Origin of the sequence: Gluconacetobacter diazotrophicus PA1 5 (assembly GCF_000067045.1) — a bacterium.
GTDB lineage: Bacteria > Pseudomonadota > Alphaproteobacteria > Acetobacterales > Acetobacteraceae > Gluconacetobacter > Gluconacetobacter diazotrophicus.
The window spans coordinates 198,507-255,293 of record NC_010125.1 but is presented as its reverse complement, the minus strand read 5'-3'; the positions used below and the strand labels follow the sequence as shown (position 1 = coordinate 255,293).

At 65.4% G+C, this 56,787-nt stretch carries 55 protein-coding genes (1 of these 55 cut by a window edge); 25 read left to right on the top strand and 30 right to left on the bottom strand.

What is annotated here, in order from left to right:
• Nucleotides 1-325 precede the first annotated feature (325 nt).
• Complete coding sequence (locus GDI_RS20165; protein ID WP_049762922.1) at nt 326-595, top strand: SMP-30/gluconolactonase/LRE family protein; 270 nt, start codon at nt 326-328, stop codon at nt 593-595.
• 30 nt (nt 596-625) lie between these two features.
• Here the strand turns inward: GDI_RS20165 and GDI_RS01155 are convergent, their stop codons facing one another.
• From GDI_RS01155 to GDI_RS01130, 6 genes are all read right to left on the bottom strand, one after another.
• Entirely contained in the window at nt 626-1,324 is a 699-nt protein-coding gene (locus GDI_RS01155) for a glutathione S-transferase (protein ID WP_012222481.1), read from the bottom strand.
• 14 nt (nt 1,325-1,338) lie between these two features.
• A complete protein-coding gene (locus tag GDI_RS01150; protein ID WP_269446538.1) occupies nt 1,339-3,381 on the bottom strand; it encodes a transketolase in 2,043 nt (680 codons plus the stop codon).
• Nucleotides 3,382-3,952: 571 nt separating this feature from the next.
• Nucleotides 3,953-4,684: a pirin family protein gene (locus tag GDI_RS01145; protein WP_012222477.1), complete on the bottom strand. Its 732-nt coding sequence runs from the start codon at nt 4,682-4,684 to the stop codon at nt 3,953-3,955.
• 11 nt (nt 4,685-4,695) lie between these two features.
• Nucleotides 4,696-6,219, bottom strand: a complete 1,524-nt coding sequence (locus GDI_RS01140) for an efflux transporter outer membrane subunit (protein ID WP_012222476.1) — start codon at nt 6,217-6,219, stop codon at nt 4,696-4,698.
• A gap of 4 nt (nt 6,220-6,223) precedes the next feature.
• On the bottom strand, nt 6,224-7,300 hold the full coding sequence (locus GDI_RS01135) for an HlyD family secretion protein (RefSeq protein WP_012222475.1): 1,077 nt from the start codon (nt 7,298-7,300) through the stop codon (nt 6,224-6,226).
• A 16-nt stretch (nt 7,301-7,316) separates the two neighbouring features.
• Entirely contained in the window at nt 7,317-8,954 is a 1,638-nt protein-coding gene (locus GDI_RS01130) for an MFS transporter (RefSeq protein ID WP_012222474.1), read from the bottom strand.
• A 300-nt stretch (nt 8,955-9,254) separates the two neighbouring features.
• Here GDI_RS01130 and GDI_RS01125 point away from each other — a divergent pair, with 300 nt between their 5' ends.
• The gene (locus tag GDI_RS01125) at nt 9,255-9,674 is read left to right on the top strand and encodes a response regulator (RefSeq protein ID WP_012222473.1); all 420 of its coding nucleotides are present in this window, start codon (nt 9,255-9,257) and stop codon (nt 9,672-9,674) included.
• 43 nt (nt 9,675-9,717) lie between these two features.
• Here the strand turns inward: GDI_RS01125 and GDI_RS01120 are convergent, their stop codons facing one another.
• The 3 genes from GDI_RS01120 to GDI_RS01110 form a co-directional block, all read right to left on the bottom strand.
• Nucleotides 9,718-9,954: a hypothetical protein gene (locus GDI_RS01120; protein ID WP_012222472.1), complete on the bottom strand. Its 237-nt coding sequence runs from the start codon at nt 9,952-9,954 to the stop codon at nt 9,718-9,720.
• A gap of 53 nt (nt 9,955-10,007) precedes the next feature.
• Entirely contained in the window at nt 10,008-11,072 is a 1,065-nt protein-coding gene (locus GDI_RS01115) for an alkene reductase (protein WP_012222471.1), read from the bottom strand.
• A gap of 103 nt (nt 11,073-11,175) precedes the next feature.
• Nucleotides 11,176-11,922: a glucose 1-dehydrogenase gene (locus GDI_RS01110; RefSeq protein ID WP_012222470.1), complete on the bottom strand. Its 747-nt coding sequence runs from the start codon at nt 11,920-11,922 to the stop codon at nt 11,176-11,178.
• Nucleotides 11,923-12,066: 144 nt separating this feature from the next.
• On the opposite strand from GDI_RS01110, the gene GDI_RS01105 reads away from it, so the two are divergent.
• The 6 genes from GDI_RS01105 to nhaA all read left to right on the top strand — a co-directional run bounded on the left by GDI_RS01105 (nt 12,067) and on the right by nhaA (nt 15,578).
• Nucleotides 12,067-12,735: a TetR/AcrR family transcriptional regulator gene (locus GDI_RS01105; RefSeq protein ID WP_231854179.1), complete on the top strand. Its 669-nt coding sequence runs from the start codon at nt 12,067-12,069 to the stop codon at nt 12,733-12,735.
• Between the two features lie 28 nt (nt 12,736-12,763).
• Complete coding sequence (locus tag GDI_RS01100; RefSeq protein ID WP_012222468.1) at nt 12,764-13,216, top strand: NAD(P)-binding domain-containing protein; 453 nt, start codon at nt 12,764-12,766, stop codon at nt 13,214-13,216.
• Entirely contained in the window at nt 13,213-13,641 is a 429-nt protein-coding gene (locus tag GDI_RS01095; RefSeq protein WP_012222467.1) for a DOPA 4,5-dioxygenase family protein, read from the top strand. Before GDI_RS01100 ends, GDI_RS01095 begins: the two co-directional genes overlap by 4 nt.
• A 131-nt stretch (nt 13,642-13,772) precedes the next feature.
• On the top strand, nt 13,773-14,012 hold the full coding sequence (locus tag GDI_RS01090; RefSeq protein WP_012222465.1) for a hypothetical protein: 240 nt from the start codon (nt 13,773-13,775) through the stop codon (nt 14,010-14,012).
• Between the two features lie 67 nt (nt 14,013-14,079).
• Nucleotides 14,080-14,280, top strand: coding sequence for a DUF2905 domain-containing protein (locus GDI_RS01085; protein ID WP_012222464.1), 201 nt, complete (start codon nt 14,080-14,082; stop codon nt 14,278-14,280).
• A 110-nt stretch (nt 14,281-14,390) separates the two neighbouring features.
• Complete coding sequence (nhaA, locus tag GDI_RS01080) at nt 14,391-15,578, top strand: Na+/H+ antiporter NhaA (RefSeq protein ID WP_012222463.1); 1,188 nt, start codon at nt 14,391-14,393, stop codon at nt 15,576-15,578.
• Nucleotides 15,579-15,589: 11 nt separating this feature from the next.
• On the opposite strand, the gene GDI_RS01075 is transcribed toward nhaA, so the two are convergent.
• Complete coding sequence (locus GDI_RS01075) at nt 15,590-16,159, bottom strand: NADPH-dependent F420 reductase (RefSeq protein WP_041249238.1); 570 nt, start codon at nt 16,157-16,159, stop codon at nt 15,590-15,592.
• A gap of 62 nt (nt 16,160-16,221) precedes the next feature.
• Here GDI_RS01075 and GDI_RS18770 point away from each other — a divergent pair, with 62 nt between their 5' ends.
• Nucleotides 16,222-17,268, top strand: coding sequence for an IS481-like element ISGdi9 family transposase (locus GDI_RS18770; protein ID WP_012222461.1), 1,047 nt, complete (start codon nt 16,222-16,224; stop codon nt 17,266-17,268).
• A 95-nt stretch (nt 17,269-17,363) separates the two neighbouring features.
• Here the strand turns inward: GDI_RS18770 and GDI_RS01065 are convergent, their stop codons facing one another.
• Entirely contained in the window at nt 17,364-18,098 is a 735-nt protein-coding gene (locus GDI_RS01065; protein WP_012222460.1) for an SDR family NAD(P)-dependent oxidoreductase, read from the bottom strand.
• Nucleotides 18,099-18,372: 274 nt separating this feature from the next.
• On the opposite strand from GDI_RS01065, the gene GDI_RS01060 reads away from it, so the two are divergent.
• Nucleotides 18,373-19,254 (top strand): LysR family transcriptional regulator, encoded by an 882-nt coding sequence (locus GDI_RS01060; protein ID WP_012222459.1) that lies wholly within the window; start codon nt 18,373-18,375, stop codon nt 19,252-19,254.
• A gap of 42 nt (nt 19,255-19,296) precedes the next feature.
• On the opposite strand, the gene GDI_RS01055 is transcribed toward GDI_RS01060, so the two are convergent.
• From GDI_RS01055 to pdxA, 3 genes are read right to left on the bottom strand one after another with little or no spacing between them, the layout of a single operon-like run.
• Nucleotides 19,297-19,659, bottom strand: coding sequence for a cupin domain-containing protein (locus tag GDI_RS01055; RefSeq protein WP_012222458.1), 363 nt, complete (start codon nt 19,657-19,659; stop codon nt 19,297-19,299).
• A gap of 14 nt (nt 19,660-19,673) precedes the next feature.
• Nucleotides 19,674-20,354, bottom strand: a complete 681-nt coding sequence (locus tag GDI_RS01050; protein WP_012222457.1) for a hypothetical protein — start codon at nt 20,352-20,354, stop codon at nt 19,674-19,676.
• A complete protein-coding gene (gene pdxA / locus GDI_RS01045; RefSeq protein ID WP_012222456.1) occupies nt 20,351-21,355 on the bottom strand; it encodes a 4-hydroxythreonine-4-phosphate dehydrogenase PdxA in 1,005 nt (334 codons plus the stop codon). The genes GDI_RS01050 and pdxA overlap by 4 nt, the downstream gene beginning before the upstream one ends.
• Before the next feature lie 75 nt (nt 21,356-21,430).
• Between pdxA and GDI_RS01040 the strand changes: the two genes are divergently transcribed.
• The gene (locus GDI_RS01040; protein ID WP_012222455.1) at nt 21,431-22,294 is read left to right on the top strand and encodes a LysR family transcriptional regulator; all 864 of its coding nucleotides are present in this window, start codon (nt 21,431-21,433) and stop codon (nt 22,292-22,294) included.
• A 34-nt stretch (nt 22,295-22,328) separates the two neighbouring features.
• Here the strand turns inward: GDI_RS01040 and GDI_RS01035 are convergent, their stop codons facing one another.
• Nucleotides 22,329-23,246 (bottom strand): LysR family transcriptional regulator, encoded by a 918-nt coding sequence (locus GDI_RS01035; RefSeq protein ID WP_012222454.1) that lies wholly within the window; start codon nt 23,244-23,246, stop codon nt 22,329-22,331.
• 102 nt (nt 23,247-23,348) lie between these two features.
• Here GDI_RS01035 and GDI_RS01030 point away from each other — a divergent pair, with 102 nt between their 5' ends.
• From GDI_RS01030 to GDI_RS01020, 3 genes are all read left to right on the top strand, one after another.
• Nucleotides 23,349-24,140 carry an NAD(P)H-dependent oxidoreductase gene (locus GDI_RS01030; RefSeq protein ID WP_012222453.1) on the top strand — a complete coding sequence of 264 codons (792 nt, stop codon included), beginning with the start codon at nt 23,349-23,351 and terminating at the stop codon, nt 24,138-24,140.
• A gap of 242 nt (nt 24,141-24,382) precedes the next feature.
• On the top strand, nt 24,383-25,402 hold the full coding sequence (locus GDI_RS01025; RefSeq protein WP_231854178.1) for a linear amide C-N hydrolase: 1,020 nt from the start codon (nt 24,383-24,385) through the stop codon (nt 25,400-25,402).
• A 136-nt stretch (nt 25,403-25,538) separates the two neighbouring features.
• Nucleotides 25,539-25,982 (top strand): VOC family protein, encoded by a 444-nt coding sequence (locus GDI_RS01020; protein ID WP_012222451.1) that lies wholly within the window; start codon nt 25,539-25,541, stop codon nt 25,980-25,982.
• A 22-nt stretch (nt 25,983-26,004) separates the two neighbouring features.
• Here GDI_RS01020 and GDI_RS01015 read toward each other — a convergent pair whose 3' ends face one another.
• From GDI_RS01015 to GDI_RS01000, 4 genes are read right to left on the bottom strand one after another with little or no spacing between them, the layout of a single operon-like run.
• Nucleotides 26,005-26,964: an NAD(P)-dependent oxidoreductase gene (locus GDI_RS01015; RefSeq protein WP_012222450.1), complete on the bottom strand. Its 960-nt coding sequence runs from the start codon at nt 26,962-26,964 to the stop codon at nt 26,005-26,007.
• A gap of 4 nt (nt 26,965-26,968) precedes the next feature.
• Nucleotides 26,969-28,306, bottom strand: a complete 1,338-nt coding sequence (locus tag GDI_RS01010) for a CapA family protein (RefSeq protein ID WP_012222449.1) — start codon at nt 28,304-28,306, stop codon at nt 26,969-26,971.
• Nucleotides 28,307-28,308: 2 nt separating this feature from the next.
• A complete protein-coding gene (locus tag GDI_RS01005) occupies nt 28,309-29,574 on the bottom strand; it encodes a Zn-dependent hydrolase (protein ID WP_012222448.1) in 1,266 nt (421 codons plus the stop codon).
• The gene (locus GDI_RS01000) at nt 29,571-30,476 is read right to left on the bottom strand and encodes a LysR substrate-binding domain-containing protein (protein WP_012222447.1); all 906 of its coding nucleotides are present in this window, start codon (nt 30,474-30,476) and stop codon (nt 29,571-29,573) included. Before GDI_RS01000 ends, GDI_RS01005 begins: the two co-directional genes overlap by 4 nt.
• A 314-nt stretch (nt 30,477-30,790) precedes the next feature.
• On the opposite strand from GDI_RS01000, the gene GDI_RS00995 reads away from it, so the two are divergent.
• The 8 genes from GDI_RS00995 (at nt 30,791) to GDI_RS00960 (ending at nt 39,320) form a co-directional block, all read left to right on the top strand.
• Nucleotides 30,791-33,412, top strand: coding sequence for a TonB-dependent receptor plug domain-containing protein (locus tag GDI_RS00995; protein ID WP_041249236.1), 2,622 nt, complete (start codon nt 30,791-30,793; stop codon nt 33,410-33,412).
• 70 nt (nt 33,413-33,482) lie between these two features.
• Nucleotides 33,483-34,739, top strand: coding sequence for an MFS transporter (locus GDI_RS00990; protein ID WP_012222445.1), 1,257 nt, complete (start codon nt 33,483-33,485; stop codon nt 34,737-34,739).
• Nucleotides 34,736-35,377: a 5-oxoprolinase subunit PxpB gene (gene pxpB, locus GDI_RS00985; RefSeq protein ID WP_012222444.1), complete on the top strand. Its 642-nt coding sequence runs from the start codon at nt 34,736-34,738 to the stop codon at nt 35,375-35,377. The genes GDI_RS00990 and pxpB overlap by 4 nt, the downstream gene beginning before the upstream one ends.
• Complete coding sequence (locus GDI_RS00980) at nt 35,374-36,345, top strand: 5-oxoprolinase subunit C family protein (protein ID WP_012222443.1); 972 nt, start codon at nt 35,374-35,376, stop codon at nt 36,343-36,345. Before pxpB ends, GDI_RS00980 begins: the two co-directional genes overlap by 4 nt.
• Nucleotides 36,346-36,365: 20 nt before the next feature.
• A complete protein-coding gene (locus tag GDI_RS00975) occupies nt 36,366-37,133 on the top strand; it encodes a LamB/YcsF family protein (RefSeq protein ID WP_012222442.1) in 768 nt (255 codons plus the stop codon).
• Nucleotides 37,134-37,142: 9 nt separating this feature from the next.
• The gene (locus tag GDI_RS00970) at nt 37,143-37,589 is read left to right on the top strand and encodes an acetyl-CoA carboxylase biotin carboxyl carrier protein (RefSeq protein WP_012222441.1); all 447 of its coding nucleotides are present in this window, start codon (nt 37,143-37,145) and stop codon (nt 37,587-37,589) included.
• Nucleotides 37,582-38,940, top strand: a complete 1,359-nt coding sequence (accC, locus tag GDI_RS00965) for an acetyl-CoA carboxylase biotin carboxylase subunit (protein WP_012222440.1) — start codon at nt 37,582-37,584, stop codon at nt 38,938-38,940. Before GDI_RS00970 ends, accC begins: the two co-directional genes overlap by 8 nt.
• Nucleotides 38,937-39,320 (top strand): hypothetical protein, encoded by a 384-nt coding sequence (locus GDI_RS00960; protein ID WP_012222439.1) that lies wholly within the window; start codon nt 38,937-38,939, stop codon nt 39,318-39,320. Before accC ends, GDI_RS00960 begins: the two co-directional genes overlap by 4 nt.
• Nucleotides 39,321-39,330: 10 nt before the next feature.
• Here GDI_RS00960 and GDI_RS00955 read toward each other — a convergent pair whose 3' ends face one another.
• The gene (locus GDI_RS00955) at nt 39,331-39,906 is read right to left on the bottom strand and encodes a winged helix DNA-binding protein (protein ID WP_012222438.1); all 576 of its coding nucleotides are present in this window, start codon (nt 39,904-39,906) and stop codon (nt 39,331-39,333) included.
• Between the two features lie 78 nt (nt 39,907-39,984).
• Here GDI_RS00955 and GDI_RS00950 point away from each other — a divergent pair, with 78 nt between their 5' ends.
• Together GDI_RS00950 and GDI_RS00945 are read left to right on the top strand one after the other, a co-directional pair.
• Nucleotides 39,985-42,078 carry a hydantoinase/oxoprolinase family protein gene (locus tag GDI_RS00950; RefSeq protein ID WP_012222437.1) on the top strand — a complete coding sequence of 698 codons (2,094 nt, stop codon included), beginning with the start codon at nt 39,985-39,987 and terminating at the stop codon, nt 42,076-42,078.
• Nucleotides 42,075-43,688, top strand: a complete 1,614-nt coding sequence (locus GDI_RS00945) for a hydantoinase B/oxoprolinase family protein (protein WP_012222436.1) — start codon at nt 42,075-42,077, stop codon at nt 43,686-43,688. The genes GDI_RS00950 and GDI_RS00945 overlap by 4 nt, the downstream gene beginning before the upstream one ends.
• Before the next feature lie 118 nt (nt 43,689-43,806).
• Here the strand turns inward: GDI_RS00945 and GDI_RS00940 are convergent, their stop codons facing one another.
• The 10 genes from GDI_RS00940 to GDI_RS00895 form a co-directional block, all read right to left on the bottom strand.
• A complete protein-coding gene (locus GDI_RS00940) occupies nt 43,807-45,225 on the bottom strand; it encodes an Asp-tRNA(Asn)/Glu-tRNA(Gln) amidotransferase GatCAB subunit A (RefSeq protein WP_012222435.1) in 1,419 nt (472 codons plus the stop codon).
• Complete coding sequence (locus tag GDI_RS00935; protein ID WP_183116236.1) at nt 45,222-45,416, bottom strand: hypothetical protein; 195 nt, start codon at nt 45,414-45,416, stop codon at nt 45,222-45,224. The genes GDI_RS00940 and GDI_RS00935 overlap by 4 nt, the downstream gene beginning before the upstream one ends.
• 186 nt (nt 45,417-45,602) lie before the next feature.
• Nucleotides 45,603-46,508 carry a LysR family transcriptional regulator gene (locus tag GDI_RS00930; protein ID WP_012222433.1) on the bottom strand — a complete coding sequence of 302 codons (906 nt, stop codon included), beginning with the start codon at nt 46,506-46,508 and terminating at the stop codon, nt 45,603-45,605.
• Nucleotides 46,509-46,564: 56 nt separating this feature from the next.
• A complete protein-coding gene (locus GDI_RS00925; protein ID WP_012554225.1) occupies nt 46,565-47,239 on the bottom strand; it encodes an RraA family protein in 675 nt (224 codons plus the stop codon).
• 37 nt (nt 47,240-47,276) lie between these two features.
• A complete protein-coding gene (locus GDI_RS00920) occupies nt 47,277-48,605 on the bottom strand; it encodes an MFS transporter (protein ID WP_012222431.1) in 1,329 nt (442 codons plus the stop codon).
• A 157-nt stretch (nt 48,606-48,762) separates the two neighbouring features.
• Entirely contained in the window at nt 48,763-51,321 is a 2,559-nt protein-coding gene (locus GDI_RS00915; RefSeq protein WP_012222430.1) for a TonB-dependent receptor plug domain-containing protein, read from the bottom strand.
• A 369-nt stretch (nt 51,322-51,690) separates the two neighbouring features.
• Complete coding sequence (locus GDI_RS00910) at nt 51,691-53,037, bottom strand: MFS transporter (RefSeq protein ID WP_012222428.1); 1,347 nt, start codon at nt 53,035-53,037, stop codon at nt 51,691-51,693.
• A gap of 139 nt (nt 53,038-53,176) precedes the next feature.
• Nucleotides 53,177-54,016, bottom strand: coding sequence for a putative hydro-lyase (locus tag GDI_RS00905; protein ID WP_041249617.1), 840 nt, complete (start codon nt 54,014-54,016; stop codon nt 53,177-53,179).
• A 263-nt stretch (nt 54,017-54,279) separates the two neighbouring features.
• Nucleotides 54,280-55,170 carry a LysR family transcriptional regulator gene (locus GDI_RS00900; protein ID WP_012222426.1) on the bottom strand — a complete coding sequence of 297 codons (891 nt, stop codon included), beginning with the start codon at nt 55,168-55,170 and terminating at the stop codon, nt 54,280-54,282.
• Between the two features lie 217 nt (nt 55,171-55,387).
• Entirely contained in the window at nt 55,388-56,407 is a 1,020-nt protein-coding gene (locus GDI_RS00895) for a zinc-binding alcohol dehydrogenase family protein (protein WP_012222425.1), read from the bottom strand.
• A gap of 100 nt (nt 56,408-56,507) precedes the next feature.
• Here GDI_RS00895 and GDI_RS00890 point away from each other — a divergent pair, with 100 nt between their 5' ends.
• Nucleotides 56,508-56,787, top strand: the 5' portion of a protein-coding gene (locus GDI_RS00890) for a winged helix-turn-helix transcriptional regulator (protein ID WP_012222424.1). The gene runs 131 nt beyond the window's last position; 280 of the gene's 411 nt are visible here — the first part of the coding sequence; the start codon lies at nt 56,508-56,510; its stop codon lies off the right edge, out of view.

The following is a 56,787-nucleotide window of genomic DNA, read 5'->3' as shown; positions in this document are numbered from 1 at the left end:
GGGATGTCGATGGGTGATGCATGAAGTGACCTGTCCCGGAATTTTCATTCAGCCATAAGGAGAATCCTGATGGAGATTATGCCGATGGGCATAACGTCGGGCAACAGGGGCCGCTTCGGCCGGGCGCAAGGCCACGCAGGTTATCCCCCCTGGTGGAGCGCGAGGCGGGACCGACGGGGAAGGGTCGCGGTCGGGCGGAAAGATCCGCTGGACCCTGGGATCGGAAATCGTCACCCAGTTCGCCGCCCATGCGCGCCAGCCGGACCATACGTTCCGCGTCGATGCGAAGACCGGCGCGGTCGAGGCCGTCCTGTCACAGACCGACGTGCCCAGCCCCAACGGCCTGTGCTTTTCGCCGGACCTGCGGACGCTGTACGTCGTATCCAGCTTGCCCGACCCCGGGCAGACGGCGCCGCTCGGGTTCGCGAGAGTGTTCTGCCACAATCCGGCGGGCAGGCTGATCGGGCGTATCCGCCTGCCCGATCGCTGTTCGAACGTGACCTTCGGCGGCCCCAAGCGCAACGAGCTGTACATGTGCTGCGGGCCGCAGCTTTTCCGGCTGCGGCTTGAAACCCAGGGCGCCGGGTTGGCATAACGGATCGGGGATTTTCCTGTTTCGTCCTTTTCAGGACAGGACCTTGCGCAACGATGCCTCGATCTGTCCCCCGCAATAGGCATCGCCGTAATCCTGCCGCGCCCGGGCGGCCAGCCGGGCCAGCGGCGGCAGGTCCGCGACCCGTCGCGCCAGCGCGGCCGTCATGGGCGCGGATGCGTCGAGGATCGCGCCGATCGGGGGGAAGCGGTCCGCCATGGTGGCCCACAGGGTGGCCGTCACGACATCGGCGATGCCCGGCACGTCACCGCCCAGCAGGAAGCCGGATTCGGCCGTCAGGCCGTGCCGCCGTCCGGTTTCCTCCCATAGCGACATCCATTTTTCCAGGCGGGGGATGAAATCCTGCCAGCGTTTTTCGGCCCACATCTGGCGGCCGCCATCCAGCGTGATCTCGTCGATCACGTCGTTGGCGTCCGCGACGACCTTCATCGTCAGGGCGCGCAGCGACGGGCTGGAGGGCAGGAGGTCCAGCGTTTCGCCCAGATAGAGGATGATGGCCGGCGTCTGGGCAAGGGCGACATCCGCCTTTTTGTCGATCAGCAAAGGCGGTCCCATGAAGGGGACCGGCATGTCGCGCACCGTGCCCTCCATCAGGTGCGCGATCGCGGCGTCCCCGCCCTCGGTCCAGCTTCTGCCGGCATGGGCCAGGACGGCGCGCACGAACTGGCCCCGGAACGGCACGGACCAGTAATAGAGGATGTAGTCGGACATGGCGCGGGCTCCGATCAGGCGGCGGGCAGGTACTCCCTGGCCGCCGCCACGATATCCTCGACCCCCAGGCCGACATAGTGCAGGACGTCGTCGGCCGACCGGCCGCTCTTGGGAATCCGCGTCACGGTCAGCGGGTGGATCGGGGGGGCGTCCGGGATCGTGCCCGCGCCTTCGGCCAGTTCGCTGCCCAGGCCGCCGACGTAATTGTCCTCGACGGTCACGACCTGGCCGCCCTTCCCGGCCAGGGCCAGGATGGCGGGCACGTCCGCCGGCAGGGAATAGGCGTCCACCACCGCCGTGCGGACGCCGTCCTGTTCCAGGATCCGCGCCGCCTTCAGGCAGCTATGCACCATGTAGCCCGATGCCACGAACACCAGCGCGGCACCGTCGCCCGCCGGGTCGGCCTGCCGCACGACCTTGTGGCCGCCGAGGGGGAATTTTTCCCCTTCGGGATAGAGGATCGGCAGGTCCCCCCGCACCGCGCGCAGGTAGCAGGCGCCGGAGGATTCGGCCATGGCCAGGACGAGGGCATAGGCGCTGACCCCGTCGCTGGGCGTCAGCACCCTGACCGCCGGGTTGCCGCGCTTGTCACCCACATGGGCGAAGGCGCGCATGAAGGCCACGTCCGCCAGCGCCATCTGGCTGGGACCGTCCGAGGCCAGGGTCACGCCGATATGGGTGCCCACCAGCTTCAGGTCGGCGCCGCCGATGATCGCCATTTCGATCTGGTCGAAGGCCCGTTCCAGGAAGCGGCCGAACGTGCTGACGAACGGGATCTTGCCGCCGCCGGCCAGCCCCGCCGCCGCCGAGACCATGTTCTGTTCGCCGATCCGGGATTCGAAATACCGGTCGGGGAAGGCGTCGGCGAAATCCTGGGCGTAGGTCGAATTCTTCACGTCGGCATCCAGCGCGACGATCTGGGGGTTGGCGGCCCCCAGCGCCTTGAGCGCGGTCCCGAAGGCGCGGCGGGGCGACATCATCTTCTTGTCGCGCAGCGCGGCGGCGATCGTCCCGTTGTCATGCGCCACCGTGCCCAGCGATGCCGGCGCCGCGACGGGGGCAGGCTGGACCGGAACGTCGGGCGGGGGCGTGATCCGCAGCAGTTTTTCAACGTCGTCCGGAAAGACGCTGTCCACGCCGTATTCCCGCGCCATGTGGTCCAGCGCCGCCAGCGCGGCGGTGAGCTGGTCCTGCTTGACCGGCGTTCCGTGGTGGCCCATCCCGCCCAGGTCGGGAACGCCCCAACCCTTGACGGTGCGGGCGACGATACAGAGCGGCCGGCCCTTGGCCAGGGACGCGCGGTTGCGCAACGCGTCGTCGATCCGGGCCGGATCGTGCCCGTCAATGGCCAGGGCGGTCCAGCCGAAGGCCTCGGCCTTGTGCTGCAGGTGCACCCAGTCCTGCGCGGGCGAGACATAGTCGCTCTGCGCCAGGGTGTTGCAGTTGAAGATCGCGACGACGTTGGTCAGGCCGTGGTCGGCGATGAAATCCATCGCTTCCCAGATCTGCCCCTCGCGCGATTCCCCGTCCCCGATGATGCAGTAGATCGTCTTGTCGATCCCATCCAGGCGGGCGGCGGCGGCCAGGCCGGCCGCGACCGACAGCCCCTGCCCCAGCGAGCCGGTGGCCGCGTCGAAGAAGGGAAAACCGATTTCGGGATTGGGATGGCCGTCCACGGGGCTGTCGATGTCGCGCAGCGCCATCAGGTCGTCCTGCGTCATCGGGCGGGCATTGCCGTGGGGCGTGATGGTCACCCCCAGGTCCGCGCAGGCCGCGTAGATGATGGGCACCGCATGACCTTCCGACAGGACCAGCCGATCGGACCCCGGGGCCCGGGGATGGGCCGGGTCCCATCGCATGATGCGATACAACAGTTCCGTCACCAGGTGGGTCAGCGACAAAGCCGTGGTCGGATGGCCGGCTTTTGCGGCGGTGGTGGCGCGAACGGACAGTTTTCCCAACGCGATGGCCTTGGCCTGCACGGCCTGCTCGACTGTCAGCATCTGGTGTCTCCTGTGTGCTGCACACGCGCCGGACCGGGTCCGGACGGCATTCATCGGCCACGGTCGCGTGGCCGGCACGGGGACGGACGCATCCCCCCGGATGTGTCGAGTTGGAACGACAGGCGCCCGCGGAAGGTTTCCCTAAAAATTGGGGAAACGGCGCACGGACACGGGGCCGGCCGAGACCGGCATGCGCCGGAGATCGCCGTCGCGCGATGTTTTTCCCACCGGCGGCAGTTTCAATGTCATTTGCCGCTTTGTCTGTTGACGAGATGAGAGTCCCGGACGTTATCTTTCCACTGTGATAGATATTTTTCGTTGCCCCGGTTTCCCTATCTTCTATTTTATTCCTGATATTCTTCTCTGGAAAAAAGAAACGTTCCATGTTGTCATTTCCAATACGATGATGACGTGGCCTCGACGAGAGGTTTGGAACTCCGCGTCAGTCATGGGGTGGTAACGCGTTACTTTTATGCTGCCGCGAGGAATGAGGAAGGGACAGCGCCCCGTTTTCCCGGCTCATGCGGCTTTTCTCCTCCCGGCGGGGTGGGAGCCCGTCAGTGACGTTACGTCATGACGATTTGTGGCATATATATTCGTGGCTCGCTCGCGGCGGCGGGAGCGGTCAGGCGGCCACGTCGGCCAGCAGGACGACCGCCGGTGCGTCCGCGATGACGGTCACGTCCGTCAGGCCGGTCAGGGCGGCGGCGTCCCCGCCGTGCAGAAGGCTGTCCTGGATGCGCACGTCGCCCGAGACCACCACAAGATAGAGGTCGCGATCGGGATCGGTGCGGTAGGCCGCGCCCTCGCCGGCCGGGATCGCGGCGTGCAGCAGGCGCGCGCAGGCGCTCAGCGCCACCGGGGCGCCGTCCGCGATCGTTTCCACCTCCTCGGGGTCGTCTTCGGGGAAGCCGGAGGCGATGATCCGGAATCCCCCGTCCTCCAGCCTGGGGAACGCGGCGCGGACCTCCTGCGCGGGGGTCGTGCCCTCGATGTCCGAGAGCAGCCAGAACTGGATGAAGGACGCGCCCTGGGGGCCGGCCTGCCAGTCCACGGTCGCGCATCCCCTGCCCGTGCCGGCCAGGTGCAGGCCGCCCGCGCAGACATCCTCGCGCGGGAATCCGTCCATGTGCGCGACGGCCGTTCCGGATTGCAGCCAGGTCAGGATATCCACGCCCTGTTCCGGGCCCAGGCGATACCGGCCGCCGGGCGCCACGGTGCCCAGGTTGACGGCGCGCAGGCGGCCGTCATGCGTCCGGGCCGGGTCCTGCCAGTCGGCGAACGCGAAATGGCACCGGATGGCCAGGCCGTCGGACCGTGCCGTGCCCAGCGTGTCCGACCGTCGGATCGTGATCATGTCCTCGTCCTCTACGCAGGGGGCCGGTGATTCGGCTTTTCCGGATACAGCCCTTCCCATCCCCCGCCGACCGCGCGGTAGAGGTGGGTGACCGACCCGGCCACGGTGGCCGTCGCGTCGGCCAGGGCGCTCTGGGACGACAGGAGCGCGTTCTGCAGGGTCAGGACGTTCAGGAAGTCCGACGATCCCTGGACATATTGCGCCCTGGCCGTGTCCACCGCAATTTCGTTCTCCCGCACCGCTTCGGCCAGTTCGTCGCGCCGCTGCTGCGCGGCCGTGAAATCGGCCATCGCGTCGTCGATTTCCTGCCACGCCTTCAGGACCGTCCGCTGGAACATCGTGGCGGCTTCCTGCTGCTGCGCGCGGCGCAGGCGCAACTGCCCCGTCAGGCGGCCGCCCTCGAAGATCGGCAGCGTCGCGGTGGGGCCGAACCCGTACTGGCGCGACGCCCAGGACCCCAGGCCGCTGAACTGCAGCGCCTGGACGTCGAGGCTGCCGGACAGCGTGATCCGGGGGAAGAAGTCCGCGATCGCGACGCCGATGCTGGCCGTCGCCGCGTGCAGGCGGTCGGCGGCCATGCGGATATCGGGCCGGCGCTCGGCCAGTTCGGACGGCAGCCCGACGGGAATGGTCGCGGGCACCGACGGGATGTCGCGCGCCGGCCCCAGTTCGGCGTCCAGCGCCCCGGGCTGGCGCGCCACGAGGAAGCTCAGGGCATTGAGCAGGTGCGTCGCCTGGGCCTTGAGGGGGGCCAGGCGGGAGGTGAAGGTGTGAAGCTGGCCGGTCGCCTCGGCCACGTCCAGCCGGGTCGCCGCGCCCTGCTGGAAGCGCATGCCGGTCAGCTTCACGCTGTTGGCGGCCACGTCGATATTATGGTTCAGGATGCCGATCTGGGTCTGGACGGCGCGCAGGTCGATATAATCCTGCGCGGTCTCGGCCATCAGGGAGACGAGGATGTCGCGGCGCATCTCCTCGGTCTCGTGCATCGCCGCCGTCGCGGCTTCGACCTGGCGGCGGACATGGCCCCAGAAGTCGACTTCCCACGAGGCGCTCATGCCATATTGCGGCAGGTTGAACGAGGGATTGCCGACGCTTCCCGGCAGGGCGGTCGGTCCGAACCCCTGGGTGCCGGACGCCACGGACCCGGCCCCTTCGCGCTCCATGGTGCCGAGCAGGCCGAGAATGCCGTTGGTGCTGGCGCGCTCGCGGGCATAGGACGCGTTGGCTTCGGCGTGCGGAAACTGGGCCGCGCGGGCGATCCGCCGCTCGGCCTCGCTTTGCATGAACCGCAGGCCCGCCGCCCGGAGGTCGAGGTTGGAGGCCGCGACCTCGGCTTCCAGGCGGGTCAGGATCGGGTCGTTGAAGAGCGTCCACCATGCCGGATCGACCGAGGCCGTCGTCACGCGGCTTTCCGCCGGGGGCTGGGTGGACCGCCATCCGGACGCGGCCGTGACCCGCGGCTTGTGGAAATCCGGCCCGACCGTGCACCCCACGAGCGCCAGGCAGGAGAAGCCTGCGAGAAGACGACGCGTCATGGCGTTACTGCCAGGCATAACGGGCATCATTGGCGTGCGGGCCTTCGGGCTTCGAGGAGGTGTCGATGTTCGCTTCGACCGACATGCCGACCCGCACCTTCGCCGCCAGGGGCTGGCCGGGATCGAAGGTCAGCTTGACGGGGATGCGCTGGACGACCTTGGTGAAGTTGCCGGTCGCGTTGTCCGGCTGGATCGGCGCGAAGGCCACGCCGGTCGCGGGGGCCAGCGAGTCCACGTGCGCCTTCAGGGGCTGGCCGGGGAAGGTATCGACCCAGATGGTCGCGCGCTGGCCGGTCTGGACCCTGGTCAACTGCGTTTCCTGGAAGTTGGCCAGCACATAGGCATCATGCGTCGGCACCACGGCCAGGATGCCCGTGCCGGGATGCACGTAATTGCCCACGCGCACCCCGCGTTCGCCCACCACGCCGTCCATCGGGGCCGGAATGGTGCAGTAGGACAAGTTCAGCTGCGCCTGCCGCTCGTCGCCCTGCGCGCGCAGCAGGGCGCCGCGCGCCCGTTCGATCTGTCCCTTCAGCACCGCGACCTGCCGGATGGCGGCATCCACGCCCGCCTGGTCGCGGGCGATGGCGGCCTCGGCCTCCTTTTCACGCGCGTCGGACGATTGCTGCTGTTCGATCGTGCCGGCGCCGCCCGAGGACAGGTTGCGGTAGCGGACGGCGTTCTGCCGCGCGAACAGCAGGGTGGCCTGGTCGGCCAGCACGGCGGCGCGCGCCTGGGCGATCACGGCGTCCTGGCGGGCCAGTTCCGCTTCCAGGTTGGCGACGTCGCCCTGGGCGGCCTGCACGGTGCCCGTCGCCACCGCCAGGGCGGCGCGGTAGTCGTCGTCCTCGATATGGGCCAGTTCCTCGCCGGCGTGGACCACCTGGTTGTCCTGCGCGATCACCCGGTCGATCCGCCCCGCCACCTTGGGCGCCACGGTCGGGAAATCGGCCGTGACATAGGCGTCGTTGGTATACTGGTTGACGCCGTCGCCGTTGACCAGGCGCGTTCCCCCCCAGGCGGCGAGGGCGAGCACGCAGGCGGTGCATCCCGCGTAGAGAAGCGGTTTCTTGTAGATCATGATCGGTCGTTCCGGATTAGCGGGCGGGAGTGTTCGGCGACGGCGCGCGCGGCGGATAGACCCGGCGCGGCAGGATGAGGTTCATGACCGCGTAGCCGAGGCAGACCCAGATCAGCACGAAGTAGATGTCGGCCAGCGCGAGGACGAGCGACTGCTCGTGCACGAAGGTATGAAAGACCTGGAGCGTGTTGCGCGCGACATGCGCGCTGTCGGGCGACGTGGCGGCAAGCTGCCGGTTGACCGGATCGCCCATCCCCTGCAGCGCCAGGCCGTGCGTGCCGTGATGGTCCAGCAGCATGGTGGAATGATATTGCTCCCGCCGCCGGGTCAGGGCCGCGAACACGGCGTATGCCACCGCGTTGGCCAGGCCCTTGAGCATGTTCACCATGCCCGAGATGAACGGACCGTCGGCGGGCCCCATCGCGAGGGTGGCGAGCATCAGCGTGGGAATGACGGTCATGGGCTGGCCGAAGATCTGCAGGACCTGCAGCGCGTAGAAATTGTCCCGCACCCAGTCCACGGTCAGCCACGTGCCCAGCCAGGCCGCGCCGGCCAGGCAGAGCATTCCGCCCGAGAGCACGTAGCGGCAATCCACCCTGCGGCTGTTGCAGATGGCCGCGATCAGCGGAAGCATCAGGAGCTGCGGCAGCGCCACGACCAGTGAGACGGGGGCCGCCTGGATCGGGCGATAGCCGCGCACGGCCTCCAGGTAGATGCCGGGGATTTCGCCCATCATGGCGCAGATGGCCAGGATGCCGACCAGCGACAGCAGCGAGGCCTGGATGTTGCGCGACCGCCAGTACTGCACGCGGAAATACGGGCTGGGATGGTACGCCTCGTTGATGACGAAGACGATGAACGCCGCCCCGCCCCAGAAGGACAGGTTGGTGATGACGGGCGAGCGGAACCAGTCCAGCCGGTCCCCCTGGTAGAGCACGATGACCAGCGCGCAGATGGCGGGCAGGCCGACCAGCAGGCCGAGCCAGTTGAACTTCTGGAACCGTTCGAAATGCATGGGATCGCGCGGCAGCCCGTACGCGATCATGGCGATCGACAGCGCGGCAAGCGGGATGATTTCCCAATAGAGCCAGTGCCAGCCGACACGTTCGAACCAGAAGGCCTCCAGCGGCAGGCCCAGGTTGGGGCCGAAGGTCGCGCTCATCGCGTAGCCGCCGATGCCGAACACGCGGATTTCCGGCGGCAGGTATTTCAGCATCACCGTCATCAGCACCGGCGGCAGGCACCCGGCCATCAGCCCCTGGAAGGCCCGCAGGATGCACAGCGACGTGACATCGGGCATGAACGGCGCCGGGATCGCCAGCAGCGCCATGACGGCCGTCACGAAGATCGAGAAGCGGTAGATGGAAAACGTCATGTAGAACCACGGCGTGAAGGCCATGGCCGCGATGTTGAAGGATTCGTAGATGGCGATCAGCCACGTTCCCTCATCGTAGCCGATGTGCATGGCGCCGCGGATATCGGTCAGGCCGATCTCGGTCACGTGTTCGTTGAAGCCCGCCACATGCACGGCCAGCAGCATGCCCAGGCAGCCGATCACCGTGCGCACCCCGAAGGGTGGGATATAGGACGGCCGGGGGGGCGAGGCGTGGATGACCGGCTCGCCAGCCGATGGCACAGGAACGACGTTATTCATGAAAACCGATAATCCCGAGCCGGAAGCCGCGGACAACCCCCGTTTCCCGCAAGAGACGACTTCGATTTCCGGAAGCGAGACGCCCGGTTCCCGCAGCGGTTACGGTCCGTTCCGCCCGCACCCGGCCGGGTGACGGACGGCACCGGATCGCCCGTTTGGCGTCGGGATTCGCCACGCCTGGCCGCCGATACTCCTTTCGTGACTGGAATCGGTATTTTCCGGACCGGCCGGCATTCCGATCTGGTCTACGCTATTTACCCTCAGGACTGTTTCGAAGCCCCAGCGCACCGGAGCAAGACCATGATCCCGGCCTGTCCATCCAACAGCCGTTCGGGTTCCGCGCGGCCGTCCCTTGCCGTGAAGGCGCTGCGCATCCTGATCGTGGAAGACGAGATGCTGATCGCGATGCTGATGGCCGAGCTGCTGAGCGGGCTGGGGCATACGGTCATCGGCGTGGAGATGACCCAGTCCGGCACCATCGCCGCCGCCGCGGGCGACCGGCCGGACCTGATGATCGTCGATGCGCGCCTGCGGGAAGGAAGCGGGATCGCGGCGGTCGCGGAAATCCTTCGCGGCGGGTTCATTCCCCATATCTTCGTCAGCGGCGATTCCCTGCGGGACCAGGTCCTGCATCCTTCCGCGATCGTCGTCGAGAAACCCTTCGACGATATCGACCTCGTCACCGCCATCGACCGCGCGGTCGCGACGGGCTGTTCCTGACTGCGCGCCGGACGTCAGCCCGCCCGAACAGTCAGGGAAACAATCAGGGAATAAGCCTGCGCGCGCGCATGGCGTCCAGGTGGGCGATCAGCACCGCGTCCGACCGGCGGTGCATGCCGGAGAAGCCCGCCTGCCGCGCCCTGGTCACGTCGAAGATCGCGTCCGTCTCGACATGAAAGATGAAGTCGCCGAAGCCGCCCGGCGCGAGCCGGTCGGGGTCGGCTTCGGCCAGGCCATGCCGGGCCGCGACCTGCGCCCAGACGGACCGGGCCGCTGGCACCGGCGATCAGGACATGATGAGCGCTCATGGTGTCCCCTCGGAAAGATCCGCTGTCAGTCACCGGATTCGCCCAGCGTGGGATAGTCCGTATATCCCCGCGCGCCCTCGCCATAGAACGTGGAGGCATCGGGCGGCGTCAGGTCCGCACCGATTTTCAGTCGCTCGGGCAGGTCGGGGTTGGCGATGAAAGTCTTCCCGAAGGCCACCGCGTCGGCCCGGCCCTCTTCGATGGCGGCCTCGGCGGATGCACCGGTGAAGGCCTCGTTGGCGATATAGACGCCACCGAATGCCTTCTTCAGTTGCGGGCCCAGGCTGTCCGGCCCCTCGGCCTCGCGCGCGCAGATGAAGGCGATGCCGCGCCGCCCGAGTTCGGTCGCGACATAGCCGAAAGTGGCCGCCGGATTGCTGTCACCCATGTCGTGCGCGTCGCACCGGGGTGCCAGATGCATGCCCACGCGCCCCGGGCCCCAGACGTCGATGGCGGCGTCGGTCACGTCCAGCATCAGGCGCGCCCGGTTCTCGATCGAGCCGCCGTACCGGTCCGTGCGGTGGTTGGTGGAATCCTGCAGGAACTGGTCGAGCAGATAGCCGTTCGCGCCGTGGATCTCGACGCCATCGAAATTTGCTTCCTTCGCCAGTTCGGCCCCGTGCCGGAAGGCCGTGACGATCCCGGGGATCTCGTGCGTTTCCAGCGCGCGGGGCGTCACGTAAGGGCGTTCGGGGCGGAGCTGGCTGACATGACCCCTGGCCGCGATGGCGCTGGGCGCGACGGGCAGGTCGCCATCGAGGAACACGGGGTCGGAAATCCGGCCCACGTGCCAGAGCTGGAGGAAGATGCGCCCCCCGACCGCATGCACGGCGGACGTGACCTTCTTCCAGCCCTCGACATGCTCGGGCAGCCAGATGCCCGGGACCCCGGCATAGCCGATGCCCTGCGGGGACACCGGCGTCGCTTCCGACAGGATCAGGCCCGCCAGCGACCGCTGGACGTAGTAGGTGGCCATCAGGTCGTTGGGGATATGCGTCTCGCCGGCGCGCTGGCGTGTCAGCGGCGCCATGATGACCCGGTTGGGCAATGTCAGGTCACCGACCCGCAGGGGCGTAAACAGAGAAGCCAATAGTCATCTCCCGGCCAGATATGAAATCCTGAAAAAGCATGCGCCTGCCCTTCCCGCGCTGCAAGCAGGCGCCCGCCCCTGTCGGGGCGATGCTCAGCTCGACTCAGCGCAGGCCGCCGGAGGCGATCAGCGTTTCGCCGGTCAGCCACCGTGCGTCATCGGACGCCAGGAAAACCGCCAGCGGCGCGATATCCTGCACCTGGCCGGTGCGGCCCAGCGGCGTCTGCGCGATGATGGCCTGCTCCATCTCCGAGCCGACGACGTTCGCGGTCTGCGTCCCTTCGGTCTGGACCAGGCCGGGATTGATGGCGTTGACCCGGATCTGCCTCGGCCCCAGTTCGCGCGCCAGCGAACCGGTGATGGCGTCGATCGCGCCCTTGGTCCCGGTATAGACCGCCGAATGGGGCGGGGTGATGCGCGAGACGACCGAACTGATATTGATGATGCTGCCGCCCGCGCCCAGATGGCCGACCGCGGCCTGGGTCGTCAGCAGCGTGCCCAGCACGTTGACGTTGAACTGCCGGTGGAAATGCTCCTCGGTGATCTCCTCGATCGCGCCGAATTCATAGACGCCGGAATTGTTGACCAGAATGTCCAGACGGCCGAACTGGCCGATCGCGGCGTCGACCAGGCCCTGGGCGTCGGCCTTGCGCGAGACGTCGCCCTGCACCGCCACGGCCTTGCCGCCCGCGTCCGTGATCGCCGCGACGACCGTATCGGCCCCCGACCTGCTGGAGGCATAATTGACGACGACCGCGGCGCCTTCGGCCGCCAGCGCCTTGGCGATGCCCGCGCCGATCCCCTTGGAGGCGCCGGTGACGATCGCGACTTTTCCTGAAAGCTTGCTCATGGTGCTGGACCTGTCTGCTCGGGCGGGAACGACGCGCGTTCCTCATGCCCGGATTGCGGAAACGAAAGGCTTACAATTTGGAGTGACTGCTCCAAGATACGGGATATGAGGGGCGCGAGTCCGCGTTCAAGGATTTATGGAGCGATGACACCAAAAAAAATCGACGGTGAACGGCGTGGCCGCGGCCGGCCGCAATCCTTCGACCGGGACCAGGCCCTGTGCGCGGCCATGCGCCTGTTCTGGGATCGTGGCTATGAAGGCACCAGCTTCGACGAACTGACGGCGGCGATGGGGATCAGCCCGTCGAGTTTCTACAACGCCTTCGGCAGCAAGGAGCAGTTGTACCAGGAGGCGACCGAGGCGTACCTGACCGCCTCGCGCGCGTGGTTCCTGGACATCCTGCAACAGGACGCCGACACGCGGACCGTTTTCCGGCACCTGATGGAAGCGGCAGCGACCGAGTTCACGCGCGAGGACCTGCCGGCGGGGTGCATGATCTCGGTGTCCGGTACCCAGTGCGCGCCCGGCCAGGCCCGCCTGCGCGACCTGATGGCCCGCCAGCGCGCGCTGTCCGAGGCCGCGATGGCCGACCGCCTGCGCCAGGGCGTGGCGGATGGCGACATGCCGGCGGATACGGATGCCGCGGGGCTGGCGGCCTTCTTCAGTTCGCTGGCACGCGGGATGGCGGTGCAGGCGCGCGACGGTGCGTCGCGGGACAGACTGCTGGACATCGCACGGATCGGCATGCAGGCCTGGCCCACGCGACAGGACACGGTCCCTTGTCCCACCCGTGACGCGTTCATAACTCCATAGGGCAGACGATCAGCCAACGGGGACGCACATGAAGATCGGCATTATCGGCGCCGGCCACATTGGCGGCGCACTGACCCGGCGCCTGACGGCGCTGGGCCATACCGTTCTGGTCGCCAATTCCCGGGGCCCGGAAACGTTGCGCGACCTGGCGGCGGAAACCGGGGCGACCGCCGTGACGCCGCGCCAGGCGGTGACGGGCGTCGACGCGATCGTGGTGACGATCCCGGAGAAGAATATCCCGGATCTGCCGCACGACCTGTTCACGAACGTGCCCCGCGCGGTGCCGGTCATCGATACCGGGAATTATTACCCGCAACAGCGGGACGGCAGGATCGCGGCGATCGAGGCCGGCGGCCTGGACGAATCCTGGCGGCAGCAGCCTGGCACGCCGGTCTATGCCGCTGATCTGGACGCGGCGGGCGTAAGGCGGGCGCTGTCCGCGGCACGGTCCGAACGCACCGCGCAATGGAAAGCCCGATGACGCCGGTGCCCGAGCCGATCCGGCAGATCGGGACGATCGGCAGCTATCATGCCCATGTCTATTTCGACGGCCCGGACGGGCGCGCGGCCGCCGAGCACCTGCGCGCCGCCATCGCCGACCGCTTCGCCGTGCGGCTGGGGCGCTGGCATGAGGTACCGATCGGCCCGCACACGCTGCCGATGTATCAGATCGCCTTCGACACGGCGCTGTTCGCGACGCTGGTGCCATGGCTGATGCTCAATCACCAGGACCTGAGCATCCTGATCCATCCGAACACCCGGTTCCCACGCCGCGACCATCTCCGCGATGGCATCTGGCTGGGTCAACCCCGCGCCCTGCTGGGCTCGCGGCTGCCGGAAGACGCGGCCGAGGCGGATGGCGCCGGCACTCCCGATACAACGCCAGGCGGGGCGACGCCGATCTGAGCATGGGCAATGGCGATGCCACTGGCCGGCCTGCGCGCATCGCTGCCCCGCGTTCGCGGCCCTGTAATCCGCGTGCCCGCGCCCCCATGTCTGAAACTGGAAATCCATGACCGGAACAGGACGGAATCGACATGACCGACAGGCTTCCCCATGAAACCAGCAGCTTGCACGCCCTCGCCGAACGGGCGGTCAAGGAGCCCAAGCTGCTGACGAAGGCCGAGGTGACGGAACTGGCGGATTTCGTGCTCAAGGGCGGCGAACATGCCTCGGAGCAGGAACGCGAGATCGCGAAGAAGGCGCGGCACAATCCCGAGGGGATGGAGAAATCCGACATCGCAGCACTCGCCCGCCAGATTCTGGAGCGGATATAGGAGCGCGAGCATGACCACGCATCATGAGCCCTCCGCCGCCGCTCTCGCCCAGCGCTGACGGAGCGGTATGTCCAGACCCCTGATCACCCTTGGTATTGTCCTGGTGCTCGCCGGCCTGCTGTGGCCTGTCCTGTCACGGCTGCCGCTCGGGCGGCTGCCGGGCGACATCGTGATCCAGAGGCCGAATTTCACCTTCTACGCGCCGATCGCGACCTGCATCGTGATCAGCGCGGTTCTTTCCCTGATCTTCTGGCTGGTCCGGCGATAGGCGGGACAAGCCCCGGCTTCCGCTTCCTGCGTTCAGGAAGGCCGTCGTCAGGAAGGCAGGCGCAGGGCTGTCGGCTTGTATGGCCGACCTGAATCATTCAACAGAGATGAATGGCTGAATCAGTTGCTGCGCGCGTTGCCTCTCTCCGACGTTTCCTGGGCTCTCCCTCCGGTGGGGCATGCGTCCTGCTGCTCGCGTCCCTTGCAGGCTTTGTCCTGGCAAACTCGCCGTGGGCGGCGGGTTATACCGCCCTTACGACAACGCCCCTGACGCTTTCCGTCCTTGGGAAACGGGGACCGGACACGATCGACGCATGGGTCTCCGACGGGTTCATGACCCTGTTTTTCCTGGTGGTCATTCTCGAAATCAAGACCGAAATCGTCACGGGCCACCTCTCGTCACCACGGCGCGTCGCCCTTCCGCTGATCGGCGCGCTGGGCGGAATGATCGTACCGGCCCTGACATACCTGCTGGTGACATGCGGACATCCGGAAGCGACGCGCGGCTGGGCCATCCCCGTCGCGACCGATGCAGCGTTCACGTTGCCGATCATTCTGGCTCTTGGTCGGCATGTCTCGGCCGGAGCCAGGGCCTGGCTGATGGCGCTCGCGATCTTCGATGATGTGCTGGGCATCGTCGTCATCGCCGTGTTTTACGGGAATGCCCTGTACTGGCCGGCACTGGCGGCGGCCGTGGTTGTCACGGCGGCGCTGATCGGGGCAAACAGGATCGGAATCAGGACAGTGTGGGGTTACGCCACCGGCTGCATCCTGCTGTGGATCGCTCTTCTGGGGTCCGGCCTGCATCCGACCCTTGCCGGGGTCATAACCGGTCTGTGCCTGCCCGCAACGGCCCTGGGACGGAACGTCGGACAGGCGACACCTCTCGACAGAGCGGCATCCGCACTGACACCTGTCGTCACATGGGTAATTCTGCCGCTTTTCGGCTTCATGAACGTGGGTGTCTCACTCAGGGGTATCCATCCCGACATGATGGTGGACGCTGTTCCATTGGGGATCATGTCGGGACTGCTCATCGGCAAACCTGTCGGCGTCTTCAGCGCGACACTGCTTTCGACCCGGCTGAGGATCGCCACGCTTCCGGCAGAAACGTCGATGGGAAAGGTGTTTGGCCTTTCGCTCCTGTGCGGCATCGGATTTACGATCAGCCTGTTTATCGCGAACCTGTCATTTCCCGACTCTGGTCTTGTAATCCCTGCCAAGATGGGAATCTTCGCCGGCTCGGTCCTCTCCGCCCTGGCGGGATGGCTCTGGCTGCGTTTCTCGCCTGAGCAATGATCGCAGATCGATTACTGCGCCGTCTTGAACACATCCTGGAAAATGAGCGGTCCCCAAACGCGGCCGCGTGCATGCACCAGCGCGCCACCTTCATAAAGTTTTCCCAGAGTGACGGGTGCGAACCCGAGTTGTCTGGCCAGGGCCGCCACGGGAGCGGTCGCGTCCGCGTCGTCGCTCGATAGAAAGACGACCCGGTGGCCGCCCTCGACGACCGGATCGGTCGCCAGGGTGGCGGCAATCAGATGATTGAACGCTTTCACGAACCTGGCGCCGGCGAACGCCTTCGCGGCGAAGGCGGAGGACAGGAGGCCATCCATCTCCTCGAGGGGAGCCAGCGAGTTCATCGCGTCGATGACCGTCTTGCCTTTCCAGTCCGGCAGGGCCCTCGCGACCTCGGGGTGCTGCTCGAACGGGACGGCCAGGATGATCATGTCGGCTTCGAGCGCATCCCGCAGCGACCTGGCGACGACCGTGGGACCGATTGCCCGGGCCTGCGGCGCCAATGCTTCGGGCGGCCGACGGCTCGCGACGGTCACGTCGATGTTCCTGCGGGCGAAGGCGTGGGCAAGGGCCTGGCCTATCCTACGTGTTTGGTCCCGGGATTTGGTGGTGCATTATTTTCACATGAGTGGAAGGATGCGCTATGGGCCAGGTTCACCACGGAAGCGCCACGACGACAGCGGCAGTCCGTCGAGCGATACAACATAGTCAAGAGAGCCTGAGGGTTCTGGCGAAACGCTACGGGATCAACCCGAAGACGGTCGCCAAATGGAAGGGGCGGACCGATACGTCGGATCGACGCACCGGTCCGAAGGTCGCATCCTCAACCATCCTGTCGACCGAAGAAGAAGCGATCGTTGTGGCCTTCCGTCGCCATACCCTGCTGCCTCTTGATGATTGCCTTTATGCGCTTCAGGCGACGATCCCGCATCTGACGCGATCTTCCCTGCACCGTTGTTTTCAGCGCCATGGGATCAGCCGCCTGCCCGAGACCGAAGGCGACAAACCGAAACGGTCGAAGTTCAAGAGTTGTCCGATCGGCTATTTTCACATCGACATTGCTGAAGTCCGCACTGAAATGGGGCGCCTTTATCTTCTGGTGGCGATCGACCGGACCTCGAAATTCGCTTTTGTCCAATTGCACGAGAAAGCGACACGTCGCGTTGCCGGTGACTTCCTGCGTGCTCTGGCCGCTGCGGTTCCCTACCGCATCCATACCGTGCTGACCGATAACGGCACGCATTTTACCGATCCGGCCGGCAATGGATGGACACCCGAAGACATCAAGGCCATGCGGGCGGATGGTGTCCTGTTCCGGTGCCACTCTTTTGAACTGGCCTGTGCTGATCTCGATATCGAGCATCGACTGACAAAGCCGCGACATCCCTGGACGAATGGCCAGGTCGAGAGGATGAACCGCACGATCAAGGACGCCACCGTCAAGCGCTTCTACTACGAAACACATGACCAGTTGCGTCAACACCTCGCCGACTTCGTTACCGCCTACAATTTCGCCCGCAGGCTCAAGACCCTGCGCGGCCTCACTCCATATGAATTCATTTGTCAGCAGTGGGAAAAAGAACCATCACGGTTCATACATAATCCGCACCACCAAATCCCGGGACAAAACACCTACCGAATCCTACAATCGCGTAGCGCATTGTGCTTTTCCGATCCATGTTCATATTGATGCTGCGGACAGGCCGACCGTGCAGCGCGGAAGTCGTTCCACCATGGACACGCCCGTCCCCGCCGGTCGGCCGCTTTCCGCGATCCGGCGCGCGTTCAGATGGCCGAGAAGCCGCCATCGACAGACAGTTCCACCCCGTTCACGAAGCTGGAATCGTCCGAAGCCAGAAACAGCGCGGCTGCCGCGATTTCCTCGGGACGACCCATCGTTCCCCGCGGGATCAGGGATTCGAACATCCGCTTCGCGTCCTCGGTCAGAACCTGGTCCTGCATCGGTGTGGCGATCGGCCCCGGGTGCAGCACGTTCACCCGGATGTTCCGGCCCTTCAGTTCGTTGAGCCACCCGCGTGCGAAGGCGTGCAGCGTCGCCTTGCTCGCCGCATACACGCTGTAACCGGGGAAACCTTTGATCGACGCAACCGACCCGGTCATGAAGATCGACCCGCCGTCGTTGAACAGCGGCAACGCCTTCTGGACCGTGAACAGCGTGCCGCGCGCATTCAGGTTGAAGGTTGTATCGAAATGCTGCTCGGTAATCTCGCCCAGCGGCGCGGCTTCGCCCGTGCCGGCGCTTGCATACAGCACGTCGATCCTGCCCTTTTCCCGCCTGACCGTATCGAACAGGCGGTCGAGGTCGTCGAGATTGGCCGCATCGCCGCGCACGCCGGTCACGTTCCGGCCGATCAGCCTGACGGCCTCGTCCAGCACCTCCTGCCTCCGGCCCGTGATGAACACATAGGCGCCTTCTTCAACGAACCGCCTGGCGCTCGCCAGCGCCATGCCGCTCGATCCGCCTGTGATGACTGCAACCTTGCCTTCGAGCTTTCCCATGACTTTTCCTTTCAGGCCCGTCTTCGATCGTTCGGGGAAGTCCCCGAGACCCTCGACATAGGTCTGCCGGCGTCAGGCGTTGAGTGCGGAAGCGCGCACATCGGTGGTGCGAAATCGATCCGGCCGGACGATTGACGTCGGTCGGACGATCGGTAGTCGCCGCTTGAAAGCCGAGGCAAATTCGTCGCTAACCGCTATGATGACGGCGCGTCATGTCGCACGATGTGGCGGATATGGGTTTTGGAAGGCGCACCGTGCGGTGCCGGAGTGCACCATGATCGATTGGGACGATGTTCGCTACTTCCTGGCCGTCGCGCGCGGTGGCTCGGTGCGGGCTGCCGCCGGGCATCTGGGGGTAAACCATTCAACCGTGTTGCGGCGGATCGCTCAGCTTGAAGAGAGGCTCGGGACGCACATGTTCGAAAAGCTGCCTGCGGGCTATCGCCTGACGGCGGCGGGCGAGGAGATCCTCGAGTTCGCGAACCAGATGGAAGCGTCGTCGCACCAACTGGAAACGCGCGTTTTCGGTCGCGACCAGAGCGTGCGCGGGCTTTTGCGCGTGACGCTGCCTCCGTTCCTCGCGACACATCTGCTGATGCCGGATCTTGCTGATTTTTCCCGCATGAATCCGGATATCGAGATGGAGATCCTGCCGACCGGCGCGGTCGCGAACCTGACGAACCGGGAAGCCGACGTTGCGATCCGTATCGTGCTGGACCGGGAAACACTGCCGCCCAATCTTCACGGCCTGCCAGGCCCCGAATTGTCCAGCGGCATCTATATGGCACGCGATCGCCTGACCGCGTGGCGTGCCGGTGTTGCCGATCCTGTCCGCTGGATCGTCATAAACACTGATGGACTTCCGGGTTGGGCCCGCGAAGGAGAGATTCACACGACAGGGGCTCCGTTCAGGACGCCGGACGCTGAAACGCAGATCGTCGCAACGCGGCAAGGGATCGGGATGACGAAACTGCCGTGCTTCGTCGGCGATGCCGACCCGCTGCTGGTCAGGGTGCCGGGCACCGAGCTGCACGGGCATGGAACGCTCTGGCTTCTCACGCAGGGGGAGACACGCAAGACGAAGCGCGTGCGGCTCTTCACTGAATTCATATCCCGCCGGCTCGCCGCGTACGCTCCGCTTCTCGGCAGCGAATGATGGAGCGAAGACGGCTTTGAACGCGTGTAGGTGTCGGCCCGGCTATATCCGGGAAGGCGCCCGCACGGTGCGGTCGTTGGTCACATTGCCGGTGTTGAGGGTCGTGTTCGGTTCCAGCAGGACGACATGGCATTCATCGCCCAGGGCCTCGGGACAATGCTCCACACCATGCGGCACGATGATGAATTCCCCGGCTTCGATGTCGATGTCACGGTCCCGGAAATGCATGCGCAAGGTCCCGGAGACGACCAGGAACAGTTCGTCCTCATGCTCGTGATGATGCCAGTCGAACACGCCCTTGAATTTCGCCAGCTTGATCTGGGCCGTGTTGATGTCACCGGCCACACGGGGGCTCCAGTAGTCGGAAAATGTCGCGAAGGCCTGGGCCAGGTTTATCTTTTCCATTGGGCGGTTCTCCATCAGGACGAGAATAAAATGGTCTGGATATGGCCGATCTGTCCCGCCAGATCGGGCGATGCCGGAAAGGCGCCGTCGAATGCCGCCGTGCCGACCGTGAAACCGGCGGCCCCTGCCGAGGCGGCGGCCCGAATCCGTTCCGCCCGATCGAGCGAGCCGGCGACGATGACGGGCTTGTCCGCCACGGCTTCGCAGACCCGTCGCATCAGGTTCGGCACCTCCCCCGCGAACCGATAGGCCAGCAGATCCAGCCCATGCACACCCGGCCGGGAGGCGAGATCGACGGCGCTGCGCACGATTTCGGCCTCGGTTCCCTCAAGGATGCTGGGATGCCCGGTGATTCGGCCGGGAAAGGGGTAATAGCGGATCGTCGTGCCGTCCAGCAGCGGCAACACGTCATCGACATGCGTGCCGCCCAGCAGGTAATCGACGCCCAGGGCGATGCCGGCCCGCACCGAGCGCAGCTCGCTCTCGCGATCGAGCGAGACGACTTCCAGATAGATCTTCGCCCCCGCCTGCCGGATCGTGCGTGCAAGAACCTGGAGCGCCGCGAAGGGCAGGCCGATATCCTTGAACCCGATATGGCGGACCCCCGCGGCTCGGGCGGTCTGCACCAGATCGGCCGCATTCTCCACCGTCCGGTCATGGCGGGTCAGCATGAAGATGAAATCGGGTCGGATCATGTCGCGGCTCCGGTGAGGCGAAGGGCGTAATCGAAAGCCGTCTCCAGGCTGGACGGATCGGCAACGCCGCGTCCCGCGATATCGAAGGCGGTGCCGTGGTCGGGGCTGGTGCGGATGAAGGGCAGGCCGAGCGTGATGTTCACGCCCTGCGCCAGGCCCATATATTTCACCGGAATCAGCCCCTGGTCGTGATATTGCGCCACCACGACATCGAAGCGCCTCTGCCGCGCCTGCATGAACACCGTGTCGCCGGGCCACGGGCCGGACGCATCGATGCCCTCGCTCCGCGCCTGTGCGATGGCGGGCGCGATGATGCGGGTTTCCTCCTCGCCGAACAGGCCGCCTTCCCCGGCATGGGGATTGAGGCCCGCCACGGCGACGCGCGGGCATTCGACGCCCAGCGCGCGTGCGCCCGCGTGGGCGAGGCGGATCGCCGCCATCTGTGCGGATTGATCGGCGCGGCGGATCGCGTCCCGCAGCGAACAATGGATGGTCACCAGCACGACGCGGATATCCTCGTTCGCCAGCATCATGGCGACACGCGCGCCGCCGGCCTGTTCGGCGAGGATTTCCGTATGGCCGGGGTACGGCAATCCGGCGGCGGCGAGCGCTTCCTTGTGGATCGGCGCGGTGACGATGCCCCGGATCGCGCCATCCCTGGCCAACCGTATGGCGGTGCGGATTGCCGCATAGGCGGCGCGGCCGCTTTCGGCGCTGACACGGCCTATGGGCGGCAGGGCCACGCATTCCGATGACGCCAGGACGTTCAGCACCCCGTCATCGAACCGGGCTTCGGCCGGCGTCGCGATGCGGCGCATCCGCGCCGCCGGATCGCGCGCGGCCAGGGCGTGGCGCATCACCAGCGGATCACCGACCACGATCCAGCATCGTTGCGCCGGCCGCCGCAGGAACATCCGGGCCGCGATCTCCGGCCCGATCCCGGCGGGATCGCCCATCGTGACGGCCAGCGGCCGGGTGTGGCAGGAGGAGGGTGCGGTCATGATGGTGAGAATAGCGGAACGGTTCCGGAGGAAAATCGATATGAACTGACCTGTTCCGGTGATAAAAACTGACCAATGAAGCGATCCGACATCCCGTCGCTGGACGATCTGCGCGCCTTCGCGGCGGTAGTGCGCCTGGGCTCGGTCCGGCCGGCGGCCATGGAACTGGCCCTGACGCATGGGGCGGTCAGCCGCCGGGTGTCCAAGCTGCCCGCCGAACTGAAACTGCGATTGCTGGAACCGGACGGGCGCGGCGTGCGGCCGACCCGGGACGGCGAGCGGCTTGCCCGCGCGGCGAGCGACGCGCTGGGCGGGATCGCGGCGGCGCTGGCCGAGATCAGGTCGCCCTCCACCGCGCCGCCGATCGTGCTGTCCTGCGAGCGGTCGCTGGCGATGCGCTGGCTGATCCCGCGCCTGTCGGACTTCCAGGACCGGCATCCCGGCATCGACGTGCATCTTTCGACCGGTGGCGGGGCGCTGGATTTCGCGCGGGAACGGATTACGCTGGCGATCCGGCGCCTCGATTTCCCGCTCGATCCCGACTGGGCCGTCACCACGCTCGTGCCGGAAACGGTCGGGCCGGTCATGCGGCCCGACATGGCGGAGCGGTTCCGCAGGGGCGACTACCTGGCGCTGGGATCGCGCACCCGGCCCGAGGCATGGAGGCACTGGCTGGCCTCCCGGCCCGACAGTGCGGCGCCCCGCGATACACGCCTGTTCGACCATCATTTCATGATGCTGGAAGCCGCCGCCAGCGGCCTGGGTGTCGCCCTGTCACCCCGGATCATCGCGGCGGACGATGTCGCGACCGGTCGATTGCTGGCGCCGGCCGGATTCGATGCGGACGGAACGTCCTACGGGCTGATCCGGCCCAGGGGGATGGACGTGACGGAACAGGTCGAGGCGCTGGAACAATGGATCGTGCAGCAGGCGGGATAATTCGCGCCCTACTGGTATCTGATCCGGCCCGCCGTCACCGCCCGATGCCGGGTATTTTCGCGATTTCGCTGCCGAGAAAATCGGCGCAGAGACGCACCCGCGTCAGGCTCGCCCGTTCCGGTGCGATCAGCATGCTCAGGGGAGCCGGAGGAAGCCTGTAGTTCGGCAGCACGAGGTCCAGCCGGCCGTCCTGTAGGCAGTCCTCCACCAGCCACCGATGCGCCGGGCCGAAACCGCGCCCCGCCAGGAAAGCCTCTCGCGCCGCGAGTCCATGATCGACATTCAGGCGACCGTGGAACGGAACGACGTGATGCTTGCCCTTCGGAGCCTGGAGGACCAGCCGGTCGGAACCGTGAACCCGGGAGAGGCGGACGCCTTCCCGATCGCGCAGATCCTCGGGCCGCTTCAGTGGGCCGTTGCGATGCAGCCAGTCCGGCGCGGCCACCAGCACGCGCTGGCTTTCACCCAGCGCCCGCAGCTTCATCGAACTATCGGTCAGCGGCCCGAGGCGGATGGCGATGTCGACGCCCTCGCGCACCAGGTCGACACGTTCGTCGGTCAGGCTGAATTCCACCCGTATCCCGGGATTCTGGTCCTGGAAGGCAAAGATCAGCCGGCTGACATGCAGGACGCCGAGCGCCGCGGTGCAGGAGATGCGGACCGTGCCCGCTGTTGCCTGGCGTGTCTGCCGCATTTCCTGGCTGGCCTGTTCGACCAGGCACAGGATGTTCAGGCATTGCGCGTAATAGCGCGTGCCCTCTTCGGTCAGCGCCGTGCGGCGGGTGGTGCGGGTGAGCAGCGAGACACCCAGCGCCTCTTCAAGCTCGCGCAGATGGCGGGTGATCGTGGATTGGCCTGCGCCGGTTTCCCGGGCGACCGCCGCGAGATTGCCGCGTTCGGCAATGCGGACGAACGTCCGCATCCGGTCGAGCGAGACATGCGATTGTTCCATTTTCCGGCACTGTCCCTTCCGCTCAGGCCATATGGGAAGACAATAGCCTATCCCCTATCCTCGGAAAGTCGCCCATTCTTTCCGCCTGCATGAGGAAGCCCCATGAATGTCCTGATCGTCTTCGCCCACCCGGAAAGACACTCGCTCAACGGCGCCCTGCTCGACGTCGCCGTCGCCGAACTGGCGGCCCAGGGACATGAGGTGCGGGTGTCGGACCTCTATGCCATGCATTGGAAGGCCGCAGTCGACAAGGACGATTTTCCTGCCCTGTCGTCGGACGGACCGCTGAAGGTCTGGAAAGCGTCCCATGACGGGTTCGCGGCGGATGCGCTGACGCCGGATGTGAAGGCGGAACAGGAGAAGCTGCTGTGGGCCGATATGGTCATTCTGCAGTTCCCGTTATGGTGGTTCGCCATGCCGGCCATTCTCAAGGGCTGGGTGGACCGCGTCTATGCCTCCGGCTTCGCCTATGGGGTGGGCGAACACAGCGACCGGCGCTGGGGCGACCGGTATGGCGAAGGGGTCATGGCCGGCAAGCGTGCGATGCTGATGGTCACGGCCGGAGGGTGGCCGGAACATTATTCGGATCGCGGGATCAACGGCCCGATCGACGATCTGCTGTTCCCGATCAACCATGGAATCCTTTTCTATCCCGGTTTCACCGTCCTGCCGCCCTTCGTGGCCTATCGTGTCGATCGGATGGACGAGCCGAAATTCACGATTCTGGCGGACCAAGTGCGCGAGCGGATGAAGACACTGGAGACGATCGCACCGATTCCCTACCGCAAGCAGAATGACGGCGACTACCAGATCCCGACCATGGAACTGCTGCCGGAACTGGCACCGCCGGGTGCGCGCGGCTTCGAAGTGCATCTCGCGCCTGAACGCGACTGACGTCGCGGGCATGACTCCATTGCCGGATCGCGACCTGTATCGTGACCAGCGTTCGAGATGCGGCTTATCCCGCCGTGGGACGGCTCTAGAAAGGCGCGAGTCCCCGCTACGTATCGGGCCGATTTGACTTCCTCGAAAATCACGCCGCATGGTATTGCTGTGACCTGCCGGTATAATTGAGTGGAATAAAGCCCATGATGCCGAAGAAGCGTTCTTTCGCGACTGCGTGCGCGGCCATGGTCATGTCGACGAACCTTCTGGGCCACCCGGCGGCCGACGCCTGCACGCGCCTCGTCTATCATGGCGCGCATGACGAGGTCATCACGGCACGTTCCATGGACTGGAAGACCGATGTCGGAACCAACCTCTGGGTCTTCCCCCGCGGCATGAAGCGTTCGGGGGAAGCGGGGCCGAACTCGGTCCGATGGACGTCGAAATACGGCAGCGTCATTGCCTCGGGCTATGACATTTCCACCACCGACGGCATGAACGAAGCAGGACTTGTCGCCAACGTGCTGTGGCTGGTCGAATCGTCCTATCCGAAATATGACGGCAGGACCCCAGGCCTGTCGCTCGCGGCCTGGGCGCAATATGTGCTGGATAATTTCGCCACCGTGCAGGAAGCGGTCGATGCGCTGGCAAGGCAGCCCTTCACGATCGTCACCGCCACCGTACCGGGTGAAGGCAGGCTCGCCACCCTGCACCTCTCGCTCTCGGATGCGTCCGGCGACAGCGCAATCATCGAATATATCGACGGCAAGCAGGTCATCCACCACAGCCGCGCCTATCAGGTGATGACCAACTCCCCGACCTTCGAAAAGCAGCTCGCGCTGAACGAATACTGGACGCAGATCGGCGGCACCGTCATGCTGCCCGGCACCAATCGCGCCTCGGACCGGTTTGCACGCGCTGCCTTCTATGTGAACGCGATCCCGAAGACCGAAAGTCCGGTCGATGCCATCGCCAGCGTCTTCAGCGTGATCCGCAATGTCTCCGTTCCCTTTGGAATCACCACGCCCGATCAGCCCAATATCTCCTCGACGCGCTGGCGCACGGTCGCCGACCAGAAGCGCAAGCTCTATTTCTTCGAATCGGCACTCACGCCCAACGTCTTCTGGGTCGACCTGAAGAAACTGGATTTCTCGGAAGGAACCGGGAAGGTGATGAAACTCGATCTCGGCCCCGATCAGACGCATATCTATTCCGGCATGGCCAACGACCGGTTCGTTGAAACCAGGCCTTTCAGGTTCCTCGGGCTCTGAGCGCGGCACGGCACAGGTGCCCCGTCCGGTTAGATCGAATATTTTATGTCTGACCAAGGAAATATATCGTTTTCCATCCCATATGACACCGCGTTATCGTCCGTGCCTGGTCCGCCGTGAACAAGGATAGATCGACATGAACACCATCGCGACAGGCACCGGCGCCATCCCGCCCTTCCATCTTGCCTTTCCCGTCCGCGACATCGCGGAGGCCCGCGCGTTCTATGGGGAGCTTCTGGGCTGCCCGGAGGGCAGGAGCGCGCCCGACTGGGTCGATTTCGATTTTTACGGTCATCAGATCGTCGCGCACCTGGCGCCGGCCGAACTGACGCCGGCGCAACGCAACGAGGTCGACGACCATGCCGTGCCCGTACGGCATTTCGGCATCGTGCTGCCGATGCCGGCCTGGAATGACATGGCGGACAAGCTGCGCGCGGCCGGCACCGCCTTCATCGTGGAGCCCTATATCCGCTTCAAGGGACAGCCGGGCGAGCAGGCCACCATGTTCTTCCTGGACCCCAGCGGCAACGCGATCGAAATCAAGGCATTTGCCGATATCGGGCAGCTTTTCGCCAAATAGTCCCTGGCGGCATCGGCGCCGATCAGGCGCCGGACGCTTGCACGCGGTGCGCCGGCGCCCGCCCCGCCAGCGCATCGACGACCTGCCGGGCGCAGAGCATCGCGGTGCGGCGCAAGGCCTCGTCCGTCGCACCGCCCAGATGGGGCGTCAGGACCAGGCCGGGTGCCGATAGCACCGGGTCATGCGCGGGCGGGGGTTCTTGCGCCAGAACGTCCAGCGCCGCCCCGGCCAGCGTTCCGGCCCGCAGGGCCGCGACCAGGGCGGCACCGTCGATCGCGGTGCCACGGCTGGTATTGACCAGCAGCGCACCCGGCTTCAGCAGGGCCAGGGCAGCGGCGTCGATCGGGGCGGCCCCCGCAGCGTCCGCCGGCCGATGCAGGGAGACGACGTCCGCGCTGCGCAGCAGCGCCTCCACCCCGTCCGCGCGCATGACGCCGGCCTGCGCGAAGATCGCGTCCGGTACGTTGGGGGACCAGGCCATCACCCGCATGCCGAAACCCGCCCCCGCCATCACCGCCACATGCCGCGCGATCGCGCCGAAACCGATCAGGCCAAGGGTCTTGCCGGCGAGTTCGATCCCGCCGGCCGCATAGCGGAAGTCCCACTGCCCGTCGCGAACGGCGCGGTCGGCGACGGGAATGCGCCGCGCGGCGGCCAGGATCAGCCCCATGGTCAGTTCCGCGACCGAGCGGCTGTTCGTATTCGGCGCGTTGGTCACCCAGATCCCCCGTGCCGCCGCTGCGGCAACCGCGATCCTGTTGGTGCCCGAGCCGTGACAGGCGATCAGACGCAGGTTGGGCGCGGCACGGATGGCGGCTTCATCGAATCCGAGATCGCGGGTGATGACGGCCTCGGCATCGCCGATTTCGGCCGCTGCCACCTCCATCGTCGCGCGGCTGGCATAGCACGTGGCGATGCCCGCGCCGTTCAGATGCGCTACCGCGTCGGGGTGGATCGGCTGGGTGATGAAACAGGTGGCCACGACGTCAGGCGTCCATTCCGGCGGCCGCGGGCACAAGGGGAAGCCGGATCGACCCGTCCGCGATCGTCAGTTCGGTGCCGAAGGGGCGGGACAGGGCCGCAAAGGCCTCGAGAATACGCGTGGCCTCGGCCCCCTGGGCCAGCATCGGCGTCCCGCGACGATGGGCCGACCGTCCCAGCCCCAGCGACACCGGATGGATGTCGATCCCCGACAGCGTGCCCCCCTCGTAGGCGCAGACCGGTACCACGCTGTCCCAGAAGCGCTGGTCCGCGGGGAAACCCTTGCGGTCGTTTTCGCTGCGCCCCTTGTAGAGGCGATGCGGCGTGACGTCGGACGAGCAGCGATAGGCGGCGTAGGAATCCATCGGCAGGCGTGCGACGAGTTCGTTCTGGCCGATGAAATTGCCCAGGCCGTGAAAGATCGGGCGGCCGCGATACAGTTCCAGCCCGCGCAACAGATGCGGGCCGTGACAGACGACGACATCCGCCCCCGCATCCACCGCCGCGTGCGTGAAGGCACGCAGGAAATCGTCGGGAATTTCGACATCGGGGATGCCGTCGGCATTATATCCGCTTTCATGCGCATGCACGCTGACGATCACGACGTCCGACACCAGCCGCGCTTCGCCGATCCAGCGCGCGATGTCCGCGACATCCGCCGCGTCGGCCTCCGTACGGGTGCGGACCGTGTCGGACGCGGCGAAGCATACGCCGTCGAAGGACAACGTGCCGGGCGCGGGCGGAAATGCGAATCCCAGCCGGATCTTTTCGTCCAGCACATGCCGAAGGCCCAGCCGCTCGTAGATCCGGGTCAGATCGGCCAGGTCGTCCGCCGTCACGTGATGCGTGCGCTTGAAATGCAGCGGATTGACACCTGGGCGGCCCGGCATCAGCGCCGTCTGTGCCGCTGCCTCCTGCCCCCGGGCAAAGGTGGACACGCAGGACAGCAGGGCGACCGTGCCGGCCGGCCGGGTGCAATAGACCGGTCGCCGCGCCTCTTCCAGGTTCGCACCGATCCCGGCATGGAGCAGGTCACGCCGGTCGAGCGCCGCCAGCATGGCCCGCAGGCCCGCGACACCGTAATCGAGACTGTGATTGGTCGCGGCCGCGAACAGGTCGAACCCGGCGTCGCGCAGTTCGTCCAGCACCCAGGACGGCGCGCCGAAATGCGTGCCACCATGGTCCAGGGACGGGTCCCCCATGAAATCGTTCGATACCAGCTCAAGGTTCGTGAAACTGACGTCACAGCTCCGGATCAGGTCGAACAGCGGCCGGATTTCGGCATCCTGCGTGCTGTTCAGGCGCCGAAAGAGAATCGAATCACCGGTCAGGCCGATCTTCATCATCATCCTTGCTCCGCATGCCGGTACAGCAGCCGTTCGAGCAGCCGCGTCGCCAGGGCGAAATCCTCGAATTCCATGGCCTCGTAGGGGTTGTGGCTGCCGTTGGCGTTCCGGACGAACAGCATCACCGTGGGTACGCCCTGCCCGGCGAAGATCGCGGCATCATGCCCGGCACCACTGGGCAGCGTCACCGCCGGGATACCGGCCTTTCGCGCCAGGGCGACGGCTTCGGCCTGCAGCGTCGCGTCCATTGCGGCCGGCGCGCTCTGCGTGCGGGCGCCGAGATCGATCTGGACACCATACTCGTCCTCGACAGCCCGGGTGTGCGCCAGCAGGGCCGCCTCCATACGCTCGAGCAGGCCATGATCGCGCGAGCGGATATCGATACTGAGATCGACCCGTCCGGCAACGGCGCTGAAATTCGCCTGGGCGGCATCCGTATGACAGACGCCGAAGGTCAGCGTCATCTCGCCGCCTTCGGCTTCGACCTTGCGCCACTCGGCCTGCATCACCGTCATCAGCGTCGCCGCCGCCATGACCGCGTCGGCGCGGAACGCACGCGGCGTTGCGCCGGAATGGGCATAGCGCCCGTGGATGGTCGCCGCGCGATAGCGCACGCTGCCACAGATGCCCGTCACGATGCCGACCGGCACGCCGGCCGCCGGCAGGACCGGCCCCTGTTCGATATGCAGTTCGACGAAACACGCCAGGTCGGACGGCCGCAGCACCGGCGCGGTACGGATGCAATCGGGCTGCCCGCCCGAGGCGCGCATGTGATCGGCCAGGGTCTGTCCATCGTCACGGCGAACCGCCGCCAGCGCGCTGTCCTCGAGCAGTCCGAAGGCGCTCTTGCTGCCGATATACGAGACCGGGAACCACACGCTTTCCTCGGCCCGGGTGACGATCAGGACCACGTCGCGCGCCGGCACGTATCCTGCGTCCACCCAGCCGCACAGGCAGGAAAAGCCCGCCAGCACGCCGGCCGCGCCATCGTAATTGCCGCCGCAAGGCACGGTGTCGAGATGCGATCCGGTCATCACCGCCGGCAATGTCCGGTCGCGGCCCGGCAGGGTGATGAACAGGTTGCCGGCCCAATCGCGGCGCACCAGCAGGCCGCGTGCCCGCGCCATGTCCGCCAGCAGCGCATGCGCCTGGTTTTCGCCGTCGCCGTACGACGCACGGGTCATTCCCAGCCCGTCGAAGCCGATCGTGTGCAGACGGGCGAATAACGCGCGTGCGTCGTCCAGCGCGGGTGGCATGACGGTCATGGAGCCTGCTCCCCGGCCCGTGCGTCGGACGGAAGCTCGTCCCCCGGGCAGGCCTGCACCAGATGGGCGATCAGGGCGTCCAGGGCGGGAGAGGTCCAGCTCAGCATCGTCAGCACCCCGATCTCGCGCAGGATCGTGTGTTCCCCCAGCGGGACCACACGGATATTCGGCATGGCGCGCACAGCCAGGATGTACGGAACGATGGCAACGCCCATGTCACTGGCGACCATCTGCAGGATGGCATGGACTTCCTCCGTCTCGATCGCCGTGTTCGGTACGATGCCCTGCGCCTGCAGGAAGCGATCGACGGTCCGGCCGCCGAACGACCGGCGGTCGTATCGGATGAAGGGCTGGCTGATGATGATCTGCCGCCAGTCGTCCGGCGGCAGGTGCGCCGGAACGACCAGTACAAAATGCTGCCTGACCAGCGGATGCCAGCCCAGATGCGGCATCAGCCCGAAAGGCGGCCGCACGATGATGACGGCATCGAGCTCGCCGGCATCCAGGCGATCCATCAGCCCCATCGACACGCCCGGCACGATATGAAGGGTAAGCGCGGGATAATTCACCCTGAGACTGGCCACCGCCGGGGCCAGAATCGTCGTATGGGTGGTGGAAATGGCCCCGACACGCAGCCGTCCATGCACGACGATATCGGCGGCGGGGTCCCGCATCTTGTCGAACAGGGCGAGAATGTTCTCGGCATGGCCAAGGGACAGGTGCCCGGCCGCACTGAGGGTCACCGATCGCCCGGTGCGCTCGAACAGGGCATGGCCCAGTTCCTGCTCCAGCCGCCTGATCTGCGCGCTGACGGCGGATTGCGTCAGCCCGACGCGCTCCGCGGCGGCGGCAAAACTTCCCAGCCGGGCGGCTGCGGAAAACGTGCGGAGTTCCGAGATCATGGGACAACCATCAATTATTTTGTCTCTGACATCAATAATAATGCGATATTTTTGTCTCTCAGTTTCGTTCTACATTTTATACAAAGAGAGGGTCAAGGAGATTGCGCATGCCCGGCCATGGCGGCCCTTACCGATTTTCCTTATTAAATCATAAATTTCCGAAGACCTGTTATCTGCGTCCGCAAAAAAAGTTTCCCCGGGCCATAAAAATCTTGAAGAGCCATTTAGTTTCGTGCTCGTTATGTGTGTGATTTAGATATGTTCGCAGATCATTGCGGGCAGTCTGCCGCCTACACATTTAGGAGGCCGTGACGATGCCAAAGCATTCCGGGGCGAAGACTTTTCTTCTCGGCAGCGCCGCGATGGGCGCGCTTCTGCTGCAGGGCGCCTTCGGCCCCGCCTATGCAGCCACGACATCGCCCGATCCGTCCGAGGTGACACAGCCCCGCAAGCCCGCGCGGCACAAGCCCGCCCCCGCCACGCATGGCGCCCCCGCGCAGGGCGCCACGCAGCGGCAGGCCGCCGATAAAGCCGCGGCCAGCAGCGCGCTGAAGACGTCGTCCGAGGATATTACCGTCAGCGGCACGGCCGCGCCCGGCAACAATGTGCTTTCGACCTCGACACGACGCCACAGCACGACGCAGGTGACGGTCATCAGCGCATCGGACCTCAAGGCCACGGGCCAGACCAACCTGATCCAGGCATTGTCGCAGATGATGCCATCCGTTTCGGCGCCCCCGCTGCCGGGCGTGGGCAACAATGCGTTCGTACAGACGATGCAGTTGCGCGGCCTGTCCGCCGACCAGACGCTGATTCTGGTCAACGGGCACCGCCGGCATCTGGGCGCCAATTTCAATGCGAACGCCGGACCGAACTGGGGCACGGAACCCGCCGATATCTCCCTGATTCCGGTGGGCGCGGTGGACCATATCGAAGTCATTACGGAAGGGGCGACCGCGCTCTACGGCCAGGATGCTATTGCGGGCGCGGTCAATATCGTCCTGAAGGAAGATACGCAGGGCCTGTCGGCCAATTTCAAGAACAGCGGCTATTACGCGGGTGACGGACAGGCCCTGGACGGTTCGATCACCAAGGGGTTCGCGATCGGCCGCCACGGCGGTTACCTCGACCTCTCCGCCCAGATCACCCATCAATTGCCGACCTCGCGCACGGGCGACTACATCAACCCCGCGACGTATCCCAACGACCTGTATTATGCGCTGCCCGGCGGCCAGGTCGATCCGCGCGCCGCGGCGCTGGGCCGCAACATCCAGCGCATCCTGGGCATCCCGAAGCAGACGCGCGAGTCGATTTCCGCCAATATGGGCATTCCCATTACCGACAGCATCAAGTTCTATTCGACCGACACCTATGGTCACCGACGCGTCAACGCGGCCGAGAATTTCCGGTCCGCGGCGGACGACCTGACCGTCAACGCAATCTGGCCGAACGGCATGCAGCCCTATCTCGACCTGGAGGAAAACGATTTCGAGGTCGATAACGGCTTCAAGGGCACGACGGCCGGATTCAACTGGGACACCTATGTCAATTATGGCCGCGACATCCAGCGCTACTGGATGCAGGACACCGACAATCCCACCTATGGCGTGAACAGCCCGACGAAATTCGATACCGGTTCGGCCGTGACCAGCCAGTTGACGGCCGGCTTCAGGGCGTCACACGCGCTCCGCCTGGGCTTCCTGCCCAAGCTGGCCAATGTGGAATTCGGCGCGGAATATCGTCGCGACATGTTCGCCATGGGGCCGGGCGTCTACGAATCCTATGGCGACGGCGGCGTTCCGATCCTGGAAGGGCCGAACGCCGGCAAGACCGCCAATCCGGGGTCGGCCGACCACGCGGGCAATCCCCCGCTGGCCGTCACCAACCAGAACCGCGACGTCTATGACGGGCACGTCAATCTGGATTTCTACGTCCTGCCGCGTTGGGAATGGACGTTGGGCGGCCGCGCGACCAGCTATAACAACCTGGCCACCGTGACGACCGGGTCGGTCGGCACGCGCTATAATTTCTCCGACCGGTTCGCGCTGCGGGCCAGCATCAACACCGGCTATCGCCCCCCCACGCTCGGTCAGGAATATTATTTCTACTCGGCGCCTTTCGCGACCTATTCGATCGACCAGCTTCCCAGCAACAGCGCGCCGGCCCGCGCCCTCGGCGCCCACGCGCTGAAGGGCGAGTATTCCCGCAGCTACAGCGTCGGCGTCGATGCGACACCGGTCGACAACTGGCATGTGACGGGAAATCTCTATTACATCGCAATCAACGACCGCCTGGCGAGCACCACGACACTGGGCGGCGCGGGTGTGGGCGCATTGCTGGCCAGTGCCGGCCTGGGCAATGTAACCTATGCCTCGTACTATACGAATCCGGTCAATACGGCGACCTACGGCGGCGATATCGCAACCGACTACTCCCTTCCTACCAGGCGGCTGGGGACGTTCCGTTTCGCGTTCAGCGTCAGCCTGACCGACAACGAGATCCGCAGTTCCAATGCCGTGCCCCAGGTTCTTCAGAGCATGAATCTGGCCTATTTCAATCAATATGCCCGGACCGTCCTGCTGCATTCGGCGCCCAAGAACCGCGAGAACCTGAGCATGAACTGGAGCCGGGGCAGATGGTCGGCCTTCGTTCAGGAATCGCGCTACGGCTCTCTGATCTATGCGGCGACACCCAGCCTGCCGACCAATCTGTGGCTTGTCCAGCGGCCCGCCTTCATCACCAACATCGAAGTTTCCTACAGGGTCCTGCCGCAATGGACCGTCGCGGTCGGCGCCAACAACCTCGGCGACAAATATCCCACGCGCCTGAACCCGAAATCGATCGCCACGTCCTTCAACGCCTATAAATATTCGTTCTTTTCGCCCTACGGCTTCAACGGTGGAATGTACTATGTGCGAACGGGCCTGAATTTCTGACCGGCCGCGCTCATCCCCCCGGTCGGATTTTCAGTTAGGCCCCCACACGCAGTTTACAGGATAGCGCCCCTTGCTGAATATCGTCCGCCCCGATGTCGTGACACCGCGTCCTTTCCGCTACGTGATCTATGCGCTGGCGGTTGCGATGTGCGTCATCTGCTATGGGGACCGGGCGGCGCTTTCGGTCGGAATGCCGTCGATCGCCCATGAATTCGGCCTGACGCCGGGCGAAATCGGCTGGGTGCTGTCCAGCTTTCTCTGGTCCTATTTCATCCTGAACCTGCCCAGCGCGATCCTGCTGGACAGGCTGGGTGCGCGCACCGTCGGCGCCCTGGCGGTGGCGCTGTGGTCGATGGCCATGATCCTGGGCAGCATGGCCGCCACCATTCCGGCCTTCATCGCCACACGCGTGCTGCTGGGAATTGGCGAGGCACCGACCTTCTCCCTGGGCAACAAGGTGGTGCGGGCCTGGGCCCCCCCCACCGAGCGCGGCCTGATGATGACGGCCTTTATCTGCGGCATTCCGATCGGCCTGGCATCCGGCGCCGCGGCGGGCGCATGGCTGATCGCGCGTTTCGGCTGGCGGCCCGCCTTCGGCATCCTGGGGGCGGGCGGCCTGCTGTGGTCGGTGGCGTGGTGGCTCGCCCATCCCGCGCAGGTGGAACGGACCCGGACGATGCGGCACGGGATCCTGTCCGTGCCGACATTGTTCGCCTCGTCCTCGTTCTGGGGGGTCGTCATTGCCCAATGCTGCGCCAATTACGCGAACTTCCTGCTGATGTCGTGGCTGCCGCTGGTGCTGCGGCAGGTGCTGCACCTGGACATGGTGCAGGCAGGGACCGACACCGCCTATTGCTATTGCGGGGCCGCGGTCCTGTCGCTTGCCGCGGGCAAGGCCGGCGAACGGCTGATGGCCGGGCGGCCGCTGGTCCGTGGCGCGCGCCGCCATGTCGTGGCCGTCTTCCTGGTCCTGGCCGCGCTGATGGGATTGCTGCCGTTCTGCACCACCGCCGGCACGATCATTCCCCTGCTGGCCGTGTCCATGGCCTTCATGGCTGCGGGTACGGGGGCCAACATGGCGCTGCTGGCCGATCTGGTCGTGGAGCACGACCTGCTGGGATCGGTCACCGGCCTGACATTGACCTTCAGCAACGGCCTGGGAATCGCCGCCCCCATCATGACGGGCTACCTGCTGCAGGCCACGGGCAATTTCCACGGCGTCTTCTACATCACCGCCGGCATCATCCTGTGCGGCGCGGCGGCGGCGCTGACGATGCCGCGCCGCATGATCCATGCCCGGCCCGTCGCGCGGGGCGCGGCAGGATGATCCGCCTGAGCATGGCCGGCACCGGCGCCATCCTGCTGGACGCCGCAGCAGGCCCGTTCGACGCCGCGACGCAGCGCCGGATCTGGGCGGCGGCGCGCGCCCTGGCCGGCCAGCCGTCGGTCGTGCAGGCGGTGCCGGGGGTCAACAACCTGCTGGTCACGTTCGATGCGCTCCGCACCGAACCCGATGCGGTCGAAGACCTGATCCGCCGGACCTGGGCCGCCGCCGCCGCCGAGGAGATCCCGGCGCGCGAGATCGAAATTCCCGTCACCTATGGCGGCGCCTTCGGCGAGGACCTGGCCCTGGTGGCGGCGCATGCCGGCCTGTCGGAGGAGGAGACCATCGCCGCGCATCTGGCCGGGCGCTACAGCGTGGCCGCCATCGGGGCGATGGCGGGCTTTGCCTACATGACCGGGCTGGATTCGCGCCTGGCCGTGCCGCGTCGCGACACGCCCCGGCTGAGCGTGGAGCGCGGGGCCGTGGTGGTGGGCGGGGGCCACGCGGGCGTCATGCCCTGCACCGCGCCCTCCGGCTGGCACATCATCGGGCGGACGACCCTGCCGCTGTTCGACCCGCACCGCCCGGATCCGGGCGTCCTGCGCATTGGCGACACCGTACGCTTCACGAGGGTCGCATGATCGAAATCCTTGCCAATTCGGCGCTGAACACCATTCAGGACCGGGGCCGTCCCCGGGCCATGACCCTGGGTGTCGCGCGGGGCGGGGCAATGGACATACTGGCCCTGGCCTGCGGCAACATGATGCTGGGCAACGAGCCGGACGCGGCGGGAATCGAGATCGCCTTCTTCCCGTTCCGTCTTCGTTTCCTGGATGATCGCGCCTTCGCCGTCACCGGCGCGCGCGGTCCCGTCCGGCTGGACGGTATCGACCTGCCGCCCGACTGGGCCATGATCGCGCGGGCCGGGCAGACGCTGCAATGCGACGCCCCGACCACGGGATGCCGCACCTATCTGACCATCGCGGGCGGGATCGACGTGCCCCTGGTGCTGGGCGCCCGTGCCACCGACCTGAAGGGCGGGTTCGGCGGGCTGGAGGGGCGCGCGCTGCAAAAGGGCGACCGGCTGCCCTGCGGCGTACCCGCGACGCCCGGCGTGCCGCCGCACGGCTACGGCCTGGCGGTCCGATGCCCCATGCCCGACGCCGACGCCACCCGCGTGCGCGTGCTGCCCGCCGCCGAATATGACGATTTTACCGCCGAGGCGCGGCATGCGTTCTTCCAGACCGCCTGGCGGCTGACGCCGAGCGCCAACCGCATGGGCTATCGTCTGGAGGGCACACCGTTGGCCCAGCAACGGCCGCTGAACCTGTTTTCGCACGGGATCGTGCCCGGAACGGTCCAGGTGCCACCTGCCGGACAGCCGATCGTCCAGATGGCCGACGCCAACACCTGCGGCGGGTATCCGAAGATCGCCACCATCATCGAATCCGACCTGCGCCTGCTGGCCCAGACCCGCGTGAACGGCAGCATCCGCTTCGTCGAGACCACGCGCACGGACGCCGTCGCCGCGCTGCGGGCCGAGGCCCGGGACCAGGCGCGCCGCGCGGACGCGTTCGCCGATCTGCGCCGCATGCTGATGCCGGCATGATTCCACAGGAGACCGTCCCCATGACCGACCGCAAGACCATCGACCTGAATGCCGACCTGGGCGAAAGCTTCGGCCACTACACGATCGGCAATGACGCGGCGATGCTGGACGTCGTGACGTCCGCGAACGTGGCATGCGGCTTCCATGGCGGCGATCCGGAAGTTATGGCCGCGACCTTCCGCGTCGCCCGGGACAAGGGCGTGGCCGTCGGGGCCCATCCCGGCTTTCCCGACCTGTGGGGGTTCGGGCGACGCGTCATGCCGTTTTCAACCGGCGAGATCGAGCGGATCGTCGCCTATCAGGTTGGTGCCGCCCAGGCGCTGGCGGCCTATGCGGGGCATCGCATGACCTATGTGAAGACGCATGGTGCGCTGGGCAACCTGACCGAGCGGGACCCCGCCGTGGCCGAGGCCGTGATCGAGGCCGTGCGGCGCATCGACCCCACCCTGCCGCTGATGGCCATCGCCCTGAGCCATCTGGAACGGATCGGCCGCGAACGCGGCATGACGATCTTTTCCGAGATTTTCGCCGATCGCGCGTACACCGAGGACGGGCACCTGGTCTCCCGCAAGGAACCGGGTGCCGTGCTGCACGACGCGGATTTCGCGGCCGACCGCATCGTCCGCATGGTGCGGGCCGGCGCCATCGAAACCGTGTCGGGCCGGATGCTCCCGACCCGGATCGATTCAATCTGCGTGCATGGCGACAATGCCGAGTCCGTCGCGGTCGCCCGCACCGTGCGCGCCCGGCTGGAAGCGGCGGGCATCACATTGCGCGCGCTGACCTGAGAAGCCCCGATGACCGTCGATCTGGAGCGCATCACGATCCTCATGGACCGGATGCACGCACTCGGCATTGCCGAGCTGGAATACACCCATGGCGACGAGCATGTCCGCCTGGTCCGGGACACGTCCCCCCCGGCGTCCCCGGCACCGGGGACAGTGCCTGCCGCGACGCCGGACGTGCCGCCGTCCCCCCTGCCCGCCCCGGCCCCCACATCCTGCACGATCACGGCGACGATGCATGGCCAGTTCTACGCCTCGCCCACGCCGGGGGGCGCCCCCTTCGTCACCGCAGGCTCGGTCGTCGCGCAGGGACAGCCCCTCTATATCCTGGAGGTGATGAAGACCCTGACGCGGGTCGAGGCCGAATTCCCCTGCACGATCGTCGCGATCCTGTGTGAAAACGGCCAGGCGGTGGAGCCGGGAACCGAACTGTTCACCGTGGAGCGCCGGGATGCGTGACGTCCGCACCGTCCTGATCGCCAATCGCGGCGAAATCGCCCTGCGCATTGCCCGCGCCTGCCGCCTGCTGGGGCTGCGCAGCGTGGGCGTATATTCCGAAGCCGATGCCGGCCTGGCGCATCTGCGCCTGGTCGATCAGCGGATCTGCATCGGCCCCGCATCGGCGACACGGAGCTATCTGGATGCCGGGCGGATCCTGCGCGCCGCCGCATTGACGGGGGCGGACGCGATCCATCCCGGCTATGGCTTCCTGTCGGAAAATGCCGATTTCGCCGAAGCGGTGGAACGCGCGGGCCTGGTCCTGGTGGGACCGCCCGCGTCCATCATGCGCATGATGGGCGACAAGATCGCCGCCAAGCGGCAGATGCGCGACAGCGGCGTACCCTGCCTGCCCGGCTCGGACGATGCGCTGCCGGACGATATCGCCGAGGCCGTGCGGATCTGCGACGGCGTGGGCTATCCGCTGATCGTCAAGGCGGCAGGCGGCGGCGGCGGGCGCGGCATGCGCGTCGTGCGCCGGCCCGAAAACGCGCGGGAGGCGATCGAAACCGCGCGCGAGGAAGCCGGACGCGCCTTCGGCAACCCGTCGATCTATGCCGAGCGATTCCTGCAGCACCCACGTCATGTGGAAATCCAGGTCCTGGCCGACAGGGCGGGCCAGGCCGTCTGGCTGGGCGCGCGGGACTGTTCCGTACAACGCCGGCACCAGAAACTGATCGAGGAAGCGCCCGCCATCGGAATTCCGCCCGACCGTATCGCCGACCTGGGCGAGCGCTGTGCCCGCGCCTGCGTCCGGATGGGGTATGTCGGAGCCGGCACGTTCGAATTCCTCTACGAGGACGGCGCGTTTTCCTTCATCGAGATGAACACGCGCCTGCAGGTGGAACACCCGGTGACCGAAATGACGACCGGCATCGATATCGTGCGCGAACAACTGCGTATCGCCATGGGACATCCCCTGTCGTTCGGCCAGTCCGATATCGAAACGCGCGGCCATGCCATCGAATGCCGGATCAACGCGGAACATCCGGAAACATTCGCCCCCTGCCCCGGCCTCGTGCGGACATGGCGCCCGCCGGGCGGCCCCGGCGTGCGGGTCGATACGCACCTGTATGACGGATACACGGTACCGCCGCAGTACGACTCGCTGGTCGCCAAGCTGATCGTCCATGGCGCGGACCGCGCCGATGCGCTGGCGCGGATGCGCGCGGCGCTGGACGAGATGATGGTCGAAGGCATCACCACCACCGCCCCGCTGCATCGCCGCCTGATGGACGCCGCAGATTTTTGCGCCGGCGGCGTCTCCGTCCATTATCTGGAGGCACTGGCGGCCGAAGGGGCCACGCCATGACGATCCTGGACCAGTTGCCCGCGCTGGTCGCGGCCATGCGGCGCAATGCCGTCCGAAGCCTGACGGTGGGCGACGCCGGGACCAGGCTGACCCTGCGGCTGGCCGAGGCGGCGACGCAGACGCCGGTCGTCCCCGCAGCCGCCGGGGCGCCCGCCGTGACGCGGGCCCTGAGCCCGGAGATGGGCATCTTCCGCCTGGGGGCCGAAGGCGCGCAAACGGGCGCGACGGTCGCATGCGGGGCGATTCTGGGCTTTGTCGAGATCGGGCCGGCCCTCCTCCCGATCCCGTCGCCGGCGGCCGGGACGCTCAGCGCCGTCCTGGCCGAGGACGGCGCGCCCATCGGCTTTCACGCCCCGGCCTTCGAGATAACCGATGCCTGAGCGCCGCGTCCTAGAGCGACGAGGCCGAGCGCGACGCCTGTTCGTAGAATCCCGTCAGCACGCGCAGCGCCTTCGCGACCTCGCCGATCTTCACGCCGCCCGGCCGCCGGTCCGGGGGGATGAGTTCCAGCAGGCAGACCTTGCGGATACGGGCGTAATCCTCGCAGACCGTCCGCCCCTTCTCCGTCGCGCCGACGAAAACCTCCTTGCCGTCGCGGCGGCGGGTGATGAGGCCCAGCCGGTCCAGCTTCTTCATCGCATAATTGAGGTAATGGCGTTCGGACAGATTGAGCGTGAACATCAGGTCCGAGATGCTTTTCTGCCGATGGCGGTGATTGACGCTGTGCAGGATCAGCGCGTCCAGCGGGGACAGGTCGGGCAGGTTCGCCGCCGCCATGCCGCGCACCACCCAGCGCTGGAACGCATGATTGACGACCGTCAGCGCGAATTCGAACTCGCTGAGATCTTCGTTTCCAGGACTGGCGAGATGCGACGACGACACGATAAAGGCGCGTTCCATGGCCAGGGCCAACGCTTCGGACGGCTGTTCCGCGCGCGCGCGGCGGCCGGGTTTCGTGTTCGTCATGAGGCATCTCGCTCCCGTCTATTCGGCGCCGGACCGTGGCGGCGCAGCCTGATCCTAACCTGAACCCGGAGGCAGGGCATGTCCCCCAAGATGCAAATTCGCCTGGCCGCCGATATTGGCGGAACGTTCACGGATATCGTGCTGGAAACCCCGCGCGGGCGCCTGACGCGCAAGGTCCTGACGACGCCGCATGCGCCCGAGGAAGGGGTGATGACCGGAATCGGCCTGATCCTGGGCGATGCCGGGCTGGCCTTCGCCGACGTCACGGTCTTCGTCCATGGCACGACGCTGGCGACCAACGCCATTATCGAACGGCGAGGCGCCCTGACGGTACTGATCGGCACCGAGGGATTTCGCGACATCCTGGAAATCGGCACGGAAAGCCGGTTCAACCAGTATGACATCATGATCCGGAAGCCGGCGCCGCTGGTTCCCCGTACCGCGCGCTTCACCGTGCCGGAGCGCATGGACGCACGGGGGCGGGTCCAGAGGCCGCTGGACGAGGACGCGCTGCGCGCGCTGGCGCCGCGCCTGCGCGCCGCGGGGGCCGAGGCGATCGCGATCGCCTTCATGCATTCCTACGCGAATCCGGACCATGAGCGCCGCGCCGGCGAGATCCTGGCCGAGGCGCTTCCGGACATTCCGATTTCGCTTTCCAGCGCCGTCTGCCCCGAAGTGCGTGAATATGAGCGCACCTCCACCACCGTCGCCAACGCCTATGTCCAGCCGCTGATGGCCGGCTATCTGGGCCGGCTGCGACAGGCGCTGGATGCGCAGTCGTTCCGTGGGGCGCTGTATCTGGTGACGTCGGGCGGCGGACTGACGTCGCTGGAGACGGCGCGGCAGTTTCCGGTGCGCCTGGTCGAATCCGGTCCGGCGGGCGGCGCGATCTTCGCCGCCCAATGCGCCGGGCGCCTGGCCGAGGATCGTGTCCTGTCCTTCGACATGGGCGGCACCACGGCCAAGATCTGCCTGATCGAACACGGTCAGCCCGCATCCTCGCGCGTGTTCGAAGTGGATCGCACGGCCCGTTTCATGAAAGGATCGGGCCTGCCGCTGCGCATTCCCGTCATCGAAATGGTCGAGATCGGCGCGGGGGGCGGGTCGCTCGTCCATCTGGACGCCATGAAGCGCGTCGTCGTCGGGCCGGAAAGCGCATCGTCCGTACCCGGGCCGGCCTGCTACGGGCTGGGGGGCACGCGCCCGGCCGTGACCGACGCGGACGTGACGCTGGGCCTGATCCAGCCGGAGGCCTTCGCCGGCGGCAGCATGACCCTGCAGCCCGAGCGCGCGGCGATCGCGTTGCAGCAGGCCGTCGGCACCACGCTGGGCCTGTCGCCGGAAATGGCGGCCCACGCGGTCTATGAAATCGTGTGCGAGAACATGGCCAGCGCCGCCCGCGTGCATGCCGCCGAACGTGGGGCGGTCATCGGTACCCACACCATGATCGCCTTCGGCGGCGCGGCCCCGCTGCATGCCGCCCGCGTGGCCGAAAAACTGGGGGTCCGCCGGCTGGTCGTGCCGTCGAACGCCGGTGTGGGGTCCGCCGTCGGCTTCCTGGCCGCCCCGGTCTCGTTCGAGATCGTCCGCTCCTGCCCGGTGCGGCTGAATGCCGGCTTCGACACCGCCGCCATGACGTCCCTGCTGGACGATATGACGGACACGGCGCGGGACATGGTGCAGGACGGAGCCGACGCGGCGGCGCTGACCGTCCGGCGCGGCGGCTTCATGCGCTATGTCGGACAGGGACACGAAATCATCGTGTCCCTGCCGGACGGACCGCTGACGCCCGACGCCCTGCCGGCGCTGCGGGCGGCATTCGAGGCGGAATATGCCCGCCAGTTCGAGCGCGTCATCCCCAACGCCCCGGTCGAGATCCTGAACTGGTCGGTCTGTGTTTCGACCACGCCCGCGAAACCCGAACCCTTCGCCCCCACGCCGGCACGGCACGGGGCGGCGCCGGAACGGACGCGCCGGCTGTTCGACGGGGCCAGGGGGCAGTTCGTAGAACTGGCGGTCCATGACCGCGACGACATGCGCCCCGGCAGCATCGTTCCCGGACCGGCCCTGATCGCCGAGCGCGAGACCACCACCTACGTTTCGGCCCGCTTCGACGCCTTTATCGACGGCAGCGGCAATATCGTCATGGACATGAAGGAAACGGCCCAATGAACGCGCGGAACCAGATCGATCTCCAGATCATGTGGAACCGCCTGATCGCCGTCGTCGGCGAGCAGGCTCAGGTCCTGATTCGCACGGCCTTCAGCCCGATCGTGCGCGAATGCGAGGATATTTCGGCGGGAATCTTCGACCTGCGGGGCCGCATGATCGCGCAGGCCGTGACCGGCACCCCCGGCCACGTCAATTCGATGGCGGAATCCGTGGGCCATTTCCTGCGCCACTTCCCCATCGAGACCATGAAGGACGGCGATGCCTACATCACCAACGACCCGTGGATGGGCACGGGGCACCTGAACGATTTCGTCGTCACGACCCCGGCCTTCCACAGGGGAAAGCTTGTGGGGCTGTTCTCCTGCACCAGCCACCTGATGGATATCGGCGGCCTGGGCTGCGGCCCGGAAGGGACGGACGTGCTGATGGAGGGGCTGTCGATCCCCATGCTCAAGCTGATCGACCAGGGCCGGGTGAACGAGACCCTGATGGCGATGATCCGCACCAACACCCGCCTGCCGGTCGACACCGAGGGCGATACCTATTCCCTGGCGGCCTGCAACGACGTCGGCGTGCGCGCGCTGCGCGCGATGATGGACGAATTCGCCATCGATACGCTGGAACCGCTGGCCGATTTCATCATCGAGCGATCGTACGATGCCGTCGTGGAAAAAATCGCCGCCCTGCCACGCGGCACATGGTCGTACGACATGACGATAGACGGCTACGATGCGCCGCTGACGCTGCGGGCGAGCCTGACGATCGATGCCGATGGCGTGCAGGTCGATTATGACGGGTCGGACCCCGTCGTGCCACGCGGAATCAACGTACCGCTGGCCTATACCAAGGCCTATACGGTGTTCGGCCTGGCCTGCGCCATCGCGCCGGACGTGCCCAACAATGCCGGATCACTGGCGGCCTATCGCGTCACGGCACCGGCGGGAAGCGTGCTCAACGCGCCGTACCCGGCGCCGGTCTCCGCACGGCATATCGTCGGGCAGATGCTGCCGGACATGGTGTTCGGCTGCCTGCGCACGCCCCTGCCCGACCGGATTCCGGCCGAAGGCACATCCTGCCTGTGGAACATCACGGTACGCGGAAACTGGGTGCCGGACGGCCAGGATACGACGCAGGCCTTCGCCCTGGCCATCACGACCAATGGCGGCACGGGCGCGCGGCCGGGCCTGGACGGGCTGTCGGCCACCGCGTTTCCCTCCGGCGTCCATGGCACCCCGATCGAGATCGCGGAAATACAGTGCCCCCTCATCTTCTGGCGCAAGGAATTCCGCGAAGGCAGCGGCGGCGACGGCGAGACCCGCGGCGGCCTGGGTCAGATCATGGAGATCGGCAGCACGGAACAGCGGCCGTTCGACCTGCTGGCCGCATTCGACCGGATCACATACCCCCCGCGCGGCGCAGTCGGGGGCAAGGACGGCGCCCCCGGCTGCGTCAAGCTGGCGGGCGGCAGGGAACTCGCAGGCAAGGGGCTACAGATTATCCCGCCCGACGAGACGTTGATCATCATGACGCCCGGCGGGGGCGGCCTTGGCGCGCCCGGGGCCCGGACGGAAACACGACGCCAGGCGGACCGCGAGGGCGGTTATGTATAGCATACGACGGTACTGGCAGGCGGTCGAAAGACCGCCTGCCCCCGAGGCAGCCAGTGCCGGTTCACAGACATGACGGAACGGACGCATCGGCCGATGAGTCCGTTCCGACAGGCAGGATTCAGAGAGGCGGCTGTCTGGTGTGCCAGTCCGTGTCGCGCTGGTAGGCATCGGCAACCGTCATCACGCGCGCCTCGGCGAACGGTCGGCCGGCGATCTGCAGGCCGATGGGGCAACCGTTCGGGTCGAAACCGCAATTCACGCTGATTGCCGGCAGGCCCAGATAGTTGAACGGTCGCGTATTCGCGGACACGGCCATGAACGCCTGCACGGAAGCGGGCGACCCCTGGTCGATATTGGTCTCGGCCAGGGTCGGCAGGCAGGTGCGGATCGTGGGCGTCGCCAGGACATCGACCTGCCCGAAGACCTCATCCGCGAAGGCCTTGAGGATCGGGCCGCGCCGGCTCAACGCCTCCACGTAATAAGGAGCGGGAATGGCATTGCCGCCAAACAGCCGCGCGCTGAGCTGTACGGAATAGTCCTGGGGGCGCTCGCGCATCCATTCGGCATGGATCGCCGCGGCTTCGACACGGAGGAGAACACCGGCATAGACGGAAACCGCATCCATCAGCGGCAGCGGCAGCCGCATTACGGTTGCGCCGCGTCCGGCCAGGACAGCTACCGCGGCCTCGAATGCGGCGACAACCGGAGCATCGGCGCCATCCAGAAAATAAGTGGTCGGAATGCCGACCCGCAGGCCCCGCAGATCGCCGTCCAGGGCGGCCTCATAATCCGGTACGGGCTCGGCGGAACTGGTCGGGTCGCGGCTGTCCTGCCCGGCGATGACCTTCATCATGCGGGCACAATCCCGCACCGTGCGCGTCAGGGGGCCCACATTGTCCGCCGAAAAGGAAAGCGGCATCACCCCCGCGCGGCTGACCCGCGTCTGTGTCGGCTTCAGGCCCGTCACGCCACAGGCAGCCGCCGGCAGACGGATGGAACCACCCGTATCGGACCCCAACGCGCCATAGGTGCAGCGCGAGGCGACCGCCGCCCCCGATCCGCTGGACGAGCCACCGGTGATATAGGGAAGGTTCCAGGGGTTATGACAGTCGCCGTAATGCGCGTTGTGACCCGTCGGGTTCATTGCGAATTCGGCCATGTTCAGGCCGCCATAGGCATAGGCCCCGGCCGCGGCCATGCGCTCGACCACGGTCGCCGTCACCGTGGGGACGAAATCCTTGCGGATCACCGATCCGCAGGTGCACGGCCTGCCGGCCTGATAGTACATGTCCTTGTGCGCCAGCGGCAGGCCGTGCAGCAGCCCCAGCGCAGCGCCCGCGGCCACGGCCTTGTCGGCGGCCTCCGCCGCGCGGAAAGCCCCCTCCCGATCGAGCCAGATGGTGGCGTTGATCCGCTCCTCGGCGGCGTCAAGCCGGGCCAGACAGGCCTCCAGAAGCGCCATGGAGGTCGTCTCGCGCATAGCGACCGCGTCCACCGCATCCACAAGGCTCAGATCGGCCAGATCCCGCGCGGTCATTGCTTTGCCGCCTGCAGCGCTGCTTCGAAGCTCGACGGTTCATCCTCGAACCGCAGTTGCCCCCGCATCGCCTCGAACGCGGAGATCGTCACCGCCAGTTCCGCCTCCAGCCGTCGCGCGAGTTCGCTCGGCGGTACGATGCCGCTCCATGTGGCGATGCCCGTCTCTATCATTTGTTCGAATTTCGTCACGATCTTCTCCTTCAGACGTCGAGACGGACACAAGACCATCCGCAACCGGCGACAATCCAGACGGCGTCACCATCAATGACTATAAAGGCACTTTGAACGAAAACCAGAAAAACAACGATGATAAGGTATTGTTATACAGTCATATATGACTTCATTACTTTGCCACACACCGGACCGATCGATGCATCATCCGGACTCACCGAATTCGTCAATCGCAACCTGCTGGGCAATCTTGACGACATCCTCGATAATTTCGGAATTATGCCTGATGAGGCGCCCCGCCACGCAATTGACCTTTGGAACGGGCATGCCGACGTCCAGAAGGCAGAGTTCCCCGGATTCGAGATGGTTCCTGACGACCGCCTGGGGGATCAGCGCCAGTCCCGGACGCTTGAGGAGCATGTTGACGATCATCGGCGCCGAACTCATGGCATGAATACGATGGCGACTGATCCCTTCCCTGGCCAGGAGGCTGCACAGCATCGAATGCGGGACGGTATTGCGCGAGAACGTCATGAGCGACAGGGAGGGCAGATTTCCGAGTCCGATCTCCTCCAGCCTGGCATCCTTGAATTTCTTCGAGGCGACAAGACCGAGCTTGAACTTGTAGACGGACGTCTCGATCATGACGGGAGAGTTCACCGGCCCGATGAAGATCCCGAGATCCAGCATCCCCTTCGTAACCTTGCGCTGAATATCGTCGGAATTCCCGATATCGAGATCGATCGTGATATTCGGATATTTCACGCCGATTCGCGAAAGAAGATGCGGCAGCCAGGTATGGACGACGGTCTCTATCGTCCCGAGACGCAGGATTCCGTTCTTCTCGCTGTGCCCCTTGATCGTCGCGACGGCCTCGTCATGAAGTTCGAGAATGCGCTCGGCATAATAGATCAGCGTCTTGCCGATAGGCGTCGGCGAGACCTGATTGCCCGTACGATAGAACAGCTTCGCGCCCAGTTCATGTTCCAGTTGCGCGATGCGTATCGAAATTGCCGGCTGCGTCAGGCGAAGACTCTCCGCCGCAGCCTTGAACCCTCCCAGACGGTCTATCGACAGAAGGACCTCGAGCGACTTGAGGTTCATCGCCATTCACCCTTGTCAGACATCACGGTTCCGGAAACACGCCATCCTGCGAACGGTCCCGCTCAACATCCGTGGCGCGCCACCCATTCGTTGATCACGTCGGTCGTGCCCATGATATCCGGATATTTCTCGCCGGCGGTGAGACGGGCAAGCGTCACCTTCTCGTCGGCCTGCATCTGGATGGCTCGTGCCGCGGCCGCAGCGACATCCGCGGGCGGCAGGACCAGTACCCCGTTTTCGTCCGCGAGGATCGCATCCCCCGGGTTGACCGCGACGTCACCGCAACTGACCGGAATGCAGAACTCGCCGCCCAGGCCCAGGGTTTTAACCGTGACGGCCGATGTACCGCTCGACCAGACAGGCACGCCGTACTGCCGCAATTCACCCAGGTCGGTCACCGCGCCATCGACGATGATACCAGCGACCCCGGCACATTTGGCCGCATAGGCGACCGCCCCCCCCATGGCGGCGATGGCCGTGTCTCCACAGCGGTCGATCACCAGGATATCCCCCGGACGCGCCTTTCCTATCGCATAATGGACGATCGACCCATCCATGCTGGGCATGCGGAGCGTCACGGCGGTCCCCGCCACACGCCGATCCTGGAAATGGGCGCGGATCCTGGGCATCATAAAACCGGCATAGCGAAAATGACCGATCACGGCGGGCTCGGCCTGGATCAGGAGCGCGAGGTCGCTGGCCGCCACGGCAGGAGGCAAAGGATTGAGGACAAACATTCTTTTATCCGATCTCAAGAGGATACAGAGTAACCGGCTATGACTGTTCGGAGGGTGTCCTGTGCCCCGCGGCGACAATGCCGGCCGCGGTGACTGCCAGGGTCACCATGACGTAAAGTGTAATCCCCCAGGTGCCTGTCCATCCGCCCACAATGCTGCTCATGATCAGCGGGGCGAATGCACTGCCGCCTGCCAGGCTGCCAAGCGTGTAAGCCAGGGACGACCCGGTATAGCGCACGGTGGAAGGAAACTGATTGGTAATGAATGTGCCCTGCGCCGCATACATCGCCGCATGGGACACCGTCCCGATCGCCGTCAGGCCGAAGATCGCCAGGGGCAGTTTCATGCCGAATACCGGAAAGAACGCTAGCGTGATGAGCGAGCCGGCCAGGATGCCGCCTGCATAGACTTTCCGGCACCCTATCCGGTCGATCAGAGAGCCGAAGACCGGAATCGCGACAAGTTCGCAGGCGCTGCCTGTCAGCGTGCAGCCCAGCGCGACGGAACGGGGCATATCGAGAAACTGCGTTATGTAGGAAATGCTGAAAATGAGCAGGAGCGAATAGAGGACGTCCGTCCCGATTCTCGAAGACGATGCGATAGCCAGCGCGGCCTTATGCTTGCGCAGCACTTCGACCAGGGGGGGCGCGCCGGCCTCGTGGCGGCTCTTGGCGAACACCGGCGTCTCGGGAACGGCGCGACGGACCCAAAGGCCGAACACCATCAGGAACGCGCTCAGGGCAAAGGGAACACGCCAGCCCCAGGACAGGAAAGCCCTGTCGGGCATGAAAATCCCCACGCCACCGATGACGAACGTCGCCAGCAATATCCCCGCCGCCGGCCCCATCTGCGCCCAGGATGAATTCCGCCCCTGACGGTGCGCACTTCCGTGTTCCGTGGCGATCAGAACCGCCCCCGCCCACTCCCCGCCCAATGCGAGCCCCTGCAGAAAGCGGACGATGCTGAGGCCCAGCGGGGCGACGATCCCGATCGATTCGAATGTCGGCAACACGGCAATGCTGGCAGTACAGGCCCCCATCAGGGTCAGGGCGAATACCAGGACCGTCCTGCGACCATATCGATCCCCGATCCAGCCGAACACGACCGCTCCGACCGGGCGCGAAACGTAGCCCACGGCATATGTCGAGAATGCGAGGATCATGCCCACACGCGGCTGCGCGGAGGGGAAGAAGAGGCGACCGAAAATCAGGGCCGCCATGGTATTGTAGATGGTGAAATCATACCATTCCAGCATCGTCCCCACGATGCTGGCAAACGCGATCCGCCATTGTGACAGCCGCGCCCGCATGATCTGCGGATTCTGGTCCTCCTGGAACGAAGCCTGCCGTGGCGTCACATTTTTCATCAATGACCGTTTCCTGAAAACAGAGCCGTCCCGTGCCGGTGTCGTCCACGCGACCTTTGCAGCGTTCAGTTCCCGGGGCGCCTTCACAGCGCCCCGGCGGAACATCGTAACAAGGTCCGTGATGGCGAACATCCGCGTTTCGGCGCCTTGTCCGTCGTCAGAATTTCAGGGATGTCTTGACATAGTACATCCCTCCATTGAAGCCGTATGGCGAGTTTCCTGCGTAGATAAAGGCATTCTGCAACGCGGCGCGCGAGGCGGCATTGGCGCGGGTAGGATAGTGGTTTCCCGCATTGTAGGCACCGACCGCGATGTGCCAGCGCTTGAAGACGTCATAACCGAGTTCGAGATTCGTGATATAGGATGGCCCGGCATACGTCCACTGGGTCTGGACGAGCGAGGGCGACGCGACCCAGGTATAGGAGCCGAAGCGCTGTTCCTGAACGCGGAACGAATAGGGGCCCTTGTTCCAGGAAACCGACAGATTCTCGATATTCTTCGGTGCCGAATGAAGCAGGAATTCCTCGTTGGTGCGATTGAAGGACGTCTGTCCAAGTGCGGTCAGAATACCGGGCGTCGCGTTATGGTGCGTGATCTCCGTATCGGCGATGTTAACCGAGAAACTGAAAAGGAATGTTCCGGACGTGGTATGCAACGTATAGCTGGTCGAAATATCACCGCCATTCGTCGCCGTATTGACCGGATTGCTGTAATAGGACGCATAGAGAACATTCGGCAGCCCGACGCCGGCCAGGATGGATTCGATGTTCGTGCCACCGAACAACGAGGAATTGTAGAGTCGATCGTTGATCGAAATTCGGTACAAGTTTGCGGTCAGGGTCCAGTTCGGCAGTAGCGTAACGTCGGCGCCGACGCTGAAGCTGCGCGACTGTTCACCCTTCAGCTTGGACGCGCCGAGTGCCCGCGCCCACGGCGAATTGACGGGCAGCTGTGCCGTCCGATACGTGGGAAAGGTGGTCTCGGAGAAAAAAGCCTCTTCCGCGAGGGTCGGGGGCCGGAATCCCGTATTCGCGTTGGCGCGGAGCGCGAAATTCTTGGTGAAATTATAACGCGTCCCGATGGACCCCGTGGCTGCGGCACCGACATCGCTGTAGCCTACGGCGTGACCGCCCAGGGTCCATTCCCATTTCCTGGTTGCGAAGAAATCGAGATTGACCGAACCATCAAAGACATTCCGCACCTGCGTCCCTGCCGCCAGCGGCGGGACGCCGAACTTGTCGACGGCGCCGGCCGCGACGACATGGCCCGCATCCGGACCGTCGAGCACCGTAGCCCCCCCGTCCGTGTAGGACGCGGGCTCTCCGGCGCCGATATGGAAGCTGTCCCGCCGATATTCAAAGCCATATGAGAAGTTGATCGGGCGGGGCAAAAGGGACGTATGAAAGAACTTGGTTGACTTGAAACCGGCCGCCAGCTCGTCCGAAATGAATCGCGCCGTGGAAAACGAACGCGGGCTGGCCAGGCCATAGGTGGGATTGTCGGTGTCCCTGATTTCGTTGGCCATCTGGTCTCTGCCGTAATTGGCATAGATATCCCATTCCATGCCCAGGAAGTTCGACGAGCGTATGCCGTCATTGACCTGGAAATCGTTTTCGGTGCCGATCAGGTACGGTTGGGTCCCATTGGGATAGAATGAACGAATGATAAGATCGTTCGAAGCCGCCCGATAGGTCTGGGCTTCCTGAATGTCCTTATGGGCGAATGTCGACGTATTGTAGAATTCGAAGTTCTTCGCCACCGGATAGGCGGCATTCAGGCTGACGGTTTCCAGCAGTGACTGAGGCGATCCCGAAAGATTCTGCACATTGCGCCCCAGGGCCGCGGCGCGGGGATCCGACGGGTCCAGATAAAGGCTGCCCAGATACGGCCCGGAGCGGTTTGTCCGGAGCTGATTGGTGATCTGTGCCGCGACATTCAGATAACCGCCATTGCGCCCGAGCGCCATCCCGTAATCGACGTTGCCATCGACCGTCTGACCGTCACCAGGGTAATAGCCACTGTTCTGCAGGTCGAACGTCCCGCCGTGCGTATCCTGCTTCAGGACGATGTTGACCGCTCCAGCCTCGGCATCCTGGCCGTAGAGGGCGCTGGCCCCTTCCGTGATGATCTCGACATGATCGATCGCACTCATTGGAATCAGCGAGAGGTCGGCGGGATCGGTGCCGTAGTTCTGTCCCGACTGGTAATAATTGAAATTGGCGTCGACGTGGCGGCGTTTTCCATTGACCAGCATCAGGGTCTGGTCTGCGCCGAGATTCCGCAACTGCATCGACTTGTTGAGGCCGTTGCCGCCGATGCCCGCGAACGGGGTGGAGGTCACGGCCGGCGAGAGCTGCGCGATGGCCGCATAGATGCTGGTCTGCCCGGTTTCCCGCAACTGTTCGGCGCTGTAACGGAATACCTGTACGGTACTGTGTTCGCGGGTCGAAATGGACAGGGCGGAATTTCCCGGCGTGGCCGTACCGCTGACGGTGATCGCTTCCGCCTGCTTCACCACATTCCTGGCGGAAGGCGACGCCGGATTCGGTTTATTGATATGCCGGTTGCTTTTCGACGTGAATGTCGCCTGGTCCGGGGCCTGGCTTACAGCTTGCGCTTGTGCCGTGTGGCTGGGCAGAAGCATCCCTGCCCCGACTACACATGACGTAATGCAGATATACCAATATATCTGCGGGCATCGCGAGTTTTCCGACATATGTATTCTCCATTTTCCACCACACCCTTGGCGACCAGTAAATCGCCTCGGACTACCAGCCATTCAAAAAAAACTCCTACGCTTATTGATGCTTCTTCGAGAAAGGTCAGGTTTACACCGCACTGTGAGCAGGAACCGGTATTGTGTCTATACCGAGACAAATTGCAGTCGAGCGACTGACTTTTTCCGATCTGGCTTCGCGTCTGATTCGGAATAATAACGATGTCGCAATTTTTCAATAATATTGTGATTATAGTTCGTCATAAAAATATATTATAACCGCTCAACGGCACCCATCCGGCATTGCCGCGTCCGATTTCGCGGCGCAGATTCATCAGCGCAGGGTCCGCGGCCTCCCGCCTGCCGCTGTCACGCCGGCGTCGCGACCCGGGCCGCATCCGTTGCCCGTCGCGGCAGGCACAATGTGGCAATCGCCCCGACGAGCGCACAGAACGCCACCAGAAACAGACCCGCCAGCGGCTGGCCGGTATGGACGCGCAGCCAACCGATCCCATACGGACCGACCAGCCCCCCGAGCGCTCCGAGACTGTTGATCCACGCCAGCCCGGTCGCCAGCACCTCCTGACCCAGCACCAGGGTGGGAATGGTGAAGATCATGCCCGTCACGCACAGCGCGGCCGCCAGCGCGGCCGTCAGAAGCAGCAGGGCCAGCATGCCGCTCCCCTGGCACAGGAAAGCCAGCACAAGCGTGACCGACACGATCAGGAACGGGGCCGCCATATGCCAGCGTCGCTCCTGATGCCGGTCGGAACTGCGCGCATTCAGGGTCATCGCCACCATTGCCGTCGCGAAGGGAATAATCATGTACAGGCCGATAGTCGCGGACGATGCCGCAAGCACCTGCGCGACGAAGGTAGGGATCCAGAAGACAATGCCGTAATTGCACACCGCCTGGCAGAAGCAGATCAGGATCAGCAACCGGACGATCGGGCGCGACAACGCGGCGAAGGGTCGCGCCCTGCCGACCGGTGCCGACGCCGCGCCGGCAGCCCCCCATCCCGCATGCACGCGTGCAAGGACGATCCGCCGCTCCGCCGCGCCGAGCCATCGTGCGTCTTCCGGACCGTCATCCAGACGCCGCCATACCACCAGGCCCAGCAGAAGGGGGGGCACGGCTTCCAGGAGGAACATCCATTTCCACCCGGGAATGGAGAGTACGCCATCAAAATGCGCCAGGATGGCGACGGAAACCGGACCGCCGATGGCGCCGGAAGCCGGAATGGCGATCAGGAAAGCCGCCGTGACCCGCGCGATCATCTGCCGCGAGAACCATATCGCCAGGTAATAGAGCACGGCCGGGTAGAACCCGGCCTCCGCCACGCCCAGCGACACGCGCAGCAGGCAGAACTGCCAGTCGGTCCCCACGATCGTGAACAGGAACGAGATCAGGCTCCAGCCTATCATGATGGCCGCGATGGTGCGCCTGACCCCGAAACGGGCCAGCAACAGGGACGAGGGCACCTGAAAGGCAATATAGCCGATGAAGAACAGGCCCGCCCCCAGCCCGAACGTTGCGTCGGAAAAATGAAGGCTGTTTTCCATCGGAACGCGGGCGAAACTGAGATTGATCCGATCGAGATAGGAAAACATGTAGCAGACGACGAGCAGCGGAATGATGCGCCAGGCTGCCGCCCGGAATACCGCCTGCTCGGTCACGGAGATCGCGTCACTTGCCCCTGTGGCATGGTCGGTCAACAGCTGATCCTTCTCCTGTAGCCCACCCCCGGCGGGGGCGCGGAAATACGCCCCCGATCTTATTTTATGTGCGAAACGATATGGAAGCGGGAACGATACCGGGCCGCGCACGCCCGCCGGACACCTGGCGAATGGCCGATCAGATAATCCTGCCCCGATGGCTCGCCACCAGGTCCTCGTAGCCTTCTATGGGCATGTCCGTGACCAGCATCGCGCCCGGCGCGTGGGTGATGGCGAATTCCGGCTTGCTGGCGGCCAGAACCGCCTGCGGCGTGACCCCGCAGGCCCAGAAGACCGGAAGTTCATCGTCAGCCACTTCCGTAGGGTCGCCGTAATCGGGGCTGTCGATGTCGGCAATGCCGATTTCTTCCGGAAAGCCGATCTGTATCGGCGCACCATGGGCCAGCGGGATCAGCGAACTGATCTGCACGGCCCGAATGGCGTGATGCGACCGGAACGGCCGCATGGACACGACCACCGGCCCCGCGAACGGGCCGACCGGCGTGCAGGCGATATTCGTCCGATAGACCGGCACGCCGCGGCCGAGCTGCAGGTGCCGCATGGGCACGTCACAGGCCGTCAGGGCGTTCTCGAACGAGAAGGAACAGCCGAGCGCGAACGTGACCAGATCGTCGCGCCACTGGTCCCGGATATCACCGGTTTCGGCCACCATGTTGCCGTCGCGCCATACGCGATAAAGCGGCAGGTCGGTCCGGAGGTCCAGGTCCGCACCCAGCGACGGAAGCCGGTAGTCCCCCGGACGCGACATGCCGACCAGCGGACACGGCTTGGGGTTCCTGAGGCAGAATTCATGGAATGCATCCGCGAGGCTGGCGGGCAGCATGACAATATTGGCCTGGATATATCCCGCGGCCATGCCGGCGGTCACCGGACCGCTCTCGCCCGCCCGGCAAAGCCGGCGGACTTCGGCAGGAGAGGCATTGAAATAGGGCAATCTCGCCGAATCGGAATCGACCATGATTCGCATCCCTTTCGTGACATCGGAGCGGGCCATCCCTGCGACACGCAACGCCGCGTATCGCGTGCCGATCCGTATCCACACAGAAACGACTATCTGCCCGGTGCCGAAAATTGCAAATGAGTAATGTATATGTTCGCGTATAAGGATATTTTATAGCGGTATTTCTTCGTATCGTCCGCCACGATACCGCTCGATTTCCCGTGTCATTCCCGGTTCTTGTGTCATGCGCGGCTTCGGCCGTCGCCGGAGCGTCACCTGCGTCAGGCCCCTGCGCTTTGCGCCACGTTCCGCGCCATGGCGACGACATCCTCCACCAGGCCCGAGCTGTGCTTCATCAGCCGGCCGGCGACGCAATTGAGAGGCGGCAGCGCCTGCCCGACATCGAGTCTGCACAATGCACCCGAATCCAGATGTTCGCGCACGACATCCGGCGGCAACAGGGCCAGTCCCGCGCCGCTGAGGAGCATGCTGACGATCGTCGGTACCGAACTCATGGCATGAACGCGATGGTGGCTGCCCCCTTCCCTGCCCAGCAGGCGGTGCAGCATCGAATGCGGAACGGTATTGCGTGAGAAGGTCATGATCGGAAGCGCGGGCAGGCTGCCCAGATCCGTGCGCCCGCCGCGCTGGCCCACGACCGTGCGATGCGCCAGCAGCGCGACCTCGAAGCTGCAGACCGGCGTCTCGATCATCATCGGAGAATTGACCGGCCCCATGAACAGGCCGACATCCAGCATGCCCTTCGCGACCTTGCGCTGGATATCGTCGGAAATGCCGATATCGAGATCGACCGTGATATTGGGGTATTTCTCGTCGATGCGGCAGAGCAGTTGCGCCAGCCAGGTATGCGCGGTCGTTTCCACGGTCCCGAGGCGCAGGATACCGTTTTCCTCGTTATGGCCCTTGATGGTCAGAAGTGCCTCGTCCCGCAGCTGCAGGATGCGCTCGGCGTAGTGGATCAGCGTCACGCCGACGGGCGTGGGCAAGACACGCTTGCCGGAGCGATGGAAGATCCGCGTCTCCAGCATGGCCTCCAGCTGCGACACCCGGATCGAGATCGCGGGCTGCGTCATGCGCAGCGCCTCGGCCGCCGCCTTGAAGCCGCCCAGCCTGTCGATCCACAGCACGGCCTCCAGACTCTTCAAGTCCATCGCACCCGATCCCTGCCTATAAGGCGCGTTTATATCACAGGGACCGGTCGGCACGCCAAAGATAAGCCTCCCTCCGCACAGCCGCCCGTGGCCACAGGACTATTCGCAAGAAGTCCGGATTTTATATGTAAAAACCCATTATCAATATTTATTCCACTCAGGGAGACAGCAGCGCGGCACAGGCCGGATTTCGTCGCACCGTGTGTGATAACCCTGCTTATTGACCGAAGCCGGTGAGAACGATTTTCCCCTTCGCCCGCCCGCTCTCGATCAGGGCGTGCGCGCGGCGCAAATTGTCCGCGTTGATCGGACCGAAATTCTCGCCCAGCGTCGTGCGGATGCGCCCGCTGTCCACGAGTGACGCGATCTCGTTCAGCAATTTGCCTTGTTCGGCCATGTCGGCTGTTTCGAACATCGGACGGGTGAACATCAGTTCCCAATGCAGCGACAGGCTTTTGCGCTTGAGCGGCAACGCGCTGAGTTCTTCCGGATCGTCGATCAGTCCCAGGTGGCCCTGTGGCGCCAGCAACTCCACGATGTCGGCGAAGTGCTGGTCCGTCTGGGTCGTGGAGAAGACGAAGCCGGGCGCGCCGGTCGGCAGGTTAGCCACCTGTCCGGCGAGGGCGTTCCGATGGTCGATCACATGATGCGCGCCCAGGCTGCGGACCCACTCCTGCGTCTCGGGGCGCGACGCCGTGGCGATGATTGTCAGGTCCGTCAGCGCGCGGGCAAGCTGGATCGCCATCGAGCCGACGCCACCCGCGCCGCCCACGATCAGCAGGGACGGGACGGTGCCGGGGACCGGCCGCCGGATATCGAGCCGGTCGAACAACATCTCCCACGCCGTGATCGCGGTCAGCGGAAGTGCCGCGGCCTGCGCCCAGTCCAGCGATTTCGGCTTGTGGCCCACGATCCGCTCGTCGACCAGATGGAACTGGGCATTCGTGCCCGATCGGTGCAGAGATCCGGCATAGAAGACTTCATCCCCTGCCGTGAAGTCACGGACGTCCGGCCCCGTCGCTGTGACGACGCCTGCCGCGTCCCAGCCCAGCACGCGCCATTGGCCCGGTTCGGGTGCGGCACTCCGTCGCACCTTGGTGTCGACGGGATTGACCGAAACAGCCCGGACCTCGACCAGGAGGTCATGTCCGGTCGGCACGGGTTCGGGGAGTTCGATGTCCTGCAACGCATCGGGATCGTCGATCGGAAGGGGGGATTGATAACCAACGGCACGCATGGGTTTCGCTCCATCGTTGAATGGAGGGAAGATGGAGCGTTATGTTCGGCATACGCAAGAACGCACATATAATGCTCATAGTATCGGAAATGATACCGTCATGCCCCGCATTCGTCACAGGCGCCTCGACTGCAGCCCCGGCTGCGCCGTGGAAGCGACGCTCGAACTGATCGACGGGAAGTGGAAAGGAGTCATCCTTTTCCATCTTCTGCAGGGAACCATGCGCTTCAACGCCATCCGAAAGCGTTTGCCGAACGTCACGCCGCGCATGCTGACAGCGCAATTACGCGAACTGGAGCACGATGGGTTCGTTCTACGGACGGTCTACGCCGAAGTACCGCCCAAGGTGGAATACACCCTCACCGAGCGCGGCCGGAGCC

Excerpts from the sequence above, each read along its gene's own strand:
- GDI_RS00970 (WP_012222441.1), top strand. The coding sequence starts at position 37,143 with ATGACCGTCGATCTGGAGCGCATCACGATCCTCATGGACCGGATGCAC.
- GDI_RS01050 (WP_012222457.1), bottom strand. The coding sequence starts at position 20,354 with ATGATCCGACCCGATTTCATCTTCATGCTGACCCGCCATGACCGGACG.
- GDI_RS01030 (WP_012222453.1), top strand. The coding sequence starts at position 23,349 with ATGAATGTCCTGATCGTCTTCGCCCACCCGGAAAGACACTCGCTCAAC.
- GDI_RS01100 (WP_012222468.1), top strand. The coding sequence starts at position 12,764 with ATGAAGATCGGCATTATCGGCGCCGGCCACATTGGCGGCGCACTGACC.
- GDI_RS01065 (WP_012222460.1), bottom strand. The coding sequence starts at position 18,098 with ATGGGAAAGCTCGAAGGCAAGGTTGCAGTCATCACAGGCGGATCGAGC.
- GDI_RS00950 (WP_012222437.1), top strand. The coding sequence starts at position 39,985 with ATGTCCCCCAAGATGCAAATTCGCCTGGCCGCCGATATTGGCGGAACG.
- GDI_RS01025 (WP_231854178.1), top strand. The coding sequence starts at position 24,383 with ATGTCGACGAACCTTCTGGGCCACCCGGCGGCCGACGCCTGCACGCGC.
- GDI_RS01035 (WP_012222454.1), bottom strand. The coding sequence starts at position 23,246 with ATGGAACAATCGCATGTCTCGCTCGACCGGATGCGGACGTTCGTCCGC.
- accC (WP_012222440.1), top strand. The coding sequence starts at position 37,582 with ATGCGTGACGTCCGCACCGTCCTGATCGCCAATCGCGGCGAAATCGCC.
- pdxA (WP_012222456.1), bottom strand. The coding sequence starts at position 21,355 with ATGACCGCACCCTCCTCCTGCCACACCCGGCCGCTGGCCGTCACGATG.
- GDI_RS01040 (WP_012222455.1), top strand. The coding sequence starts at position 21,431 with ATGAAGCGATCCGACATCCCGTCGCTGGACGATCTGCGCGCCTTCGCG.
- GDI_RS01125 (WP_012222473.1), top strand. The coding sequence starts at position 9,255 with ATGATCCCGGCCTGTCCATCCAACAGCCGTTCGGGTTCCGCGCGGCCG.
- GDI_RS01085 (WP_012222464.1), top strand. The coding sequence starts at position 14,080 with ATGTCCAGACCCCTGATCACCCTTGGTATTGTCCTGGTGCTCGCCGGC.
- GDI_RS01005 (WP_012222448.1), bottom strand. The coding sequence starts at position 29,574 with ATGACCGTCATGCCACCCGCGCTGGACGACGCACGCGCGTTATTCGCC.
- GDI_RS00995 (WP_041249236.1), top strand. The coding sequence starts at position 30,791 with ATGCCAAAGCATTCCGGGGCGAAGACTTTTCTTCTCGGCAGCGCCGCG.
- GDI_RS01010 (WP_012222449.1), bottom strand. The coding sequence starts at position 28,306 with ATGAAGATCGGCCTGACCGGTGATTCGATTCTCTTTCGGCGCCTGAAC.
- GDI_RS01140 (WP_012222476.1), bottom strand. The coding sequence starts at position 6,219 with ATGACGCGTCGTCTTCTCGCAGGCTTCTCCTGCCTGGCGCTCGTGGGG.
- GDI_RS01020 (WP_012222451.1), top strand. The coding sequence starts at position 25,539 with ATGAACACCATCGCGACAGGCACCGGCGCCATCCCGCCCTTCCATCTT.
- GDI_RS00930 (WP_012222433.1), bottom strand. The coding sequence starts at position 46,508 with ATGGCGATGAACCTCAAGTCGCTCGAGGTCCTTCTGTCGATAGACCGT.
- GDI_RS00900 (WP_012222426.1), bottom strand. The coding sequence starts at position 55,170 with ATGGACTTGAAGAGTCTGGAGGCCGTGCTGTGGATCGACAGGCTGGGC.
- GDI_RS00980 (WP_012222443.1), top strand. The coding sequence starts at position 35,374 with ATGATCGAAATCCTTGCCAATTCGGCGCTGAACACCATTCAGGACCGG.
- GDI_RS00920 (WP_012222431.1), bottom strand. The coding sequence starts at position 48,605 with ATGAAAAATGTGACGCCACGGCAGGCTTCGTTCCAGGAGGACCAGAAT.
- GDI_RS01105 (WP_231854179.1), top strand. The coding sequence starts at position 12,067 with ATGACACCAAAAAAAATCGACGGTGAACGGCGTGGCCGCGGCCGGCCG.
- GDI_RS01130 (WP_012222474.1), bottom strand. The coding sequence starts at position 8,954 with ATGAATAACGTCGTTCCTGTGCCATCGGCTGGCGAGCCGGTCATCCAC.
- GDI_RS00955 (WP_012222438.1), bottom strand. The coding sequence starts at position 39,906 with ATGACGAACACGAAACCCGGCCGCCGCGCGCGCGCGGAACAGCCGTCC.
- GDI_RS01135 (WP_012222475.1), bottom strand. The coding sequence starts at position 7,300 with ATGATCTACAAGAAACCGCTTCTCTACGCGGGATGCACCGCCTGCGTG.
- GDI_RS01060 (WP_012222459.1), top strand. The coding sequence starts at position 18,373 with ATGATCGATTGGGACGATGTTCGCTACTTCCTGGCCGTCGCGCGCGGT.
- GDI_RS00895 (WP_012222425.1), bottom strand. The coding sequence starts at position 56,407 with ATGCGTGCCGTTGGTTATCAATCCCCCCTTCCGATCGACGATCCCGAT.
- GDI_RS01145 (WP_012222477.1), bottom strand. The coding sequence starts at position 4,684 with ATGATCACGATCCGACGGTCGGACACGCTGGGCACGGCACGGTCCGAC.
- GDI_RS00925 (WP_012554225.1), bottom strand. The coding sequence starts at position 47,239 with ATGTTTGTCCTCAATCCTTTGCCTCCTGCCGTGGCGGCCAGCGACCTC.
- GDI_RS00940 (WP_012222435.1), bottom strand. The coding sequence starts at position 45,225 with ATGACCGCGCGGGATCTGGCCGATCTGAGCCTTGTGGATGCGGTGGAC.
- GDI_RS01110 (WP_012222470.1), bottom strand. The coding sequence starts at position 11,922 with ATGAGCAAGCTTTCAGGAAAAGTCGCGATCGTCACCGGCGCCTCCAAG.
- GDI_RS01155 (WP_012222481.1), bottom strand. The coding sequence starts at position 1,324 with ATGTCCGACTACATCCTCTATTACTGGTCCGTGCCGTTCCGGGGCCAG.
- GDI_RS00945 (WP_012222436.1), top strand. The coding sequence starts at position 42,075 with ATGAACGCGCGGAACCAGATCGATCTCCAGATCATGTGGAACCGCCTG.
- GDI_RS01090 (WP_012222465.1), top strand. The coding sequence starts at position 13,773 with ATGACCGACAGGCTTCCCCATGAAACCAGCAGCTTGCACGCCCTCGCC.
- GDI_RS01150 (WP_269446538.1), bottom strand. The coding sequence starts at position 3,381 with ATGAATGCCGTCCGGACCCGGTCCGGCGCGTGTGCAGCACACAGGAGA.
- pxpB (WP_012222444.1), top strand. The coding sequence starts at position 34,736 with ATGATCCGCCTGAGCATGGCCGGCACCGGCGCCATCCTGCTGGACGCC.
- GDI_RS00915 (WP_012222430.1), bottom strand. The coding sequence starts at position 51,321 with ATGTCGGAAAACTCGCGATGCCCGCAGATATATTGGTATATCTGCATT.
- nhaA (WP_012222463.1), top strand. The coding sequence starts at position 14,391 with ATGGCTGAATCAGTTGCTGCGCGCGTTGCCTCTCTCCGACGTTTCCTG.
- GDI_RS01055 (WP_012222458.1), bottom strand. The coding sequence starts at position 19,659 with ATGGAAAAGATAAACCTGGCCCAGGCCTTCGCGACATTTTCCGACTAC.
- GDI_RS00975 (WP_012222442.1), top strand. The coding sequence starts at position 36,366 with ATGACCGACCGCAAGACCATCGACCTGAATGCCGACCTGGGCGAAAGC.
- GDI_RS18770 (WP_012222461.1), top strand. The coding sequence starts at position 16,222 with ATGGGCCAGGTTCACCACGGAAGCGCCACGACGACAGCGGCAGTCCGT.
- GDI_RS00960 (WP_012222439.1), top strand. The coding sequence starts at position 38,937 with ATGACGATCCTGGACCAGTTGCCCGCGCTGGTCGCGGCCATGCGGCGC.
- GDI_RS01095 (WP_012222467.1), top strand. The coding sequence starts at position 13,213 with ATGACGCCGGTGCCCGAGCCGATCCGGCAGATCGGGACGATCGGCAGC.
- GDI_RS00905 (WP_041249617.1), bottom strand. The coding sequence starts at position 54,016 with ATGGTCGATTCCGATTCGGCGAGATTGCCCTATTTCAATGCCTCTCCT.
- GDI_RS01000 (WP_012222447.1), bottom strand. The coding sequence starts at position 30,476 with ATGATCTCGGAACTCCGCACGTTTTCCGCAGCCGCCCGGCTGGGAAGT.